The organism is Streptomyces sp. NPDC001373, assembly GCF_042895815.1.
GTDB lineage: Bacteria > Actinomycetota > Actinomycetes > Streptomycetales > Streptomycetaceae > Streptomyces.
In genome coordinates this window covers 265,829-320,930 of record NZ_JBIAWQ010000002.1, presented here as the reverse complement: position 1 = coordinate 320,930, position 55,102 = coordinate 265,829, and the positions used below count along the sequence as shown (strand labels likewise).

The following is a 55,102-nucleotide window of genomic DNA, read 5'->3' as shown; positions in this document are numbered from 1 at the left end:
CCGAAACGCTTCATATTTCCGGTTGTTTTCCGGCAGGGCATCATCGCGGCGACACGGCACCCGCACAGTGCGGACGCCGGCGTACTGCCCCAAAGGAGAAGAACATGGCTGCTGGTACCGTGAAGTGGTTCAACGCGGAAAAGGGCTTCGGCTTCATCGCGCAGGACGGTGGGGGCGCTGACGTGTTCGCCCACTACTCGAACATCGCCGCGCAGGGCTTCCGGGAGCTCCAGGAAGGCCAGAAGGTCACCTTCGACATCGCGCAGGGCCAGAAGGGCCCGACGGCGGAGAACATCGTTCCCGCCTGACGCCTACCCGCGCTTCGCAGCTGGGGCCCGCATCCCTCGGGGTGCGGGCCCCAGCTGCACGTATTCAACACGGCAATTCAGCCCGTACGGGCACACGGCGTCATGGCCGCCCACCCGGCGGCCATGACAGCCGGATCGCGTGGTGTCTGAACTCGCCCGGCCGCGGTCGCGGTCCCCGTTCCGCTGGAATACGGCAGGGCAGTCCGGCATCCGCATTTTCATTCGGCCGTTCTCGTGATTTCCTGCCCTGGTCTCGATCGCGGGAATTCCCTGATACGTGCCGCACCAGGGAAGGTTCCGATGAACCCCACACGTACGAACGACCGCTCCCACCGCACTCACCACCGCTCGGGCACGCCGGCAGCGGGTCGCTCCGACGCTCCCCGCCGCAACGGAAGCCACGGCCGCCGACCCGCCGCGGGACAAGGCGAGTTCGCGCTGCCGGAGCCCCGCACGCCCGCGCTGCCCGCCGCCGGCGCCTTCGCCGACCTCGACATGCCGGCGGCCCTGCTGGCCGCCCTCGGCGCGCAGGGCGTGACCGTGCCCTTCCCCATCCAGGCAGCCACGCTGCCCAACACCCTCGCGGGCCGTGACGTGCTCGGCCGCGGCCGCACCGGCTCCGGCAAGACCCTGGCCTTCGGTCTCGCCCTGCTGGCCCGTACCGCCGGTCAGCGCGCCGAACCGCGCCGCCCGCTCGCCCTCGTCCTCGTCCCCACCCGCGAGCTGGCCCAGCAGGTGACCGACTCCCTCGCCCCGTACGCCCGCGCCGCACAGCTGCGCATGACCGCGGTCTTCGGCGGCATGCCCCTGCGCAGACAGGCCGGCGTGCTGCGCGGAGGCGCGGAGGTCGTCGTGGCCACACCCGGGCGGCTGAAGGACCTCGTCGACCGGGGCGCCTGCCTGCTCGACCAGGTCGGCATCACCGTCCTCGACGAAGCCGACCAGATGGCCGACATGGGGTTCATGCCCCAGGTCACCACGCTTCTGGACCAGGTGCGGCCCGGGGGGCAGCGGATGCTGTTCTCCGCCACCCTCGACCGGAACGTCGACCGGTTGGTCCGCCGCTACCTGACCGACCCGGTCGTGCACTCGGTGGACCCCTCCGCCGGTGCGGTGACGACGATGGAGCACCACGTGCTGCACGTCCACGCCGCCGACAAGCACCGGACGACGACGGAGATCGCGGCGCGCGAGGGCCGGGTGATCATGTTCCTGGACACCAAGCACGCCGTCGACCGACTCACCGAGGACCTGCTGAACAGCGGGGTACGCGCCGCCGCCCTGCACGGCGGGAAGTCGCAGCCGCAGCGCACCAGGACGCTGGCACAGTTCAAGACCGGCCACGTGACGGTGCTGGTCGCGACGAACGTGGCGGCACGCGGCATCCACGTCGACGACCTCGACCTCGTCGTGAACGTCGATCCTCCGACGGACCCCAAGGACTACCTCCACCGTGGCGGCCGTACCGCCCGCGCAGGGGAGTCCGGCAGCGTCGTCACCCTCGTCACCCCCGGCCAGCGGCGCGACATGACCCGCCTCATGGCGGCCACGGGCATCACCCCGCTCACCACCCCGGTCCGATCCGGCGAGGAAGCCCTGAACCGCATCACCGGTGCCCAGGCACCCACGGGCGTACCCGTCGTCCTCACGCCGCCGGCCGGCGAGCGTACGAGGCGGGACGCGTCTGCCCGCACCCGGCGCGGACCGGCTCCGACCGACCGGCGCAGGGCGCGGCGCCCCGGGTTCGGCCCGGCGGCGTGAGAACCACATGATCAGAAAACTGGCACATCTCTGCAGGAGGCACCTTGTGACGCTGGTCCGGATGCAGCCCCGCGCGTGCGACGACGGTCCCAGCCCTTCGCACCGGACGGTGGACCAGGCGATGGAAGCGACCGGTCCGCAGGTCTGTGACGACATGACGGTCGAAGTGGCCCTGGCCGTCATGGCCGGCGCCGGCACCGACCGCCTGCTCGTCAGCGATGAGCACGGTCTGTGCACCGGGCTGGTCGGCCGCGCCCGGCTCGCCGCCGTCCGCGACAGCCCGGCCTGGACCGACGGGGCCCGGCTGCGCGACGTCCTGGGCGACCCCGGGCCGTTCCCCTCGCCCATGACCACGATGGCCGACGCGGAACGGGTCATGCTCCACCGCAGGCTCGACGCGCTTCCCGTCGTCGACGAGGAAGGCAGTGCCGTGGGCATCCTCGCCCTCGTGCCCTGAACCGCCGCACCCTCGCCCTCGCCCACGCCCTTCCCCTTCTTCCTCCCGTGAGGCCCTCATGCGCTGTGTCATCGCACGTTTCCCGTTCGACCTCACCAAAAGCGGTGTCCTTGCCTCGATGAAGGACATCAGGCCCGAGCCGGTCACCGGTGAGTCGGTGACCATCGGCCGCCGCACCTACCCCGCGAAGCAGGTGGGCCGGATCGTCACCGGCCAGGATCCGCGCGACTTCAGCGCCGGTGAGGTGCTGCGGGCCATGACCCGGCTCGGGTTCACCTGCCGTACGGCTCCTCCGGCCACCGGACCCGCGAGTCCGCTCGCTCAGGCTTCCGCGCTGCTCGGCGTCCAGGCGAACACCTGACGAGACCGCGTTCCCGACGAGAGGGCCCGACCGGCGTCTGCCGGTCGGGCCCTCTCGTGCTGGGCGGAAGCCCGTCCGAGCCGGCCGCCAAGGTCGGCCACCGCCTTCGGACGCGAAAACCTATCGCGCCCGAGGTAGATTTTCCGCAGCGCCGGAGTTATGGTTTCTCTCGTAGCCCAGACAGTCCGTAGGCCTGGCGGAGACGAACCGCCAGGAGGCAGAACCAACGCCGTGAGCCGCGGGTGCGGTTCACCGTACGCCAGTGAAGTCAGAGCACCGAGGAATGAACGGAGGAGCCGAGCGCCATCAGGATCGCCCGGGTCGCGCGACCGAGCCCGGGTACCGCAGGACATCGACAGTGAGGTGGTCTCCGGTCAAGCAACCGCGATCCCCGCACTCCCGGCAGCATCCGGGCCGGGTCGGCGGAAACACAGGGGTCGGCGCATTATCAGGGCCGACAGATGGTGTAGTAGTTCCTTCGGGGCCCTGGTGCCGTACGGCGCCAGGGCCCCTCAACGCGTTTCGTGAGAGAGGTGCAGATGACAGCACACGAATCGTTCGACGATCGTCTCGACGACGACGACTACCCGGCCTACACCATGGGCCGGGCCGCCGCCATGCTCGGCACCACCCAGGGCTTCCTCCGCGCGATCGGCGAGGCGCGCCTGATCACCCCGCTCCGCTCCGAGGGCGGCCACCGCCGCTACTCCCGCTATCAGTTGCGCATCGCCGCCCGAGCCCGGGAACTCGTCGACCAGGGCACCCCCATCGAGGCCGCCTGCCGCATCATCATCCTCGAGGACCAGCTCGAGGAGGCCCAGCGCATCAACGCCGAGTACCGCCGCGCGGCCGAAGGCTCCACGCACCCGCCCGTGAGCTGAAGGCCGCCGAGCGGTCGAAAAGGGGTGCGCCGTGCACGCGCAGAGGAGCCGGGCCGAAGGGTCGCCGCAGGTCATCAGCGGTCCGCCGGGCCGCCGAGCGGCCCTGGCCAGGAGCGCACCTGCGAAGCAGCGCCGGCGAGGCCGCGCCCTCGGGCGCTGCCCTGTCAGCGGTCCTGCTTGCGCCTGCCTCCGATCTGGTAGGGCCGCATCATCTCGTTGTCCTCGTGCTCGACGATGTGGCAGTGCCAGACGAAGCGTCCGGGACGGTCGAAACGGGCCTTCACCCGGGTGATTTCTCCCGGGTAGGCGATCACGGTGTCCTTGAAGCCGCGCTCCCAGCTCTCCGGCGGAACGGGTGACCCGTTGAAGGGCTGCCGGTCGACCACCTCGAACGCCACCTCGTGGATGTGGATCGGGTGGGCGTCCACGGTGAAGTTGTGCAGCTCCCACGTCTCGGTCGCGTTCAGCCTCGGGTTCTCCGTGACCGGGTCGGCCCAGCCGAGCAACACCGGATTGCCGGCGGAGTCGACCGTCCCGAGCATGGCCTGGACCGGCGTGTCCGGCGGAACCAGGGGACTGCCGGACTTCACCTCGCTGAGGGAGAGCCGCCGGGTGACGCTCGCCGAGCCGAGCGGCCTGACCCTGGGCAGCCGGAGCCGGTCCGGTGGGACGCTCGTGTCTTCGCCCAGCAGGGGGCCCACCACGAATTTCATCACCTGCCCGGTGGTGGCCGGATCCGCCACAGGGAAGTCCACGCCGGGTTCGCCCCGGCCGAAGGGCTGGTCCGCGCCCTCGTTGACGAGGTACAGCGCGGTACCTTCCGCGATCCCGGTGAAGTCGACGATCACGTCGGCGCGTTCCGCGTTGGCCAGCAGCAGCCGTTCCAGCCGAACCGGTTCGGGCAGGAATCCGCCTTCGTTGCCGATCTGCCAGAACGGCAGGGCCGACCGGGCCGGCCGGGCGGTCGGACTGTCCGTGATCTTCAGGATCAGGAACCGGGCATTGCATCCATTGAGGAAGCGCAGCCGGTAGCGGCGCGGTTCGACCTGGAACTTCGGCCATGTCCGGCCGTTGACCACCATCGTGTCGGCGAAGAACTCGGGGTTCCAGATGGGAGGTACGTCGGTGGTGGGAACGTACGGGCCCGCGAACCCGTCGAAGAATTCCCGGCTCGTGGGATAGAACAGCGAGCCGTCCGAGTTGAACGACCGGTCCTGGATGGCCAGGGGGATCTCGTGGTACCGGGTGCCCGGCGCATCGCCGGAGGCGGGCGCCGGTCCGGGCAGGACCCCCTCGGGCAGGTCGCACTCGCCGCCGCGCAGCAGGTAGAACCCGGCGGGGCCGGCGTAGACGTTGAGCCGGGTCATCCCCAGCGTGTGGTCGTGGAACCAGAGCGTCGACGCCCGCTGGTCGTTGGCGTACTGGAAGGTCGCTGTGCCCGGCTCCCACTTCAGGCCGTGCGCTTCGGCGAACTTCTCGCGGAACTCGTCGTAGAACGAGCCCACGGTGGCGAATCCGGCGGGAATGTTCTTCGCGCGCGGCAAGTACCACGCCTCGGTGTAGCCGTCGCTCTCCTCGGTGGAACGTCCACCGTGCAGGTGAGTGACGATCGGGACGGGGCCGGTGTACGGACCCGGCGTCGACGTGAACGTCGGCCGGGAATCGCGCCCGGTCCTGCCTCCCGGCGGATTCGCCCAGTGCAGGGTGGGATCGACCGCCAGCAAGTGCGGGAGGAATCTGCCCTCGCTGTCGACGAGATCGTTCACCCAGGTGACCCGGACAGGCCGGTCGGCCTTGGCCTCGATGGTGAACGAGGGGTAGTTGAACGTGCTTCTGTCCCCGAGCGAGCCGTATCCCCACACGGTGGTGGACGGCAGAGCGGGCGGCAGTACCTGCTGGCTGAACTGCCGGACGCCGATGACGTACGTGTCGATGCCGTGCTGCCGCTGCGGGTGGCGGGCCTGCGGCATCACCGGCGGGATCACCAGATCGGTGACGTACTTCGGAATGGTCGTGGGGTCCAGGGTGGGGACCGGGAAGGTACGGCCGGACCCGGCCCCCGGGGTGGCCGCCGTCCCGTCAGGGAGTGCCGCCGCCCCCTCGGGTGCCGGAAGGACCAGGGCCGCGCCGCCGACGGCCCCGGCCACGAGAAGTTCTCTTCGCGCGATCAATTCTCCCGCTTTCCGCAGCCCGAGGGCGCCGATCGGTTCGTCACTGAATGTTATGGGTGACATACAGTGAGCGACGGGATCATTGGGGCGTGTCCTTCGCGGCGGCCGCCGGTCAGCGGGTGGCGGGGAGCCAGCCGTCCTGGACGGCGTGGACGCCGGCCTCGAAGCGGCTGCGGCCGTCCAGGCGCTCCATGAGCTCGGCGGCGATGCGCCGGGCCGTCCGGGGGGAGACGCCCAGCCGCTTGGCGATGGACTCGTCGGTCAGCCCCTCCGCCAGCAGCTGGACGACTTCCTTCTCCTGCCGGGTGCGCCCGGCGGCGTCGCGCACCGGGACGGCCCCCAGGGGGACGGCGGAGGCCCACACCGACTCGAACAGCGCGCACAGCGCGGTGACGGTCCCGGTGCCGTGCAGGACGATCGCGCCGACATGGGCGTCGGTGGTGTTCACGGGGAGGACGGCGAGCCGCCGGTCCATGATGATCATGCGGACGGGGAGCGACGCGGCCGTTCTGACCAGGCCGCCGCGGCGGCTCAGCCAGTCGACGTGCTCCTGGGTCGCCGCGTCGTTGCGCACGCTGTCCAGGTAGATGGTGCGCATCCGCACGCCCCGGTCGAGCATCTCCTCGTTCGGGCCGCGGCTGGCCCGCAGATCGGCCTCCGGGTGGGCGCCGCCCGGGGCGAACGTCAGGACCTCGCTGGTGACCTCGTCGCTGAGCTGCGCCAGCCGGTTGCGGATCGCCTCGATCCCGGACAGGGACTCGCTCTCGCTGGGGGACTGCGGCTGGGAGGAGGCGCAGTCGGCGATCAGCTGGGCCGCCGCGGCCTGGGACAGGGCGAGACGCTCCTGCTGGCGGGCCAGCAGCAGGTTCATGGCCGCTTCCGCCCCCAGGGGGGCGAAGCCGCTCGGCGCGTGGTCGGCGGAGCGGATGAGCGCCATGGCGCTGAGCCGGTCCAGGGCCCCGCGGAGGTCCGACTCCTGCAGTCCGAGGCTGCGCGCCAGCTCTGCCACGCCGTCCTGGGGACGGGTCAGCATCCCCCGGTAGACCTGCTCGGCTATGGGATCCAGACCCAATGTCTGCAGCATCAGTTGCTCGTTCTCCCCGAGTGCGCGGGGGCCTACCTTGCCGCCCGCTGTGTTGTCACGCCCTGGTCGTGGCCGTTTCATGCAAATGCATAAAACGCCCCGGCTATCCCCTGGCGAGGAAATATAGCGCAGGCACACGATCTGATCCATGTACCTAATCCACCTCAAACTCGGCCTGCCCACATACCGGTTGGTTCCCCCGGAACTGGGGGACCTCATCCGCTCGGCCGCCCGTCCGGGCGAGGGTCTCGAGCACGTCACCGTGCACCCCGACGTCCCCGGCGGCCCCGTACTGGGGATGTTCCTGACCGCCGAACACCCGGACCAGGCAGAGGTGATGGCCGGCCTGCTGTGCCGCCGGGCCCTCGCGACCTCGGCGAAGCTGCGGGGCCTCACGCTCCTGCGCTGGAGGGCGGAGCCCGTGTCGCCGTACCACGGCGTCGCCGCGGACCGTGGACAACTTATGCCAGCGGGAAATCCGTCCACGGGAAACCTCTTCCATCCGTTCTGACCGGCGGACAGAGTTGGGGACATCAGCCGGGGGGCGACAAACCCACCGGCACCGAGTCGAAGAAGCGCGGACGAGAAATCGACCGCGTACGTTGCCCCAAGTTTTCAAAGTTTTCGAGAAGAAGAGGTACCACTCGTGACTCGCACCCGTTTCCTCATGGCCGTCGCGACGCTGTCCACGGTGGTGGCGGCGACGCTCACCGCCGGCCAGGCCAGCGCCGACACCCTGCCGGTCATCGTGGCGGGTACGACCTTCACGGACTCTTCGGGCGCTTCGACCCGGCTCGAGGACCCCATCGTCATCGACGACGTGACGTGGGGGCACTGAGCCACCGGGACCGGGACCGGCCCCGGTCCCGCCCCGCACCGCCCGCCGTCCGAACCGAATCTGTGGAAGGAATCCGGACGTGAACAGTAATGAGGCATGGTCGGCCCCGCGTTTTCACGATGATTCCGACCCGCTCGCCGAGGACCTTCCCCTGGGTTCCGGTCAATGGCCGGCGGGTCCCGACGAATCCGAATGGGTCCTGGTCTGACCCGGACCAGGCCCGCAACCGACAGGAGACGGACATGTCCGAGAACATCGAGAACACCGAGCCGAACCCCGTGGACCTGGCCCAGGACCTCGCCATCGAGGAGCTGAACGGCGAGCAGGGCACCACCGCCGTGAGCACCTTCGGCACCTTCGGCTGCTCCAGCTGCAACGCTTCCTGACCCCCCGTCAATCCCCGTTCCACACACCACAAGGAGAGAGAAATGACCACTCCCGAGACCGTCTCCAACGGCGCCGAGGACCGCGACTCCGACGTCGAGGTCGAGGACCTGAAGGCCACCAGCCAGGCGGCCACCGCCACCATCTTCACCATCGGCTGCTCCGGCAGCTTCTCCAACACCGAGGCCTGAGCAGCGCGCGTCCGCGCCCGCTCCCCACGAAGGAAGGCATCACCATGAGTGACAAGACCGCCGACAAGCTGACCGTCCGGGCCGACGAGGCCGAGGTCGAGGTCGAGGACCTGGAAGCGTCCGCCGCGCTCGGCTGCGCGAGCACCATCGGCACCATCAGCTCGCTGACCAGCTGATGGACGGCAGCAAGAACGCCGACGCCGTCGACCGCCCCGAGCCGGGGATCGAGGTCGAGGTCGAGGACCTGGCCGAGTCCTCCGGCGCCGCCTGTGCCGGGACCATCGGCACCCGATTCTGCTTCGAGAGCTGAGCCGTGAACCACTTCGCACCCGACCCCGTCACCCTCCACGCCGAGGGCTCCGAGATCGAGATCGAGATCGAGGAGCTCGACGGGGGCTCCACGGCCGCCGCCGGCTACACCGTCGGCTCCGGCCTGCCCTGCTGGGCCGCCTGAGCAGTCCCCACCCGCACACGAAGGAGCGCCATGAGCGACAAGACCGACCCCACGAACGTCCAGGCCGAGGAGAACACCGAGGTCGAGGTCGAGGACCTCAAGGGGGCCGACGCCGCCTACACCCTCGGCACCGCGGGCTGCTTCACCTGCCCCGTCAGCTGAACACCCCGCACCCGACGGAGGACCTTCCATGAGCGACACCACCCCCGACCCCACCGCCGTGGAGGCGGAGGAGGTCGACGTCGAAGAGCTCGAACAGGGCGCAGCATTCCCCACCTGGCTTTCGCTGGGCTGTTACTCGTCCTGAACCACCGCGCACCGACCATCCGCACCCACCGCGAAGGAGCATCATGAGCGACAAGACCGACCCCACGAACGTCCAGGCCGAGGAGAACACCGAGGTCGAGGTCGAGGACCTCAAGGGGGCCGACGCCGCCTACACCCTCGGCACCGCGGGCTGCTTCACCTGCCCCGTCAGCTGAACGCCCCGCACACCGCACCACGCAGTACCCCCGCACTCCTGCGGGGAAGTCCGCGGACCCGGCACCGCCGTCCGCGTGATCACCGGGCCCCATGCCATCGGGTAGGGCGCCCAACCGCCCGTCGGACGGCGCACGTCGTGCCCGCCGACCGATCGCCCGACACCCCGCAGGGCCGCTGAGCGGCCCCATGACCGGGGGCGGCGACCCGAGGCCCTGGAACGGCCGGGCCGCACTTCTCACCACGTACGGCCCGGCCGTCCCCCTCCCCTGCCCGGAACCCCCTCCCCGGGAGGTCCCGGAACCCACAGCGCCGCCCCGGCGCGCCTTCCCGTCCCCCGTCCCGAGGAGTCGACGCATGTCCCGCACCCTGCGGTTCAAGAGGTCAGCAACCGCCCAAGTCGTTGCCGGAGAAGGGGTTTTCCTGCTCTCCGAACAGCGCCAGTCCGTCCTGCGGGGCGCTCTCGCCGAGCAGCTCGCCCCGCTCCTGGACGGACAGCACACCCGGGAAGCCGTCGTCGAGGCCCTCGCGCCGTCCTTCGGCGAGGACCGGGTCACCCGCAACATCGACAAGCTCGTCGCGTCGGGCCTCGTCATCGAGGCCGAGGCCGGCGCCGACCCGCGGACCGGCGGTTTCTGGGAGCTGGCCGGCGTGGACGCCGACGAGGCCCGGCACCAGGTCGCCGGGGGTCCGGTGGAGATCGTCGCCCTGGGCGGCACGGACCCCGCCTGGTTCGCCACCGCCGCCGAGGCCATGGGCCTCGCGCCCGAGTCCGGCGAACCCGAGCTGACCGTCGTCCTCACCGACGACTACCTCCACCCCGACCTCGCCGACATCAACAAGAAGGCCCTCGCGGCCGGCCGCCCCTGGCTCCTGGTCCGCCCGGTCGGGACCGAGGTGTGGGTCGGCCCGCTGTTCCAGCCCGGCGACACCGGCTGCTGGGACTGCCTGGCCCACCGGTTGAGCGGCAACCAGCTGGTCACCTCCTTCGTCCAGCGGAGCACCGCCGCCGACCGCGCCCCCGTGACCGCCCTCGCCGGCCTTCCGGGCACCGTCGCCGCCGCCGCGCACCTGGCCGCCGTACAGGCCGCGAAGTGGTTCGCGGGCCTGCGCGGCGAGGCTCTGGCCGAGGTGTTCGGCCTGCACACCCTCACCCTGGAGGGCCGGCGGCACAAGCTGTCCCGCCGCCCCCAGTGCCCCTCCTGCGGCGACCCGGGCATCCAGGCCCGCCAGGCGCACGAGCCGGTCGTCCCGCAGAGCCGGCGCAAGGCCGCCGCGGTCTACGACGGCGGGCACCGCACCAAGGACCCGGCCGCGCTGCTGTCCGCGTACGACCACCTGATCAGCCCGGTCACCGGCGTCATCTCGCAGCTCGTCAAGCACGACACCGGCACCGACCTCCTGCACTGCTACCTCGCCGGGACCAACTTCGCGGTCGGCTCCGGCGGCCTGGGCGCCCTGCGGGCCGGGCTGCGCAGCCAGAGCGCCGGCAAGGGCATGAGCGACCTCCAGGCCAGGGCCAGCGCGGTCGCCGAGTCCATCGAGCGGTACTCGGGGGTGTTCCAGGGCGACGAGGCCCGGATCACCGCCTCCTACCGCGAACTGGGCGACCGGGCCGTGCACCCGGACAGCACCCAGCTCTACAGCGAGCGGCAGCACCGCGAGCGCGCCGAGTGGAACGCCCGCGACTCCCACTTCCACCGCGTCACCGACCCGTTCGACGAGGACGCGCGGATCGAGTGGACCCCCGTCTGGTCCCTGACCGAGAAGCGGCACAAGTACCTGCCGACCGGCCAGCTCTACTACCACTACAAGGGCGGTCCCGGTCCGGCGTACGTCGCCGCGGACTCCAACGGGAACGCCGCCGGTTCCAGCCTGGAGGACGCCGCCGTCCAGGGCTTCATGGAGCTCGTCGAACGCGACAGCGTCGCCCTGTGGTGGTACAACCGCGTCCAGCGGCCCGAGCTGGACCTCGACAGCTTCGGCGAGCCGTACTTCGGCCGCTGGAAGCAGGCCTACCGGGACCTCAACCGGGAGACCTGGGTCCTCGACCTCACTTCCGACCTGGGCATCCCGGTCGCCGCCGCGGTCTCCCGGCGCACCGACAAGCCCGTCGAGGACATCCTCATCGCGTTCGGCGCCCACTTCGACATGAAGATCGCGGTCTCCCGGGCGCTGACGGAGATGAACCAGTTCATCGGCGCCGTCCTGCCGATGCAGAGCGACGGATCCGGCGAGTACGCCTTCGACGACCCCGACCAGAAGCGCTGGTGGAGCACCGCCACCATCGAGAACCAGCCGTACCTGCTCCCGCTGCCCGGCCGCGTCCACACGTACGCGGACCACCCCTACGAGCAGGGCGACGACCTGCTGGACGACCTGGAGCGGGCCCGCCGCACCGTGGAGGCCCAGGGCCTGGAGATGCTCCTGCTGAACCAGACCCGCCCGGACGTGGGCCTGCCCGTCGTCAAGGTCATCGTGCCCGGTCTGCGGCACTTCTGGCCCCGCTACGCCCCGGGCCGGCTGTTCGACGCCCCCGTCCGCCTCGGCTGGCTCGACGCCCCCACCCCCGAAGAAGACCTCAACCCCATCGGCATGTTCCTGTAGCCCGCCCGGAGGCAGCAATGAAAACGGCCACCCGCCGCACCCTCACCCGCCTCGCGTTCGTGGCAGGGGTACGCGTCCGCGACCGCGAGGGCCACCTCGACGTCACCCGCGACGGCCGCACCCAGTTCCGCATCCGCGGCGCGTCCCGCGAGGTCGTCGCCGCCCTGGAGGGCATGACGGGCTCCCTCGCGGCGCCCGAGCCGGTGCCCTCTCCGCCGGAGGAGCAGCTGGAGGCGGTGCTGAACCGCGTCATCCGGCTGCTGGAGCACCACATCGTGCTCGGCGACACCGTGGCCCTGCGCCTGGAGCCCCTGGTCCCGGGCCTCGGCCACTCCCCGGCCGACGTCGGCGCCGACACCCCCGTCCGGCTCAACCGCTTCGCGTTCCTGCGCGTCCACGAGGGCGACCTCGTCCTGGAGTCGCCGCTCTCCCCGCGCCGCGCCCGCCTCCAGGCGGACCCGGTGCGGGAGCTGGCCGCGGCCCTCGGCGCGGGCACCACGGCGCGCGAGCAGGCCCTCGCCCTGGACCTGCCCGTCACGGTCGTCCAGGAGCTGCTCGGCCATCTGGCCGGGGCCTCGCTGGTGGACACCGCCGACGAGGACGGCTCCTTCGCCGCCGACCGGGACGACGTGCTGCGCCAGTGGGACTTCCACGACCTGCTGTTCCACAGCCGCAGCCGCATGGGCCGCCACGACTACCCCTTCGGCGGGGTCTTCCCGTACACGGGGACCATCGAGCCCCGCCCCGCGGTCCGGCCCCTGCCCGCTGGCCCGGTGGTCGCCCTGCCCCGCCCCCGGCTGGAGGACATCGCCGCGAAGGACCCCTCGCTGACCGCCGTCCTGGAGGGCCGCCGGTCGGTCCGCACGCACGCGCGGACCCCGCTGGACCTCGACCGGCTGGGCGAGTTCCTCTACCGCTGCGCCCGCGTCCGCGCGGTCACGGCGGCCCGCCCCGAGGAGGGGATGCCCTATCCCGCGTCCTCGCGGCCCTACCCGACCGGCGGGGCCTCGTACGACCTGGAGCTGTACCTGTCGGTGCACCGCGTCGCGGGCCTGGAGCCGGGCATGTACTTCTACGACGCCGGCGGGCACCGGCTGGTCCTGGTCAACGCCGACGAGGACGACCGCAACGCCATGATCGGCATCGCCCGGGTCTCGGCGGGCGGCATCGACGCCCCGGACGTGCTGATCACCGTCACCTCCCGGTTCCAGCGCCTGTCGTGGAAGTACCGCAGCCTCGCCTACGCCGCCACCCTCAAGAACGTCGGCGTGCTCTACCAGACCATGTACCTGGTGGCCACGGGCATGGGGCTGGCGCCGTGCGCCCTGGGCGGCGGCGACTCGGACCTCGCGGCCAGGACCCTGGGCCTGGACTACCTCCAGGAGTCGTCCGTCGGCGAGTTCCTCCTCGGCTCGCGTCCCGCTCCCGAGGAGCTCCCGCCGGCCGGGCACCTGTCCTGGACGCCGGTGAACGACGCCGACTGGCACCCGCGCTGCGAGCGCGAACTCCAGCCCGCCGCCGCCCCGGCCCGCCCCGGAACCCCGGCGTGACCACGGCCGCCGCCCCGGCCCCGCCCGTCGCGCCGGCCCCGGTACGGGCCTCGGCCCCGGCCACGGCCCCGGCCCGCGCCGCCGCGGCCGCGCGCCGTCCGGCGACCGTGTTCCCGCTGCTGTCCACCCGGGTGACGGCCCTCGGCCCCGCCGACCTGGAGCCCCTGGCCGGGCCCGCCCTGGCCTCCTCCCTGGACGCCCTGCGGGCGGGCAGGGAGGAGGCCGCCGAGGCCGGGCGGGCCCTGTCCGACGTGCTGTACGCCCTCGTGCCCACCCTCGACGACGCCCCGGCCGTCCGCCGCGCCGCCCTGCGGCTGCGCCGCGACACCCGCGGCGCCCGCGGCGGCCGGCACACCGCCGACGCCGTGGCCGTCGTCCGCCCCGCCCTGGACGAGGCCGGGCGGGCCGCCCTCACCGCCTGGACCGGGGCGGCCGAACGGCTCGCCGCGGCCGCCGAGCGCGCCGAGCGCCTCGCGCAGGAGGAGGCCCGTACCGCCGGCACGTGGATGCTCACCCTGCTGCGCCGCCCCGACCTCGCGGCCGGACTGGCCCTGGCCAGCCCCGCGTTCACCCGGGAGCTGCTGCGCACCGACCCGGCCCGGCCGCCCGCCCCGGGGAGCCGGCTGGCCCGCACGGCGCTGTCGTACCTGGCCCGTACCGCCGTCAAGACCAGCCCGTTCGGCAGCCTGGTCACCCTGGGCACGGCCTCCCTCGGGCCGGTGCCCGCGGGTCTCGCCGCGGCCGCCGCGCCCCCCGCGGCCGACACCGTCTCGCCCCGGCACCTGGCCGTCGAACTGCTGCGGGCCTTCGCCGCCGACCCCGACCTGTCGGAGACGGTGGACCTCCGGGTCAACCCGAGCCTGCACCGGCTCGCGGACACCTGGCAGGTCCTGCTGCCGCAGTACCTCAACCAGTCCCTCCCCCACCACGCGGACCTCCTCGCCACCGCAGACCTGTACGCGCCGTTCCTCGCCCCGGCGGCCGGCCGGTCCGGCCCGCCGGACGTCTGGAGCGGCTCCGGCACCCCCGCGGAACGCGCCCGCACCCGGCGCTGGGCCGCGATGGGCCTGCTGCTCCCCGACGTCCCCTGGCAGCCCCACGACCGCGCCTGCCTGGCGGCCCTCGCCGACCGCACCGGGACCCCGCCCGGCCCGCAGGGCCCCCGTGTCGCGGAGGCACTCGCCATCCTCGCCGACACCGAGCGCGCCCTGCCCGCCGCCGACGCCGCGACCCGGCTACGCCTGGACGGCCGGGCCCGCGCCGCGGCCGCCGACGTCTTCACCGCCCTCGGCGCCCCACAGCCCCACTGGCTCGCCTCGGCGCCGCTCTTCCACCAGAACGTCCCCGCGACCGGCACCCCCGTCCCGGTGCTGCCCGCCGAGGAGATCGGGCACGACCTGCGCGCCCTGGGCCGCCGCGTCCGGGCGCAGACCTTCCGCAGCGCCCTGTACGACGTGCTGACGGCCCATTTCAAGGCCCGCTACGGCGCCGGCGGCACCTGCCACGACCTCTACGACTTCCTGTACGGCTTCTGCCGGCGCGAGGACCACCACCGCCTCGTCCGCCGGGCCGCGGACGCCGACCGCGCGGGCACCGGCACCCCGTGCGTCCCCGCCCCGCACGGCACCGTCGGCGCCGCCGCCGTGACGGTCTTCCACCAGCTGGCCGCCGCGGACGCCGACGCACTGGCCCGGGGCGAGTACCTCATGGCCGTCAACCGGGTCAGTGCCGGGCCGGGCGGACTCCTCGCCCGCTGGGGGGCGGTGCCCGGCACCGGCGGGGCGGCGATCCGCGAGCCCCTGCGCCGCTGGATCGGCGACCTGTACCCCGGGTGCGCGGTCCGGCAGCTGTCCGCCGGAGGCGACTACTCCACCCTCCAGGCCCCCGCCGGCCCCCTCTTTCCGTACCTGCGCTGGCCCTCCGACCTGCGTGGGCCGGACGCGGCCCCGCCCGGCGCACCCCACCCCGGGCTCGACCTCGCCGACCTGGTCCTGTCCCACGACCCCGCCTCCGACACCCTCCAGCTGTACGACCGGGACGGCGCGAACGTCGCGCTGCCCTACCTCGGCGTGATGCCGCTCCAGGTGCTGCACGGCCCGGTACGGCTCCTGGCGACCCTGTCCCAGCCCTGGAGCACCCGCTACCTCACCGACGGCGAACGCCTGCCCCACGACCCGACGCGCCCGCCGCCGGACGGCGTCACCGCGACCCCCCGCACCCGTGAGGGCCGCCTGGTGACCGCCCGCGCTTCCTGGCGGCTGCCGGCCGCCGCCCTGCCGCGCCCCGCCGGCGGCGAGGGAACCGCCGCCTTCCTCGACCGGCTCGACGGCTGGCGGCGGGAGCACGGCATGCCCCAGCAGTGCTTCGTCCGCGCCGAGCCCGCCCCCGGGGTCCTTCCGGAGAAGCCGTTCTGGACGCACCTCGGCTCCCCGCACGCCGTCGCGTCCCTGCTCAAGAGCGTGGGCGCCGACGGCGGGGCCCTGGAGTTCACCGAACTGCTGCCCGGCCCCGGTGCGCACTGGCTCGCCGACGCCGACGGCCGCCCCCGGGCCGTCGAACTCGCCGCCCTGCTGCGCCTGGACCACCCCGACCCCCAGGAGACACAGAGGTGACCCCGCCGCCCCCCGCCGCCCCCGCCCGCCCGGGCCCCGAGGCCGTGGAGCACGACTGGCTGTACTACCGGCTCTTCGTCCGGGACCAGCGCGACCTCACCCCGCTCGTCGACCACACCGTGCGCCGCATCGTCGCGGCCGCGCACGTGATCGACCCGCGGGGAGGCTGGTTCTTCCTCCGGTTCGTCGACGAGTGCGGCATGCAGGTCCGGCTGCGCCTGCACGGCCGGCTGGACGCGGTCGCCGCCGTCGAGGCCGCGGCCGACCGGATCCTCGCCGACACCGCGGCGATGCCGCCGGAACTGGCCCGCGCCTACCGGGGGCACGCCAAGAGCCTGTACGAGCCCGAGTACGCCAAGTTCGGCGGCGCCGCCGGGGTCCGGCTCGCCGAACGGGCCTCCCAGGCCGCCAGTGAGGCGGTCCTGGAGCTCATCGGCCCCGACTTCCCCCGGCTGCGGCTGGGCCATGCGCTGGCCGCCACGCTCTCGGCCCTGGACCTGCTGCCCGCCGGCCAGCGCCTTTCCTTCGTCTACCACATGACCTGGTACTGGACCGGGCAGAACGGCGACCGCTCCGGGCCGCTGCGTGCCCGGGTGGACGCCGCCGCCCGGCGCCTCGCGCCGGACCTGCGCCGGCTCCTCGACCAGGTCCGCGGCGGCCCGTACCGGGGCGTCCACGACGCGTACGGGCTGGGCCTGCGGGACCTGCTCGCACGACACCGGGCCGCGGGGATCCCCCGGACCGGCCCCCACCTCCTGTTCCACCTCATCCACCTCACCAACAACCGGCTCGGCGTCACACCCGCGGAGGAGGCCGTCCTCGCCCGCTGGATCCGCGCCGAGTACGGAGCCGGCGCGTCGCACGACGCCCTCTGACCCGACGGAAGGACGCCGCACCCATGGAGACGTTCAGCGTGAAGGAGCACCGGCTCGACAACGGGCTGCGCATCGTCCTGGCCCCCGACCACCTGAACCCGGTGGCGGCCGTCTGCGTCTGGTACGGGGTCGGTTCCCGGCACGAGGGGCCAGGCCGCACCGGCATGGCCCACCTCTTCGAACACCTGATGTTCCAGGGGTCCCGCAACGTCCCCGGCAACGGCCACTTCGCCCTGCTCCACGAGGCGGGCAGCCGGCCCAACGGCACCACGAACTTCGAGCGGACCAACTTCACCGAGACCGTCCCCTCCCACCACCTCGAACTGGCCCTGTGGCTGGAGGCGGACCGGATGGGCGGGCTGCTCGACGCGCTCACCCAGGAGTCCCTGGACAACCAGCGCGACGTGGTGAAGAACGAACGCCGCCAGCGGTACGACAACCTGCCTTACGGCACCGCCTGGGAGCGCCTGGTCGCCATGGCCTATCCGCCCGGCCACCCCTACCACCACCTGCCGATCGGCTCCATGGCCGACCTCGACGCCGCCTCGCTCCAGGACGTCCGGGCCTTCTTCGTCCGGCACTACACGCCGGACAACGCCGTCCTGGCCGTGGTGGGCGACTTCGACCCCGGGCAGGTCCTGGGCTGGATCCGGCGGTACTTCGGCGGGATCGCCGGCCCCTCGTACACCGCGGCGCCGCCCGCGGCCGCGCTGCCCGAGCTGATGGGCGCCGGGAGCCGCACCGTGGTCCGCGCCGACGTGCCGTCCGGGGCGGTGCTGCACGCGTACCGGATGCCGCGGGACGGCACCCGCGAGGCGGAGGCGGCGGCCGTCGCCCTCGCCGTCCTCGGCTCGGGCCGCAACAGCCGCCTCAAGCTGCGGCTGGTCCGCCGGGACCGCAGCGCCTCCAGTCTCTCCAGCGGCCTGATCCGGCTCACCGGGGCGCCGTCCCTGGGCTGGCTCGACATCAAGGCCTCGGCCACCACCACCACGGCCGAACTGGAGGCGAGCCTCGACGAGGAACTCGGCCGCTTCGCCATCACCGGGCCCACCGAGGAGGAACTCGTGCGGGCACGGGTCCACTTGGAACGCCGGCTGCTGACGCGGCTGGAGAGCGTGGGCGGCCGGGCCGACGAACTCTGCCGCCAGGCCACCTTCTTCGGACGCGTCGAGCGCGGCCGGATCGCCTCGACGGCCCTGGCGCAGCTCGAGGCCGTCACCGCCGACGAGGTGCACGCCTTCGCGGCCACCCGGCTGCACCCGTCCAACCGGGCGGTCCTGGTCTTCGAGCCGGGCGTCGCCGCCACCGTCCCTGGAGAGGATGCCACCCGATGACCATCGCCCCGCTCGCGCCCGCCCCGGCCGCCGTGCCCGCCGCACCCCCGGCCGGCGTGCCCACCGCCGTGCCGGCCGCACCCCCGGCCGCCGTGCTCGTCGCGGACCGCCCCGCCGCGGCCCCCGCCCGCCCGTGGACCTTCCCCGCCCCCGCGGCCATCCGGCTGGCCAACGGCCTGCGCGTCGGGCACATCGCCCGGCCCGGCCACCGGCTCGCCGCCGTCGGACTGTTCCTCGACACCCCGCTGGACGCCGAGCCGGAGGGGCTGGACGGCATCGCCGAACTCACCTCACGCGCCTTGCAGGAGGGCTCGGCCGCCCTGCACGGGGCCCCGTTCGCCGAGGAGATCGAGCGCTGCGGGGCGACCTTCGACAGCATCGCCGGGCCGCACGGCATCGCCATCGCCCTCCAGGTCCCCCAGTCCCGGCTGGAAGCGGTGCTGGAGCTGCTCGCCGACACCCTGTGCGAGCCCGCCTTCCCGGCCCGCGAGATCGCCCGGCTGCGCGCCCAGCGGATGGACGAGATCGGCCACGAGTCCGCCGCCCCGCACGTGCGGGGGTTCCTGGGGATGCAGTCCGCGCTGTTCGGCCCCGGACAGCGGGCGGGCCGGGCCGGCGCGGGCACCCGTGAGAGCGTCGCCCGGATCGACCACACCGCCGTCCGCGCCTTCTTCGCCGCGCACGCCCGTCCCGCCACGGCCTCGGCGGCCGTCGCCGCCGACCTCCCGGAGGCCGAGCTGGCCCGCGTCCTGGAGCGCACCCTGGGCCGCTGGAGCGCCCCCGCCGCGCCCCTCACCCCCGTGCCCGCCGTCACCGCCGACGACCGCACGCGCGTGGTCCTCGTCGACCGGCCGGGGGCGGTGCAGACCACCCTGATGATCGGCCGGCACGGGCTCGACCGGCACGCCCCCGCCTGGGCCGCGCAGTCCATCGGCATCCAGTGCCTGGGCGGCGGCCTGACCTCACGGCTGGACCAGGTCCTGCGCGAACGCCGCGGCTACACGTACGGTGTCTCCGCCATCGCCCAGCCCCTGCGCTCCGGCGCCCTGCTGTCCATCGGCGGGGCCGTCGCCACGGCGGTCACCGGCCCGGCGGTGGCCGAGGTCTTCGGGGTGCTGCGCTCCCTGGAGGGCGGCCTCACCCGCGCGGAGCAGACCGCTGCCGCCCGCAACCTGGTGGGCGTGGCCCCCCTCCAGTACCAGAGCGCCGCCTCGACGGTGAAGGCCGTGGTCCGCGCCGCCGCCGAGCGCCTGCCCGCCGACTACCTGGGCACCATCCACGACCGCCTGGCGGCGGTCACCGCCGAGCAGGCAACGCAGGCCCTCCTCGACGCCTTCCCGGTGGACCGGCTCGTCGTGGTGGCGGTGGGGGACGCCGCCGCCGTCCGCCCGTCCCTGGAGTCCCTGGACCTGGGTCCGGTCGTCCTCGCCACCTGAACGGGGCGGCCGTCAGGCGGCGGAGCGCTCCAGGGCGTCGACCTCGTCCATGAAGCCCAGCATCCGGGCGTTGACCACGTCCGGGTGGTCGATCTGGGGGCCGTGGCCCGTGGCCGCGATGATCTCGGCGCGGGCCCCGGGGATGATCCGCGGGACCCGTTCCAGCTGGCGCTTCGGGTGGACCAGGAGGCTGCGCCGGCCCATGACCAGGTAGAACGGCGTGCGGATGGAGCCCAGTTCGGCGTCGGACAGCGGCAGCGGGGCGGGGCGGCGGATCCGGAAGGCCCGCACGCCCGCCTGGATCCACCGGCGCAGTTCCGGGACCACCAGGACCGGCTGCTCCAGCCACTTGGCGAGGGCCGGGCGCAGCGCCTTGGGGGCGAAGGTGGCGAAGAGGCTGGCGAAGATCCAGACGAAGAAGCGCAGGCCCACCTTCTCCAGGCCGCCGGGGTCGAGCGCGGTGACCGAGGCGAGCCGGCCGGGCCGCAGGTGGGCCTGGTTGATGACGAGCCAGCCGCCGTAGGAGGAGCCGACGAGGTGGATCCGGTCAAGGCCGAGGGCGTCGAGGGCCTCGTCCATCCACTGCGCGGCGCGCTCGGGCTGCCACATGGGCTCGCGCTGGACGCTGCGTCCGGGGTCGCCGGGGGTGTCGAGGGCGTAGACAGGGCGTTCGGCGCTGAGCGCGGGGGTGTTGGGGTACCACTGGGCGGAGCAGCCGCCGGAGCCGTGGATGAGGACGACCGGCGTACGGGACTCGGCCGCCGGGTCGGCCGGCCCGTACCGGTAGACGCGCGTGGTGCCGAAGCTGGTCTCGACGTCCCTCTCCCAGCGGGCGGGGGCGCCCATCGCGTAGAGGGCGTCGCAGGCGGCGAAGTAGCGGTCGCGGAGTTCGTCGCTGACGTAGCGGCCTGTGTCGCGGCGGACGCGGGGCGCCTTCGCGGCGTTCCTGGCGTTCTCGGGCACGGCGGTACCTCCCGGTGGGATCCGTTCTCGGTCCTTGATCCGTTCTTCGTGGTACGACCGTACCATGTTGTTGGTACGGCGGTACCATCAAGATGGCGGCGGACGAACGGAGACAGCGGGTATGCCCAGACGCGTGGACCACGAGGAACGGCGCGGCCAGATCGCGGAGGCGCTCGTGAGGGTCGCCGGGCGGCGCGGGCTGCACGCCGTCGGTATGCGGGAGGTGGCCGCCGAGGCCGGGGTGTCCCTGCGGCTGGTGCAGTACTACTTCGAGACCAAGGAGAAGCTGCTCCTCTACGGGCTCCAGCACCTCACCGACCGGTTCACCGCCCGCGTCGGCGCCCGCCTCGCCGCCGCCGGACCCGCCCCGGGCCCGCGGGCGACCGCCGAGGCACTGCTCCTGGCCTCGCTGCCCACCGACGAGGAGAGCCGCACCTTCCACCTGCTCTACAGCTCCTACGCGATCCTCTCGGTGACCGACGAGGCGCTGGCCGCCCAGCCGTTCATCGACAACCCGGACGCCGCCGAGGACGCCCTGGCCGGACTGATCACGGGGGCGCAGGAAGCGGGCCTGGCCGACCCCGGGGCCGACGCCCGCACGGAGGCCGTCGGCCTGCTCGCCATGGCCGGGACCCTGGGCACGAGCATCCTGGTGGGACAGCGCGGACCCGAGTCGGCCACCGCCGTACTCCGCCACCACCTGGACCGGATCTTCACGGTCCCGGCCGACCCGGCCTGATCCACCGGACACGGGACACCCGGCACCCGGCACCCGGCACCCGGCACCCGGCACCCGGCACCCGGCACCCGGCACCGCCTAGCGCGACACGCTGCTCCGGGACCGGCGGAGCGTCAGGATCACCGTCGAGATGCCGGCCGCCAGGGCCAGGATCCGGGGCATCGGCTGCACGTCGTGCGGCAGCGCGCCGATGGCGATGACGACGGCCAGGGTGAGGACCACGACCAGTCCGGCGGTGATGAGGGCGCGAGGGGTCATTGCGGGGCTCCTTCGAAGGGTGCGGGTGCGGGTACGGAAGGGGTGGCGGGGCCGTACGCCGGGGGAGGGCGCACGGCCCGCACGGAGGTGGGACCGGGTCAGGGGGCGGCGGGGGCGGTCACGCCGTCCCCACCCCGGCCGGGACCGGCGCGGCCCCCGGGACCGCGGCGCCGGTCTGACGGGCCAGCAGCAGATAGCTGCGCAGCTCGTCGAGCGTCCCCAGGCCCAGCCGGTTGTGGAGCATGTGGACGTGGGAGAAGACGATCCGGGCCGTGTACGTGCCCTCCGCGCCGAGCTCGCCGGCGACGGCCCGCGACAGCGCCCGCTGCCAGGAGCTCAGCGGGCCCGGGGCGGTGGCGGCCCGCCCGATCAGGTCGTGGCCGTCGGCGGTGAGCCGGTCGGCCGCGACGACGCAGTCCGCCTCCAGCCCGCTCAGCATCTGCCGCGGATAGCCCGCCCGCAGCGCCCAGTCGCTCCAGGAGCTCGCCCCGAAGGCCGCGAAGGGGCCCGATTCGAGGACGGAGGCCGCCACGGCGGTGGCTCGCAGGGCGAGTGCCGTACGCGCCCGCTCGGAGGGCCGGGTGCGCAGGAAGGCCAGGCAGAGCTCGCTGGAGGTGCCGAAGAGGTCCTCGGACGCGCCGATGAGGCGGGCGCCGCCGTAGCGCTCGTACTCCGGGGTGTACGGGCTCTCGTACACGCCCGGCGCCAGCAGGTCCCGCTCCTCGACCGGGACCCCGCCCTCCCCCGCCGTGGCCAGCCGCCTGGACTGCACGGCGAACCGGGCCGGGTCCAGGGGCGTTTCGCCGGGCAGCAGGACGTTCGCGGCGGCGAGCCGCTCCTCCAGCGCGCGGCCCAGCTCGGCGGCGGCCGGGCCCGGGAGGTCGCGCGCCCGCAGGCGGACGTGCGGGCCGCCCTGCCAGTAGCGCATGAAGAACCAGCTGCCGGAGGGCAGTCCGGCCATGGTCGGGCCGACGACGTCGGTGACGACCCGGTCGCCCAGCGACCGGTCGGAGGCCGCCAGGTGCAGGTGCCAGGAGGTCCAGGTCCTCGGCGCGGTCGTCGTCGTGGTCCTCGTCGTGTTCGCGTTCTCGGTCATGTCACAACCTCAGGTCCAGAGGGAGTCCGTTGAAGCGGGGCGTGCCGCTGATGACGGACAGCAGGACGGTCTCGTCGGGCGCGAGCCCCAGCGGCCGCTGGACGGCGAGCCCGTCGAAGGCGCGCGCCGGGCGGGCGTAGAGCCCGTGGGCGGCGGCGTTCAGGCACAGGCCCTGGGTGATCCAGCCCGCCACGTACTGCGCCAGGGTCCAGGCGCCCGGGCCGAGTTCGGCGACGAGATCGTGCTGGCGGACCGAGCAGAACCAGACCGCCGACGCATGGCGCACGTCGCAGCCGTTGCCGGGGGCCAGGTGGTAGCCGTAGTCCCGCTCCAGGGCCGCCAGGGCCCCGGGGCCGGGCCGGTGCGGCAGCAGCCGGCCGCCGGCGAGCCGGTGGACGCCGTCCTCGAAGCCGTCGGTGGCCTGGACGGCCACGGTGACGTTGACGTGCTCCGCGACCCGGCGCAGCAGTGCGCCCGCCGGGGGTACGGCGGCCCAGGCGGCGGCGCCGGCCAGGGAGCCCTCCGGGACCCGGCGCAGGCGGCCCGCCATGCCGGTGAGGCCGCGGGGCATCCGGCCGGAGCCGCGTTCCCACAGGGCCTCGGCCCAGGAGAGGTCCCGGCCGGCGGCGGCGCCGCGCGGGATCGCGGGGGTCAGCGGGGCCGGATCCTCGAGGGGCAGGGCGGCCTGGGCGCGGTTGACCGACAGGATCTCGTCGAGGGAGGGGTCGGCCGGGCCCGGCGCGCGGAGCCGCTCCCCGCCCCGGGGCCCGGACACCGGCGGGGCCGGAGCGCGGCCGGGACCGGACGCCTCTTCCAGGCCGACGGCCAGCGGCCAGCTCCACTCGCCGTCGGCCAGGCCCAGGGCCGTCAGGTCCGCGCCCGATGCCGGGAGGCTCAGGCGGCCCTCCAGGCCGAACAGTTCCAGGCCCACGGCCAGCGAGCGCAGCGAGATGCCCATTTCCAGCTCGGTGAGGGTGCCGCGCAGCGGGCCGTAGAAGGCCGGGAGCCGGGTGTACCGGCCGGCCAGCAAGATCCGCCGGGCCCCGTCACGGGCGGCGCCCGGGAGCTCCGCCAGCGCGTGCCGGTGGACGTCGAGGACCCGGGCCGGGCCCTCGCCGGTGAGGAAGGCGTGCACCGGGAAGAGGCTGCGCACCGAGGGCAGCGCGCGGTGCTCGAAGTACGGGTTGGTCAGCTCGGCCCGCTGGAGGCCGAACGCCGCGAGCAGCGCCCGCTCCGGCAGCCGGTCCGCCCCGGCCACCCGGCCCGCGGGGAACGCGGCGCGCTCCAGCAGCTCGGTGGTCCCGTGGGGCAGCGGGGCGCAGTCCGCCCCGGCCGCCCCGTCGGGGAGCGGCCCGGAGGCCTCGGCGACCTGGGCCGGGGTGGGGAACTGCGAGCGGCCGGTGCCCTGCGCGTGGGCGTAGCGCAGCACGCGGCGGGACAGGGTGTCCGTCGTCATCGGGTGCCGCCTCTCAGGGGAAGGGATGGGGATCGTAGGGGGCGCTGCGGTGCTCCTGCGGGGTGCCGCGCAGCGCGGCGGTGAGCCGGGGCAGTCCGGCGAGGCGCTGCTGGGCGTGGCCGAAGCACATCGGGAGGATCCCGGGGACGACCGCCTTGACCACGGCCAGGCCGAGGTCGGTGTGGTCGCGGGTGGACTGGTCGACCAGGACGACCCGGTCCAGGCCGGCGTCCGCGAACCTGGCCCGTACGAAGTCCAGCGCGCCCCGTACGGTGCCGCCGGCCGCCCGCACCAGGCGGTCCGGCCAGTCCGGGAAGGCCTCCCGGAGCGTGACCCGGGGGCCGCCGAGGACGGTCGTGAGCCGGGGCAGGCTCTCGGGCCGGTTGTACAGGTCGACGTGGTCCTCCAGCAGGTCCACCTGCCAGGGGTCGGCGACCATGGCCGCTCCCGCCTCTGCGTCGGCCGGGGGCCGGGTGCACATCTGGGTGAGTTCCCACAGCGCGGCGCGCACGGCGGACTCCGGGTCGGCGCCCGAGCCGGCGGCGGACCAGCTGGCCGGGTGGCCTCCGGTGCGGTTGACGGCCATGGCCCACACCACCGGGATGTCGATGTCCTGGGTGGCGACCAGCAGGTGGGCGTCGTAGCCGTGGATGTCGATGGTGTCGAGGAGCCGCCGCGAGAGCGGGTCGGTCAGGCTCGCCGGGTCGATGGCGGGCAGCGGCTGCGCCCGGTGGAAGGACAGCAGGAACGCGTCCCGCTCGGCGAGTTCGAGGAGGGAGTGCAGGGCCGCCTCGGTGGTCCCGGAGCCGAGGGCGCAGCCGCTGGAGGAGTCCGGGAAGTGGCTGCGGCGGCGGTCGGCGTGCTGGTCGCGGCGGGCGCCGTGGCGGTCGTGGCGGTGCAGGTACTCGTAGCGGTAGAAGCCGACTTCGGCGGGGACGAGGACCGGCTCGCCCGTGTCGAGGTCGTGGCCCCACACCCAGTCCATGGGAGTGTCGGGGGTGCTCGGGATGACCCGCGACAGCGGGTGGTCGAGCTGCTCCTGCGTATAGGTGCCGAGCGTGGCCGGGTCGACGGCGTGGTCGGCCACCTCCCGGTGGGCGAGGCCGGTGAGGACCTGCCCGTGGTGCGGGAAGCTGCCCATGCGCTCGTAGGCCTCCAGGACCGCGACGGACTCGGCGCGGTCGAAGGTCAGGGCCCGGCCGTAGCCGTACGCCGGCGATTCGGGCAGCACCGCGTTGCTCATCGCGTACGGGGCGTCGAGGTCGCGCATGACCTGGAGGACCGGGCCGAAGCGCGGGTCGACGAGGCGGCGGCGCAGGGCGCCCGGGGCCAGCAGCGCGTCCCCGCCGGTGCCGCGCACCGGGTCGTCGGGCGAGGCGGCGGGGTCGTCGAGCACCAGCCGGGGCGGCCGGGCCGCCGGGTCGGGCGTGGTGGCGGGCCCTGCGCAGACGGGGCAGTTGAAGGTGCGCACGATCCGGTGGCGGGAGACGCCGGAGACGCCCACCGCGAGGAGCTCGCCGGGGGCGAGGGGGTGCTCGGTGAGGGCGTCCAGGGCGGCGGCGAGCGCTTCCGCGAGGAAGGGCCGCGGCGGGCGGGCGCCGCGCACGGGCTGGTCGATCCGGTCGGCCAGCGGGTGGTCGACGGCGATCCGGGCCCGCGTCTCGGCGCAGCCGGGGCAGCCGGAGTCGGTGCCGGGCACCCGCAGGGGGCCGACCTGGGCCTCGTTGCCGACGATCCGGACGGACAGGTAGGGCCGTCCGTCCTCGTCGGCCCGCCGGAACAGGTCCCGCTCGCGGTCGAGGTCCCAGCCGGTGTGCAGGGTGACGGAGCCCTCGGCCAGTCCGGCCGTACGGGCGTACCGGCCGAGGAGGCCGGCCAGGTCGGGCAGCCCGGCCGGGGCGTGCGCGGCGTCCGGGGCGGTGGGGGCGGTGGCGGTCGTCATGCCAGGGCCTCCTTCGGCAGGGACTCGGCGACGGAGTCCGCGGCGGGGCGGCCCGTGACGGTGCCGAACCACAGCGGGGTCCCGCCGGCGACCGGGTCGGCGGCGCGTTCCCCGGCCGGGGTGATCCACAGCCGGGTCTGCTCGGCCAGTGCGGCCAGTGCGGCGGCGTCGGCGTGCAGCAGCGCGGTGGTGTCGGGGCCGGCGGTGACGAGCTCCCGGCCACGGATCCGGCGGGTCTGAACGCGGGTCAGCGCGGTGCTGAGGGCGGCGACGGCCGCACTGGCGCGGTCGGGGCCCCAGGCGGAGGCGACGTCCAGGCCGGTGGCGCGGTCCCGGACCACGGCCAGCGGCCACTCCACGCCCGGTACCCGGAGCAGGCCCAGTGCGACGGTGAGGAACTCGTGGTCCTCCAGGGTGCGCCAGAGCACCTGGGCGGCCTTGTCGAGGTCCTCGAACGCGGGGGCGTCCCCGGCGGGTTCGGCCCGCCCGGCGAGCAGCCGCAGGGCGCCGTCGAGCAGCCAGCGCTCCTCGGTGGTGCCGGCGGCGGCGACGGCCTCCGGGCCGGGGCGCTGCTGGGCGCGCAGGGCGGCCAGGGCGGCGGACACCGACGAGGAGCGCTGGTCGGCGCCCCAGGCGGCGACGGAGCCGGCGGTGCCGTCCCGGTGCTCGGCCTCGGCGACGCCCAGCGGCAGCTGCGGCAGGTTCTCGGGGGTGACCAGTGCGAAGGGGCCGGTCCACTGGGCGGCGACGGCCTGGACGTGGGCCACGGCCTCGTCCAGGTCGGCGGCCGGGGCGGCCGCGGGCAGCGGTGCCAGGTCGACGCGGGAGGCGTTCAGCTCGGCGCCGTGGACCACGTAGGCGCTCTCGCCGGCGGCTCCGGCGGTACCGGTCAGCACCCGGTAGGCCAGCTGGCCGGCGAGGGCGCCGGCCAGGGCGCCGGCCGCCGCGCCCAGCGGGGCGGCGCCGGAGGCGCCGGCCCAGTGGCCGACCCGGGCGGCCACGGCCCGCGCCCGCCCGGGGGCGCCGCAGGCCTGCGGGCCGACCAGGTGGAAGTGCTCGTCCTGCCGTACGGGGAGGATCACGCAGTCCGTCGGCAGCAGCGCGGCCTGCGCGGCCACCGCCGCGTCGAGCCGCCCGCCGGGGGCGAAGACGACGGCCGCGTCGGCCGCCGCCACCTCGACGCCGCCGGCCGTCAGCGGCAGCCGCTCGGCGCCGAGCCGCTCGGCCGTGCCGGCGACGGCGTCGGCGTCCGTGTCCGGTACGGCGAGCACGAGGCGGCCGACGCCGGTCCGCGCGAGCCCCCGGGCGGCGGGCAGCACGAAGGCGGCCGGGCCGGAGAGCAGCACGGTGGCGGCGCGCAGCCGTGCGAAGGCCGCGTAGGGGTCGTCGTGCAGCGTCTCCAGGTCCGCGAGGACGTCGCGGTGGCGCTCACGGGTCGCCGCGTCGGGTTCCGGGACGCTGAGGGCGTCCAGGTCGAGGAGCAGGCCCTGACGGCTGAAGGTGTTCAGCAGCGTGGCCACCACGGGCCGGGCGGCCTCGTTGCCGAGGGCGGCGACGAGGGAGTCCTCGGTGGCGCCGTCCTCCAGCAGCGGGACGCACACGTCGGCCACCTTGAACAGCGCCGCCGGCCCGCGCACGACGAACGACGTGCCCTCGGCTCCGAAGTAGACGCCGTCCCGCACCGGTGCGTAGTGCAGGGCCGGGCGCAGTCTCATCCGCATGATCGCTCTCCCTGGTCCTTGAAGTGCCGGTGCCGTTCGGGTGCCCGGTCGTCGGTGGGCCCGTCTGCGGGCCGGGTGTAGGTGAACCGTCCGCCGGACGGCCTGCTGATCTCGACCGCCCACTCGTAGGCGTGCGGTGACGCGCCCGCGGCGGGCAGGGCCTCTTCCACGAAGCCGCTGCCGTCGCGGTCGAGGAAGCGCGGCAGCACGCGGCCGAGCAGCGCGCTGCTCAGGTCGACGTACTGCGGTTTGCGCTGCTTGGGGGTGGACCGGCCGGAGCCCGGGCCGGAGCCGGGGCCCGTGCCGGCGGAGGGCTTGAGGACGATCTCGGCCGGCACTCCGTGGCGGGCGCGCCAGCGGGTGAGCGCCAGCATCCGGTCGGCCTCGCCGGGCCCCTGCCGGACGGCCTGCTCGAAGTCCTCGCCCGGGTACCAGCGGCGGCGCTGGAGGACGACGGAGCCGGCGAGCAGCCGGGGCGTGCCCGGCTCGGCGGGCACCCCGCCGAGGCCGGGGCCGCCGAGGCCGCCGGGCATGCCCAGGTCGGGCAGCAGCCGGCCGCCCATGACCAGCCAGTTGGCCAGCCGCAGCGGGGGCGGCAGCAGCTCGGGGTGGCCGGTGCCGAGGGTGAGGACGTGCAGCGGGCGGCCGTCGGCGTCCTCGACGTACAGCCGGTCGAGATCCGGGTCGTGGACGAGCCGCAGCCCGTACCAGTCGTCGGCGCGCAGCCGCCGGTCGAGGACGGGCGCGTGCGCGTTGACGCTGACCCCGTGCAGGCCGCGGTCCTCGGCGAGGACCGTGCCGTGGGAGCCGTGCCGCTCCTGGAGGCGGCGGCGCAGCCGCGGCAGGGCCTGCCCGCCGAGTTCGGCGTCGTGTCCGAGGAAACGGCCGTAGAGCATGCCGTGGCCGGGGTAGGAGTCGTTGAACACCAGCCGCTCGCCGGCCGGCTGGACCAGGACGCTGTAGGCGACGGCGTCCCGGCGGAACCGGTCGGGCAGGGGCGCGGCCAGACCCGCCAGCCAGGCGGGGTCCCACACCACTTCGGTGGCGTCCCCGCGGCCGGCGAGGTCGGCGCGGAGTTCGCCGAGCAGGCGGGTGCGCAGCCCGCGCAGCGCGGTGAGGCTGTCGCCGCCCGCCACCACCCGCTCGTTGACCTCGCCGACCAGCCCGCGGGCGTGGTCGGTGAGGCTGACGGAGGCGCCGCGGCCGTGGCGTTCCACGAATACGTCGGTGAGCACGGCGCGGATGTCGTGGAGCCGGTCGAAGACGGACAGGAACTCGATGCTCTGCGCGAGGTCGCGCAGCTGCCGGTCGAGGCCGCGGGTGTCGACCTCGGCGGGCGCGAGGAGGTAGTTCTCGGAGACGAGGAGCAGGGCCGGGCGGCGGGCCTCCTCGGTCAGCGCCGAGGTGAGGGCGCCGATGCCGCGCAGGGCCTCGGCGCGCTCGGCGTGCCCGGCGTCGGCGAGCCCGGCCAGAGCGGTCCGCAGGCCGTCGTGGCGCGCGGACTCCGCCAGGGGGTCGGCGGCGCAGTCCTCGGGGCCGTCGGTGGTGCACAGCAGTCCGGCGCGCAGGGAGCCCAGGACGACGCCGGCGGCCTGCTCGGGGGTGGTGCCGAGGGCACGGGCGACATCGCCGGCGATCGCGCCGACGGTTCGGGGGCCCATGTCCGTGGCGTTGAGGAGCAGGCGCACGGGTTCGCTGAGGGTGGTCGACATCAGCCGGCTGCTGTCGTCGCCGACCCGCACGAAGGAGATCTTGTCCGGGCCGGGGCCCGGGGAGAGGCTGGGCGACTGCCGGACCCAGGTGTCCGGGCCGGGGGCCGCCGCGGGGTCCCCGGTGCGGGCGACGTAGCCGACCAGCGCCTGGTCGAGGTGCGGGAAGGACCGCGCCCCGGTGAAGGACACCTCGTCGGGGCGGGCGCCGTCGGGCGAGGGGACCGCCAGCCCGACCGCCGTGAAGCGGGCGAGCGGGCTGGTGCGCATCATGGCCCGGGTCACGTACTGGAGCAGCCCGCGCTCGGACTTGGCGGCGCGGGACAGGGTGCCCTCGCGGTAGCCGACGGCCGCCCGGTGGACCTCGGGGGCCAGCAGCGCCAGCGAGCGCAGCAGGTCCTCGTCCCCGAGGAGACCGGAGAGGGTGCCGCGCTCGCGGGCCAGGGCCCGGGGGTGTTCCGCGGCCGCCTCGGCGAGGAGGCCGTCGCGCAGGACGCGCAGCTCCAGCCAGGCCAGGAACTCGGCCGGGGCCGGGTCCGGCAGGGTGGCCGGGACCCGGTCGTTGTGCACGGCCCGGCGTACGGCCACCAGTGCGGCCCGCTCGTCGGCGGGGGCCGCGCCGATGCGCTCGTACAGGGCGTCGGTGCAGGCGGTGGCCCGCAGGGCCAGTTCGGCCTCGACGCGGGCCAGTTCGTCGAGGACGCCGGCGAGGGCCGGGTCGGCGAGCCGGGAGCGGCGCAGGGGGTTGACGCGCAGCATCCAGACGGGCTCGGTCCGCTCCGCCGGGGGACGCCCCGGGGTGTCGGCGCGGGCGCTCACCGGGGTGTTCTCCCCGGCGGTGGCCCGCGCGGCGGCCGGCTCGTCGGCCCCGTCCCGCGGGGCGGCCACGACGGCGCTCACCGGAGTGTCCGCTCCGGCGGTGGCCTGCGCGACGGTGTCCCGCGCGGCGGTCGGGGAGGCGCTCACCGGGGTGTTCTCCCCGGCGGTGGCCTCCGCGGCGGTGTCCCGCAGGACGGTCGCCGGGCGTTCTTCTGTGACGGTCACCGGAAGTCCTTCCGGATCCGGTGCGTGCGCGCGGCGACGCACAGCAGCAGTCCGCCGACGACCCAGGCGCCCAGTACGAGGGCGACCCGGCCGAGTTCCCAGCTGTGCGCGGGCTCCAGCGCGGCCATGTCGTCGGGCAGCAGCGCCGCCCGCATGCCCTGGGCCATCCACTTCAGCGGGAAGATCGCGCCGATGCGCTGCACCGTGTCGGGCAGCCCGGAGAAGGAGTAGTAGACCCCGGAGACGAACTGGAGCAGGACGAAGGGGAACTGGACGGCGGCGGTGATGGTCCGCCGGTCGGTGATCAGCGAGCCCACCGCGATGCCCAGCAGGGCGGTGGCGGCGGAGCCGAGGAGGAACACCCACGCCAGGGTGGCCCAGCGGCCGGGCGTGGTGGGCAGCTGGAAGCCGAACACGGCCACGGCCAGGGCCAGTACGGCGACGGACTGGAGCAGCGCCAGGACGAGGACCAGCACGGTCTTGGCCAGGAAGTAGCCGCCCGTCGCGAACGGGGTGCCGCGCAGCCGCTTCAGCGAGCCGTCGCCGCTCTCCAGGGCGATGCCGGTGGCGAGGACGCCGAACGCGGCGGACATGACGCCGGAGGCGAGGACGCCCGCCACGACCACGTCGTGCATGGAGACGGTGTGGTCGCCGGCCTTCATGGTGAAGATCGAGCCGAAGAGCAGCATCAGGACCACGGGCAGAGCCATGTTCATGGCCACCGCGGTGCGGTTGCGGAAGAAGACCCGCAGTTCGGCGCGGGCGCGCAGGACGCCGGTACGCAGGACGCCCGGCAGCGGGCCGCGGGCGGCCACGGTGCCGATCGGCGCCTTCGCGGGGGCCTTCGCCGGGGCCTCGGCGGTGGCGGCGGCGCTCGCGGCCTCGAGGGTCGGGGTGGGCGTCATCGGGTCCTGCTCCTTTCGTGCGTGTCGTCGCCGGCGCGGTGGCGGCCGGCGTCCTCGATGAGCCGCAGGTAGCGGCTCTCCAGGGAGGGGCGGCGGATCTCCAGTCCGGGTACGTCGGTGCCCAGGCGGGCGCGCAGGTCCTCCAGGACGGGTCCGACCTCGGCGGTGGTGACGGTGCGGGTGCGGCCGTCCTCGCGCCAGGACACCTCGGTCCCGGCATCGCCGCCGCCCAGTTCGGCGGGGGGCGCGACCTCCCGTACGCGGCCGCCGGCGAGGACCGCCACGCGGTCCGCGAGCCGTTCGGCCTCGTCGAGGTAGTGGGTGGTGAGGAGCACGGTGGTGCCCTCGTCGCGCAGCCGCTCGATCATGGCCCAGCAGTCGCGGCGGGCCTGCGGGTCGAGGCCAGTGGTGGGCTCGTCGAGGAACAGCAGCTCGGGGCGGCCCACGACCGCGAGGGCCAGGTCCAGGCGGCGGCGCTGGCCGCCGGAGAGGGAGCCGAGGAGGGCCTTGGGGCGGTCGGCGAGGTCCACCAGCTCCAGCGCGTCCCGGACGGGGAGCGGGTCGGAGTAGCACAGGCCGATCTGCTCGACGAGTTCGCCGACCCGCCAGCCCTCGTGGTCGGTGCCGCTCTGCTGGACGATGCCGATGCGGTTGCGCCACGCGCGCCCGGCCTGGCCGGGGTCCTCACCGAGGACGCTGACGGAGCCGCCGGAGCGGCGGCGGAAGCCTTCCAGGATCTCGATGGTGGTCGTCTTGCCGGCGCCGTTGGGGCCGAGCACGCCGAACACCTCGCCGCGGCGCACCTCCAGGTCCACGGACCCGACGGCGACATGGGCGCCGTACGCCTTGTGCAGGCCGGAGGTCCGGATGGCGAACTCCGCGTCGTCCGCGGTCCTCGTCGCCGTGCCGGAGTCGGTCAGGGTGTTTGTGTCGACGTCGGTCGGGGTGCCGGGCCGGCTGAGCGGGCTCACGCCGCGTTCCTCTCCGCTGCGCGCCGCAGCCGCTCGCGCCAGCTCTCCCCGTACACCTCGTCGACCGTCTCGGCGATGGCGAAGCAGAGGTAGTAGCGCTGGATGGGTGTCACGCCGAGCAGGGGCAGCCGGCTGTAGAACAGGTTGATGAGAAGCCGGTACGAGGCGAACCAGGACGGGGCCCGGTCGGTCACCCGGCTCTCGGCGACGGTGTCGTGGAACTCGCTGCGGCCGTCGGAGACGGGGCCCTGGTGTCCGGGCGGGGTCGTGGCCTCGCGGTTCTCGGCCGGGGCCAGTCCGTCGAGGACTTCGGCGCTGAGGTCGCCGCGGGCCGCCGCGGTGTCGAAGACGCCCATGCCGTAGGCGAACGCCGCCCGGAACTCGCAGGCTTCGGCGCTCTCGGCGCCGTCCCGGGCCCGCTCGACGATCGCGCGCAGCACGGGTGCGTCGGTCTCCAGCCTGCGGGCGAAGGAGGGCCGCGGATCCTTGACGGAGCCCGCCCAGTGCAGGAACGCCTCGGCGTGCGAGCGCAGCGAGAACACCCCGTAGGCGGGGCCGCCGGGGTGGGCCGTGCACAGGGCGGTGAAGGCCTCGGCGAGGGCCGGTACGGGAACGCCTGCGTTCCGGCCGGCCGCGAGGTCCATCAGCCGCGCCAGAGGGGTGAACATGCGGGTCAGGGCCAGGTCGCGGGGGTCCTCCAGGGCGGCGGGCCAGGTCATGCCGCGCTGCCGGTCGAAGAACTCCAGGGTGCCGCGGGGGTGCAGGGGGAGGTAGGGGGGCTCCACGCGCTCCAGCCGGCCCAGTTCACGGGCCTGGGCGAGGTACTGCTCCCCGGTCATCGGCTCGGGGAGTTCCTCCAGCCGCCAGTCGATGGAGCCGGCGATGTCCTGCCACGGAATTCCGTCCGGGCCACGGGCGATGAGTTCGACGTGGGGACCGTGCTTCCAGCCACGGGCCAGATAGGCCACGGTGGCGTTGTGCTCCTTGCGCAGGGACCGCACCACGGGCACCATCACCTGCGAAAGCCATGCGGGTTCGATCGGTGATCGCGCATGAAAGCGCAGGCCGATCGTGCGCTCGTTCGGGGCGCCTTCCATGTGTGTCACCTCTCGTACGCGAAGCGCCTCGCTCGGGCGCTGCGGGGTCCTGGATCCGCCGTCAGCAGCAGGACGAACCGGACGACGACGAGCAGCACAGCCAGCTGCCCAGATTCGAGGCGCCCATTTCCGGGAGGGCGACACCGTCGACGACGTCGAGGACTTCGAGGTTCTCCAATTCGAAGGAGGCGAAGTCCTGCGCGGTCAAGTTCATGTCCATACGAATTCCCCTTTCGCTTTCACTGCTTACACGGGCCATACGGGGCAGGCGCCCGCCCGCCGTCCTGCGACGGGCGGGCGGGGCGCCTTGCTCAGACTTGCCTGCGGCGTACCGCTGTCGTCAGCTCAGCAGCAGGACGAGGAGGACGACGAGGAGCAGCACAGCCAGCCACCGCTGGAGGCACCGACCTCGGGGAGGGCGACACCGTCGGCGACGTCGAGAACCTCGACCTCCTCCAGCTCGAAGGAAGCGAAGTCCTCGGTGCCCAGGTTCTGGTCCATGTGAATTCCCTTTCAGGTTTTCTTCTTTCCGACCGGTCGGCCGGACAAGAAGAATCATGGCCGGTTCGGATTGGCCTGCGGAAGGCTTTCCGGGCTTCCCCTGACACAGGTAATGGGGCCCCGTGACATTCGTCATGGGGCCCCTGTACGCGTACGCGCGCGCGACAAGAGAGTGTGTTTCCGCGGTGTCTCCCGATGGTGTCCTCCGGGCTCCGCCCGGCCCTGCCGGCACCCCGGAATGACAAACGTCACGACCTCACGTGATCCGTGTCAGCGCTTCCGCGGAAAACCTTGTCCGGGGCCTTCCCGCCGAACGAGCATGCGAGGGACTCGGCTTCAGAGGGAACGGAATGGCGGCGTGACCGGACGATCCACTGCGCAAGGGCACTACGTCTCCCGGATCCTCGGCGTACTCGCCCGGGACCCCCGGCGGGCGCGCATCCAGGGCAGGGCCGGCACCCTCGACGGGGCCGCGCTCGTCCGCTCCGTGCACCGGGCCCACCGGGCGCTCGGCGCCTCGGGCGCCGGGCCGGGCACCATGGTCGGGATCCTCACCGGGCCCAACCACCCGCTGACGTTCACCGCACGGTACGCGGCCCATCTCCGGGGCGCCGGCGTGATGTACGTGCGCTCGGTGAACCCCGGCTCGGACCTGCCGCTGCCGGCCGCCGAACAGGCCGGGCTCCTCGCGGAATGCGGGGTGACGGTCCTCGTGACGGACCGGGCCCACGCCGGACGCGGCGTCGAACTGGCCTCCCTGCTCCCGGGGTCGGCCGCGGTCACCGTGCTCGACGACCCCGGTACCGGGGAAGACGGCGAGACCCCGGAGGTGCCCGCTCCGCAGGCACCCGACTGCGCGGTGGTCACCTACACCAGCGGCAGCAGCGGCCGTCCCAAGGGCGTGCGGCAGTCCTTCGCCGCCTGGAACCGGCTCGTGCTCGACGACGCCGACTCCCTCGCGGGAGGGCCGCCGGAGCGGATGCTGATCGTCACCCCGACCAGCCACACCGTCGCCGTCATGGCCGACGTGGTCCTGGCCTCCGGCGGCTCCCTCGTCGTCCACGACGGCTTCGACGCCGCCGAGGTGCTGGGCGCCCTGGCCGCCGAGCGGATCACCCGCGTCTACCTGACCGTCCCGCAGCTGTACCGGCTGCTGGACCACCCGGACACCGCCGGCACCGACCTGTCCGCGCTGCGCCAGCTCATCTACAGCGGCTGCGTGGCCTCCCCGGCCCGGCTGGCCTCCGCCGTACGGGTCTTCGGGCCCCGCCTCGTGCAGTGCTACGGCTCCACCGAGGCGGGCCGGATCACCGTGCTGGACCAGCTCGACCACTTCGAGCCGGAGCTGCTGCCCAGCGTGGGCCGGCCCTTCCCGGGTGTCGAGGTCCGCGTCTGCGACCCCGACACCGGCCGCGAGGTCCCGCAGGGCGACTGCGGCGAGCTCCAGGTGCGCTCCCCGTACGCGATGGCCGGCTACCAGGGCCTGCCCGCCGAGAGCGCCGCGGCCCTGCTGCCGGACGGCTGGCTGCGGACCGGGGACCTCGGGCGCCGGGACTCCTACGGCTGCTTCCACCTGGTCGACCGCATCGGGCGGGTGATCAAGGCCGGCGGGGTCAAGGTCCGGCCCGCCGAGGTGGAACGCGCCCTGCTCACCCACTCCGCCGTCGCCGACTGCGCGGTGTTCGGCACCCCCGACGCCGTGACCGGCGAGGCCGTGCACGCCGCCGTGGTGCTGCGCGTCCCCTGCGAGCCGGACGAACTGCGCCGGCACGTCGCCCGTTCCCTCTCCCCCGCCCACGCCCCCGCGCGGATCGTGCGGTGGCCCGAACTCCCCCTGACCGAATCCGGAAAGCCCGACCACAGGCGCCTCGCGGGCGCGGCGGTCTCCGGCGCGGCCTCGAACTGACGAAGAAAGCGAGCTGACATCGTGACGACTTCCACGACCCCGACCCTCCTGGCGTCCCCCCAGGCCCACCTGGCGTTCTTCACGGACCGCGCCGCCGCCGCGATCGCGGACGGCAAGCGGGAGTTCCTGGAGCTCGGCCGCCGGGCAGGACGCTTCCCCAGCGCCTCCACCTCCACCGACCCGGCCGACGGCACGGCCGAGATCAGCGTCTGGTGCAGCAACGACTACCTCGGCATGGGCCAGCAGCCGCAGGTCATGGCGGCCATGCGGGACGCACTGGAGCGCTTCGGCGCCGGCTCCGGCGGCTCCCGCAACATCGGCGGCACCAACCACGTCCACGTGCAGCTGGAGGCCGAACTCGCCGCGCTGCACGGCAAGGAGGCGGCGCTGATCTTCACCTCCGGCTACACCGCGAACGACGGCGCCCTGACGGTGATCGCCGGAGCGGTCCCGGACTGCGTGGTCTTCTCCGACGAGCTGAACCACGCCTCCATCATCGACGGGCTGCGCCACAGCGGCGCCGCGAAGCGCATCTTCCGCCACAACGACGCGGCGCACCTGGAGGAGCTGATCGCGGCCGAGGCGCCGGAGCGGCCGAAGCTGATCGTGCTGGAGTCGGTGTACTCGATGTCCGGCGACGTCGCGCCGATCCGCGAGGTCACCGAAATCGCCCGCCGGTACGGGGCGACGATCTTCCTCGACGAGGTCCACGCGGTGGGCATGTACGGCCCGCGCGGCGCCGGCATAGCGGCCCGCGAGGGACTGGCCGACGAGATCGACGTGGTCATGGGCACCCTCGGCAAGGGCTTCGGCACCGCCGGCGGCTACATCGCGGGCCCGGCCGCGCTGGTCGACGCCGTACGGACCCTGTCGCGGCCGTTCGTGTTCACCACCTCCCTCCCGCCGGCGGTGGCGGCCGGCGCGCTGGCCGCCGTGCGCCACCTGGCGGGCTCGGACACCGAGCGGACCGCGCTGCACCGCAACGCGAAGCTGCTGCACGGGCTGCTGCGGGAGCGGGGCATCCCGTTCCTGTCGGACGAGTCGCACATCGTGTCGGTGCTGATCGGTGAGGACGCCGCCTGCAAGAAGGCCTCGGCGCTGCTGCTGGAGCGCCACCGGATCTACGTGCAGTCCATCAACGCGCCGAGCGTGAAGACCGGTGAGGAGATCCTGCGCATCGCGCCGGGGGCGCTGCCCGAGCCGGCCGAGGTGGAGAAGTTCGTCGAGGCGCTCGACTCGGTCTGGCTCGAACTCGGCCTGCCCCGGACCGGCGCATGAGCTCCCCGTCCTCGTCGGTGGCGTCCGTCCTGGCGGAGTCGGCCGCCCGCAGGCCCGCGCACCCCGCGCTGGTCTTCGGCGACCGCTCGTACTCCTACGCGGAGCTCTGGGACGGCGCCCTGCGGTACGCGGCCGCGCTGCGCGCCCGGGGCCTGGGCGCCGGGGACCGGGTGGCGCTGCTGCTGCCCAACACCCCGGCGTTCCCGATGGCCTACTACGGGACCCTCGTCCTGGGCTGCACGGCCGTACCGGTCCACGAGCACTCCCGGGCGCCCGAGATCGCCCACGTGCTGCGGGACTCGGGCGCCGTGGCGCTGGTCTGCGCGTCCTCCCTGCTGCCCGAGGCGGCCCCCGTCGCCCGGGCGGCGGGGGTGGCGCTGCTCGGCGTGGGCGACGGGGACGGAACGGACCGCGGACCGGCGGACGGCGGAACGGAGCACGGCACGGCGGACGGCAGCACGGCGGACGGAGGAACGGAGGACGGCACGGCGGACGGGGCGCGGGACCTCCCCCGGCTCGACCGGGAGGCCGGCCGGGCGGCGCCGCTGGAGGGACCGGTGCCGCGCGCCCCCGAGGACATCGCGGTGGTCCTCTACACGTCCGGGACGACCGGCGCCCCCAAGGGGGTGATGCTGACGCACCACAGCGTGCTCATGAACATCACGACCACCGCGCGCACCCCCTTCGCCTTCACCGCGGACGACGTGCTCCTCGGCACGCTGCCGCTCTCGCACACCTTCGGCCAGATCTGCGGGATGGGCGTGTGCTTCCACGCCGGCGCCACCCTGGTGCTGATGTCCCGGTTCTGCGGCGCGCATGCGCTGGACCTGATGGCCGCCCACGGGTGCACGGTCGTCATGGGCGTGCCGACGATGTACCTGGCCCTGCTGGACGCGGCCGGGCGCGACCCACGTCGGCCCCCGCTCAGGCGCGCCTATTCGGGCGGCTCCTCGCTCCCCCCGGCGGTGCTGCGGCGCGTCGAGGAGGTGCTGGGCGCACCGGTCTACGAGGGGTACGGGCTCACCGAGACCTCCCCCAGCGTGAGTTACAACCAGCCCGGGTTCGAGCGCAGGCCCGGGACGGTCGGCCTGCCGATCCCGGGCGTCGAGGTGGGCATCGCCGCGGCGGACGGGGGGCCGCGCGTCCGGCTGCTGCCGCAGGGCGAGCGCGGGGAGATCGTCGTACGCGGCCACGGCCTGATGGCCGGCTACCTGGGCCGCCCGGAGGCCACCGCCGAGGTGCTGGTCGACGGCTGGCTGCGGACCGGGGACATCGGGGTCCGGGAGGAGGACGGCTACCTGCGCGTCCTGGACCGCAAGAAGGACGTGGTCATCCGCGGCGGCTACAACGTCTACCCGCGCGAGGTGGAAGAGGTCCTCCTCGGCCACCCGGCGGTGGCGCAGGCCGCGGTGGTCGGCGTCGCCCACGAACGGCTCGGCGAGGAGGTCTGCGCGGTGCTGCGGACCGTGCCGGGCGTCCGGCCCGATCCGCGGCTGGCCCAGGAGATCACCGCGTGGTGCGGGGAGCGGCTGGCCCGGTACAAGTATCCGCGCCGGATCGCGTTCAGCGGGGCCTTCCCCGTGGGGCCCACCGGGAAGGTGCTCAAGGGCGAACTGGCCGCGCTCTTCCGGTAGATCGACCGACAGACCGCCCGGCGGTGTGGCAGGATCCCCGCGCCGGCTGCGAGAAGATGTATGAACCACGCACACCAGGAGGCAACACCCGTGGAAAAGACCGCCGCCCGTCCCGTCTTCACGACCCGACGGGACCAGCTCCGCAACGGTGGCCGGGCAGCGCTCGTCGGCACCGGCTTCGGCGTGATGTGGTTCTCCCTCGGACAGGCCGTCGTCCACGGGACCGCCCGGCCGTTCGTCCTCGCGGGCGGCGGACTCCTGTTCGCGGCGAGCGCCGCCGCGATCGTCCGCCTCCTCCTGCTGGCCCGGCGCACCCCCGCCCACGTGAAGGGCGCTCCCCCGGCCCCGGGCGGCGGCGGACCGAAGTTCCTCACCGTCCTGCTGATCGAGGTCGCCGTCCTCGGCGCGGGCAACAACTACATACGCACCTCCCTGGACCGCCCCGAGCTGATGCTGACCTGGTCGGCGCTGGTGGTCGGCGCGCACTTCTTCCCGATGGCCAAGAGCCTGCGCGCCCCGATGCTGCGGTGGGTCGGCGCCGCGATGCTGGCCACCGTCGGCCTCGCCGCGATCGCCACCCTGCTGCTGGGAGCCGACAAGGAGGCCTGGCGGTACGTCCCGGGCCTCGGCTGCGCGGCCGTTCTGTGGGGCAGCACGGCGTTCAGCGGCTGGCGCGCCGGCCGCAGGGCCTAGCGAGGCCGAGGGCCGCGCGCGGGCCCGCCCGGGCGCGGCTGCGCGCCGGGTGGGCCCGCGCGCCGGGTGGGCCCGCGCGCCGGGTGGGCCCGGCGGACGCCTCAGATCCAGCCCTGCTCCACGGCGATGCGGGCCGCGTCGAAGCGGTTGCGGCCGCCGAGCTTCTTGATGGATGCCGAGGTGACGTTGCGTACGGTTCCGGCCGCCAGGTAGAGCTCGGCCGCGATCTCCTTGACGGTGGCCCCGCCCGCCGTCAGCCGCAGCACCTGGGACTCCCGGGTGCTCAGCTTCGCCCCGGGCCCCACGCCCGGGTTGCCCAGTCCCATGGCGCTGCTGGCCAGGGACGGGGCCATCGTCACGCAGCCCGCGGCCACACCCTTGAGGGTGGCGATGAGCCGGGGCAGGCCCGTGTCGGTCGGAACGATGCCGTGCACCCCGGCCGCCATCGCGCGGCCCACCGCCGCGGGCCGGTTGCCGGCCATCATGAGGACGATCCCGCACGCGGGCACCCTGGCCCGAACCGCCGACGCGAGACGCAGTACGTCGTCGCCGACCGGGGTGTCCTCCAGGAGAACGACATCGGGCGAATGGCGGTGGACGAGTGAAAGAACCTGCTGCGGATCGGTTTCCGCGGCGATGACTTCTATGCCGCCGGCCGATCGGAGAGCCTCGACGAGCGCCTCGAGAAAGAGAACCCGGCTGCCGCCGACAATGACGCTGATAGCCATGGTGAATCCCCTGAATGAACCGTGGGGCCGTGTTCTACCGTTCGGTTTCCACGGTCCAGCCACTGAGCTGTTGGGTTATCTCCAGTGCCCGGCGGCAAATACTGTCGCCTGACGCCGGTGGTTCCAGGACGTCGGAAACGGTCTGGAAGAGGACGAGCTCGACGCGCCCGTCGCAGGGGCGGACCGCCACGTGTTCCAGGCCGTCCGCGGGAGTGGCCACGGACCTCAGCAACGAGGCGAGGAGGAGCGGATCCGGTGGGCCGGCCGCCCCGGCGGCAGGCGCGCGCAGGGAAACCGCGGTCATAAGCATGCGAGTCGACTAGTCCCAGTTCTGGTTGTACGAGGTGATGGCGAGGGTCGGGGCCTCCAGCGGCGCGTCCGCACCCGGGGCGACGATGTCCCAGTTCTGGTTCCCGGCCTCGACGGCGACCCGGTTTTCCCCGCCCTGCCCGGTGGCGTGGGCCGAACCGAACAGGAACAGGCCGGCGGCAAGGGCGGTGATGGAAGCGACACCGGCGACACGACGGAACTGCAGCATGGATTTCCCCCTGGAAAAGCGTTCGTAAAGCGGGAGCCAACCGGGCCTTCGGCGCCGGGTGGCTCCTTCCTTCTGCATCCAGCTTGCTTTACGGCGGACCTCGAGTGGAAGCGGATCCGCTGGCAGGAAGAACCCCGTGGCAGCTCGGTGCCAACCTCGCAACGGACTCGGCAGGGAAGTAGCCATCCACCTGCGACGTCTCATATCTTGACCACATCGGCGCGGCTCAAGTCAGAGTGAGCGGCGGGGGACCGAAGAGGAACTGACAATGCTGGAACTACTGGGACTGGACGCACAAACAGCGGATGTGTACGGACTCATGCTGGCGAACCACGCATGGGGCGTCACGGAGCTCGCACGCCGGCTCCGCCTCACACCTGCCGACGTGCGCGAGTCGCTGGAGAAACTGACCGATCTGCGCCTTCTGCAACGCTCGGCCGTCGGAGACGAACTCCAGCCGACCGACCCCGCGTTGGGGCTGCGGGAGCTGCTCAACCAGCGCAAGAGGGAGCTGGAGAGCAGGCAGGAGGCGGTGGCGCGCTGTGAGGCCGACATGGCCAAGCTGGTCAGCACCTACAGCGAGCTGTACACCGGCCAGACCCCGCGCGTCGCCCAGCAGTTCCTCGGCGTCGAGTCGGTGCAGAACCGGATCCGCGAGCTCGCCACCGAGGCTACCTCCGAATCGCTGACCTTCAACCCCGGCGGCGCGCAGTCTCGAGCGAGCCTCGAGGCCAGCAAGCCCCTCGACCGGGACACCCTCGCCCGCGGTGTCCGGATGCGCACGGTCTACCTGGACAGCGTCCGCAACGACGCGGTCACCACCGAGTACGCGGAGTGGCTGACCGACCTGGGCGGCGAGGTGCGCACGGTGCCCTCGCTGCCGCTGCGCATGCTCATCTTCGACCGGAAGACGGTCATCGTCCCGGCCGACCCGGAGAACACCCGCAAGGGCGCCGTCCAGTTGACCGAGCCGGGCGTGGTCGTCGGCCTGGCCGGGCTGTTCGACCAGATCTGGGAGACGGCGGTACCGCTGGGCACCCGCCAGGACCGCGACGACCGGGGCCTGACCCGCCAGGAGAAGGAGCTGCTGCGTCTGCTGGGCAGCGGGCTCACCGACGAGGCCGCCGGCCGCCAGCTGGGCCTGTCCCTGCGGACGGTCCGCCGGATGATGGCGGAGCTGATGAAACGTCTCGGCGCGGGCAGCCGCTTCGAGGCGGGCCTGCGCGCGGCCCAGCGCGAGTGGATCTGACCAGCAGACCGCCGCGCCTCCCCTGCGGACCGGCCCGGGCTACGGCTCCGGGACCGGGGCGGGGAGTTCCAGCCAGACCGTCTTGCCCGGGTGGGCGCCGGACAGCGGGGACGACCCCCAGGACTGCGCCAGGTGGTTCAGGAGGACCAGGCCGTGCCCCCCGGGGCGCGCCCGGTCCTGCTGCGGGCGGGGCCGCGGCGGTTCGGGGCTGTCGTCCGTCAGCTCGACCCGCAGCCGCCCGCCCGGCCCGTAGCGCAGGACCAGCTCCCGCGGGCCCCCCGCGTGCAGGCAGGCGTTGGTGACCAGTTCCGAGACCAGCAGGAGGGCGTCCTCCTCGGCCTCGGTCCCGGGCGCCCAGCGCCAGTCGGCGAGGGCCTGCCGGGTGAAGTCGCGGCACCGCGTGACGACACCGGCCGTGGCGCCGCCCAGGACGAGCCTCCGCGTCTGTTCCGCCACCGGCGCACTCCCGTCTCGGCCCACCGCTCCCTCGGCGCCGCACCTACCCCCGACCAGGATGGACAAATCCCACGGTTTCGGCCACCAGGCCGCCACAGCCGCCCCGACATGGCCCCACGGCCCCTCCGAAAGCTCCACCGGAGTCCCGCCGGAGCGGCCCGTGCGCCGGAGCGGAGGGGCCCGGCGGGGGGCCTGCCGGTGCCCTCCGGGCGGGGTCCACAAGGCCCCCGCCAGGGGTTTCGGCCGCTCTCCCCCGTGGAGCGGCCGGTGCGGGCGAGGCTAGTCCGGCCGTTCCCGCAGGTCGAGGACCGCTGCCCCGATCCGTCAAGTCCTCGGGCACCCGTCCCCTCCCCTCTCTGCCCCGCTCCGCGCCGCGCCCGAGGCGACCCCTGTCCACATCCTGGACAACTACGCTCGGTATATGAACGCAGATGCCGACGCCGAAGCCCTCCGCACCGTGAAGGACGCCGACCGGAAGCATGTCTTCCATTCCTGGTCGGCCCAGGAGCTCATCGACCCGCTGGCCGTCGCGGGGGCCGAGGGCTCGTACTTCTGGGACTACGAGGGCAACCGCTACCTCGATTTCTCCAGCGCGCTCGTCTACACCAACATCGGCTACCAGCACCCCAAGGTGGCCGCCGCCGTCGCGGAGCAGGCGGGCAGGCTCTGTACCGTCGCGCCCGGCTTCGCCGTGGACGTCCGCTCCGAGGCGGCCCGCCTGATCGCCGAGCGCACCCCCGGGGACCTCGACAGGATCTTCTTCACCAACGGCGGCGCCGAGGCCGTGGAGAACGCCGTCCGCATGGCCCGGCTGCACACCGGCCGGCCCAAGGTGATGTCCGCCTACCGCTCGTACCACGGCGCCACCACCACCGCGATCAACCTCACCGGCGACGCCCGCCGCTTCGGCAACGACAGCGCGACCGCCGGCGTCGTGCACTTCTGGGGGCCCTTCTCCTACCGCTCCCCCTTCTACGCCGGCACCGAGGCCGAGGAGTGCGAGCGGGCCCTGCGCCACCTGGAGGACACGGTCGTCTTCGAGGGCCCGCAGTCCATCGCCGCGATCATCCTGGAGACCGTCGGCGGCGCCCCCGGCGTGCTCGTCCCCCCGGCCGGCTACCTGGCCGGCGTCCGCGAGATCTGCGACCGCCACGGCATCGTCTTCATCCTCGACGAGGTCATGGTCGGCTTCGGCCGCACCGGCCGGTGGTTCGCCGCCGAGAACTGGGGGGTCACCCCCGACCTCCTCTGCTTCGCCAAGGGCGTGACCAGCGGATACGTACCGCTCGGCGGCGTCGCCATCTCGGGTGCCATCGCCGGCACCTTCGCCCGCCGCCCCTACCCGGGCGGGCTGACCTACTCCGGGCACGTCCTGGCCTGCGCCGCCGCCGTCGCCACGATCAACGTGATGGAGGAGGAGGGGATCGTCGAGCGGTCCGCCCGCACCGGCGCCGAGCTGCTGGGCCCCGGCCTGCGCGCCCTCGCCGAGCGGCACCCCTCCGTCGGCGAGGTCCGCGGCCTGGGCACCTTCTGGGCCCTGGAACTCGTACGGGACGCCCGCACGCGCGAGCCGCTCGTCCCGTACAACGCCTCCGGCGCCGAGAACGCCCCCATGGCCGCCTTCGGCGCGGCCCTGAAGAAGGGCGGTCTGTGGCCGCTGCTCGCCGGGAACCGGATTCATGTCGCCCCGCCCTGCAACATCTCGGCCGAGGACGTGGCCAAGGGCCTGGCGGTCCTGGACGGGGCCCTCGCCGTCACGGACGCGCACACGGCCTGAGCCGCCCGCCCCGCGGCGCCCGCTTGTGGGGTCGGCCAATCCGCCGGTACCGGTGTTCGGAGGTTCCGTCCCGTGGTCAACCCGCCGTGCACATGGTGCAATCCCGTCAGTACTCCAGTACTTCAGTACGACTCAGCACCTACGGACCGGGATGCACGTCAGTCCCGGGGCGGTCCTCCGGGGCCGAACGGCGGGGAGCGGGACGTTCCCTGGGGGGAACGGGCGCTGGACGCCGGGCGTACGGGATCCAGACCAACGGACTCCGTGTTCCCGAGTACCCGAAGGAAGACAGCATGAGCAAGCACGTCCTGGGCCAGAACCAGTACGGCAAGGCCGAGAACCGCATCGTCGTGGTGACCCGCAAGGGCAGCGACGGCTCCTGGGCCGAGATCCGCGACCTGAACGTCTCGGTCGCCCTGCGAGGCGAGTTCCGCGACGTCCATCTGACCGGCGACAACGCCAACTGCCTGCCGACCGACACCACCAAGAACACGGTGTACGCCTTCGGCAAGGAGCACGGCATCAGCTCGCCCGAGGCCTTCGGGATCCTGCTCGCCAAGCACTTCGTCTCCTCCCAGGCCCCGATCCGCGAGGCGCAGATCCGGATCGAGGAGTTCGCCTGGGAGCGGATCCCCGTCCCGACCCGCAAGGAGCAGCACTCCTTCGTCCGCAAGGGCCAGGAGGTGCGCACCGCGCAGGTGACCTACAGCGAGGCCACGGGCCTCCAGGTCATCTCGGGCCTGAAGGACCTGACCGTGATGAACTCGACCAGTTCCGAGTTCCACGGCTTCGTCAAGGACAGGTACACGACCCTCCAGGAGGCGTACGACCGCATCCTGGCCACCAAGGTCACCGCCCGCTGGGCGCACTCGGCGCCGGCCGCCGACGACGCGGCGTACGACTGGGACCGGTCGTACAAGAAGGTCCGCAAGCACATGCTGGAGGCCTTCGCGGAGACGTACTCCTACTCGCTCCAGCAGACCCTGAACCAGATGGCCGAGCGGGTGCTCGACAACTGTCCCAAGGTCAACGAGGTGCGCCTCAACCTGCCCAACAAGCACCACTTCCTCGTCGACCTGGAGCCCTTCGGCCTCAAGAACGACAACGAGGTCTACTTCGCGGCGGACCGGATGTACGGCCTGATCGAGGGCACCGTCCACCGTGACGGCGTCCAGTCGGTGATCGCCACCTCCGACTGGATCGTGGCGTAACGGCCCTCCGCCCCGTTCGGCCCGGACCGCGTCGCGGGGTCCGGGCCGTCCGTCATTCCCCGGCCCGGGGTGCTCCGACCAACAGGTTCCAGCGGCCCGCACGCCCGCTGAGGGCGGTCACGGTGTCCGGGCGCACGTCGAGCCGCCAGAAGGCCGCCGCCGGCAGCTCCAGGGCCGACACCACCGCCGCCCGCACGACGGCCTGCGCGACCACCACGTGGTGCCGGCCGGGCTCCAGCCCGGCCAGGTGCTCCCCCGTACGGGCGATCAGCGCGGCCACCGACTCGCCGCCGCCGGGCGGGGCGAACTCCGGGTCCGTGAGCCAGCGGTGGACCGCCTCCGGGTCCTCGGCGGCCACCTCGTCCAGGGTCCGGCCCGCCCACGCGCCCATGTCCGGCCCGGCCAGGCCCTCGTGGCCCGGGCAGGGCCGCGCGGTCCCGAACCTGCCCCGGCGGGCGGAGTCGTCGAGCGGGGGCGTGGTCAGGTGCAGGCGCACCGGCGGAGTCAGGGACACAAAAAGAGCGTAAAGCGCACGCCCGGGGCGTGAGACGGGGGCCACACGCCGTGGTGTTCGAGCCAGGAGCGCGCTACCGTCACGGACGACATGAAGAAGGCAGGACGGAAGTACCGGTGAGATTCCGGCACGGTCGCGCCACTGTGAATCCTCCCGCGGCGACGGGGGAGGGGAGTCAGACCCGTCCGCCTTCGACGAGAGCACCACTGACCGGGACGCGTGTTCCCCTGGAGGTTCTGCCATGGCCCACTCCGCCGTGCCCGCTTCGGCCCCCGTCGCCGTAGCCCCCATCTCTCTCTCCGCGCTGGCCCCCTGGGCCGCCTTCGCTGCCGTCGTGACGCTCTTCCTGCTCTACCTCGTCGGCGTCGAGCAGGGTGCCGCCGCCCTCTTCCAGGGCGACACCGTCCACGAGTGGATGCACGACGGCCGCCACCTGCTCGGCTTCCCCTGCCACTGACCTCCTGCTGATCCCCGCTGATCACGCAAGGAGCTCCCACGTGAACACCGTCTCCCCCCGGGCCCTCCTGGTCCGGGGCATGCTGGCCGGCCTGCTCGCGGGCGTCGCCGCCTTCCTCGTCGCGTACCTGCTCGGCGAGTCCAAGGTCGACGCGGCGATCGCCGTCGAGGAGGCCGGCGAGGCCGCGCACGACCACGTCGAAGCCGCCCCGGTCAGCCGGGCCCTCCAGGCGACGGCCGGCCTCGGCACCGGCACCCTGCTCTACGGGATCGCGCTCGGCGGCATCGCCGCGCTCGTCTTCTGCTTCGCCCTCGGCCGCATCGGCCGCTTCGGCCCCCGGGCCACGGCGGCCCTGGTCAGCGGTGGGCTGTTCCTCACCGTGGGGCTGGTCCCGTTCCTCAAGTACCCCGCCAACCCCCCCGCCGTCGGCGACCCCGGCACGGTCGTCCGGCGGACCACCCTCTACCTGCTGATGATCGCCCTGAGCGTGCTGCTGGCCTCGGCCGCCCTGATCCTGGGCCGGCGGCTCGCGCCGCGCCTGGGGAACTGGAACGCCTCGGTCGTCGCCTCCCTCGCCTTCGTGGCGGCCATAGCCGTCGGCTACGCACTGCTACCGGCGGTCAACGAGGTGCCGGAGGACTTCCCGGCGGCACTGATCTGGCAGTTCCGGCTCGCTTCGCTGGCCATCCAGGCGGCGGTGTGGACTACTTTCGGCCTGGTCTTCGGATTTCTAGCCGAACGTGCTATTGCCCCGGCCGCCGCGCCCAAGGAGGCTGTACAGCCGACGAGTTGAAGACGGCACTCCGGTTGCGGACGTGCCGGGTGACGAGGGTGGGAGCCGGGACATGCAGTCCGCGATCCGGGAATGGCGGGGCTGGACCGGCGCCGCACCGTTCTGGCTGAACTCGGTGCTGCTGAGCCTGGCCCCCTTCACCGCGGTCCCCCTCTTCGCACAGATGGGCGTCATCACCGCCCTGGCCGCCCTCGGCGGACTGGCCCGCCAGCTCTGGTACGGGGACTACGGCCACCCCGCGATGCACCTCGCCGCCGCCCTCATGGGGGCGGCGGCGGTGGTTTTCGTGGTGCTCTGACCCCGCCCGCCGCCCCGCTCCTGTGCCGCGCCCACCCCTGCCCGCACCACCGCCCCCACGGCCGAACGGCCCGTGCGGCGAGGAAGAATGGGGCTTTTCCAACGGAACGGGAGCTGGTGTGACGGCGGCAGGGCGGGACATACCCGAGGAGTACCTGACCGGGTACGTGCACATGCTCGCGGAGGTCTCGGCCACCGGCCGGCCCCCGGTCCGCGAGGAACTCGACGCCCGCCGCGACCTCGGGGAAAGGGCCGCCGAAGCCGGCTACGGGCTGCGCGGCCTGGTCGGCGCCCACCTCGCCGCCACCCGCGCCGCGCTCGGCGCCCGCGTCGCCCCCGACCCCCTGATGGCGGCCGCGGAACAGGCCGTGGACGCCTTCGCCGAGGGGTACGAGCGGGCCCAGCGGCTGGCGGTGCGCCAGGAGGAGGCAGTCCGCCGCGAGTTCATCGACGACCTCCTCCTCGGCCGCGGCGACCCGGAAGGCCTCGGCGAGCGGGCCGAGCGCTTCGGGCTCCACCCGGCCGGGGCGCACGCGGTGGCCGTGGCCCACACGGCATCGCCCCACACGGACGGCAGTGCGCAGGTCCGGCGGCTGGAGCGGATGCTCGCCGGGCGGTTCGGGGACGGGACGGTACTGCTGGCCACCAAGGAGGGCAGACTGGTCTGCGTGGCCCCCGGCGACGGCGACGAGGTCCTGGCCCACTTCGCGCAGCTGGCGCACACGGGCGCCGGCGGGCTGGTCGCCGTCGGGCGCCCGCACCCCGGCGTGGGCGGGGTGGCCGCCTCCTACGAGGAGGCCCTGCACGCCCTCGACCTCGCGGACCGGCTCGGCTTCGAGGGGCCGCTGCTGCGCGCCGCCGATCTGCTGGTCTTCCCCGTGCTGACCCGGGACCGGGCGGCCATGGCCGACCTGGTGCTGAGCGCCCTGGGGCCGCTGCGCGCCGGACGCGGCGGGGCCGTCCCGCTGCTGGACACGCTGACCGCCTTCTTCGACTCGGGTTGCGTGGCGGCGGAGGCGGCCCGGCGGCTGGGCCTGAGCGTGCGGGCGCTGACCTACCGCCTGGAACGCATCCACAGCCTGACGGGCCACGACCCCGGCGACCCGGCCCACCGCTACACCCTCCAGACGGCGGCCCTCGGAGCCCGCCTGCTGAACTGGCCGGCCGAACCGCTCGGCTGACGGCCCGGGTTCCGCAGACCCTCACCCGTTCGGCGGCACCGCCCCCCGGTTTCCGAAGCGCACCCGGCGCACCCGGCGCCAGCTGCGAAGACTCCCACCGCGCACCCCTGCGGAGCCATGACACACCGTCACCTCACCGGCTTCGCCGATGTGCCCGGCCCCCGGGAGTGGTCCACGCTCCCAGGGACCGGCCGCCCGAGCCGGCCCAGGAGGAATGCCATGTCCCGCGCCCCATGGGCGGCAGCCGCGCTGACGGTCGCTCTGCTCTGCACCGGCATCGGACTGCTGCGCGGCGGAGAGGGTGCGGAGCCGGGGACCTCGGGCGTCGCGGACGCACTGCCCTCGCGGGCCCTGGGCCTGTCCGGCCACCGCCGCCTCGTGCGCGAGCTGGAGCACTCCGGCACGCACTCCCGCACCCCGGCCCGCAGGAGCCGGACCGGAGCCGCCGGACCACTGCGCGCCTCGCGGCCGCTACGGCTGCGGATCCCCAGCCTGGGGGTGGACCTCCCGCTGGCCGAAGGCGCGCAGGACGGCCGGGACACCGTCGGCTGGGACACCGCCGGGCCGGCCCCCGGGTCGGCCGGGACCGCCGTGGTCACCGGCAACGGGCTCCCGCTCGGCGAGCTGCGGCGGGGCCGCACCATCGAGATCCCGCGCGCGGACCACCGTACGGCCGTGTTCACCGTCGAGCGGGTCTCCCCCTACGGGGTCATCGCGCCCGGCCGGGGCGGCCGGGCCCGCCTGCGGCTGGTCAGTGGCGAGACGTCCGTCCTCGCGCGGCTGACCGGGCCGCTGCGCACGGGCTGAGCGCGGTGTGCCGGTCCGCCCCGTCAACCGAGGGGGGTGTCTTCGTCCCCCGGTCGGGGGCTTCTCGGCGGCGTCCGGCGAGTCGCCCGGAGCGGATGGGCATGCAAGCCCCCATGAGCGGTGCGCGGTACGCGCGGACGGTGCTGGCGCGGGCCCTGACGGTGGCCTGCGTGGCCCTGCTGTGCCTGTTCGGCGCCGGTCAGGCGGCGGCCGCCACCGCGGGCGCCGATCCCCGCACCACCTCCTCCGCCCCGGCCGACCCCGCCGAGGGACAGGCGGATCCGGCCGAGCCCGACGCCCGGGCGGACGTGCGGTCGGTCCTGCGCGTGGCGCCGGCCCCGCGCGATCGGCCGTTGGGGACGTTTCACGTGAAACACGCGGACGAGTCCACCCGTGTGGCCCCGGGCAGGCCGGCCGGGGCGTCCGTGTCACCGCGGGCGGTCCGGAGCGTGGTTCTGCGCTGCTGAGGGGGCCGAGCGGCAGAACACCCCCCGCACACCCCTGGACCACCGTGAGGTTCCGTCATGCCCATCGACCCGTACGCCGCCCTGAACGCCATGATCCGCGCGGAAGCCGTCCGCCTCCGCTTCTCCCCGACGTCCCGCAAGGACCGGCCGGCCCCGCAGGCCGCGGCCGCGGAGACCGCCCCCGAGGCCCTCGAAACCGGGCCCGGCGGCGAGCCGCAGCCGCGCACCGCCGAGCCGGCCGCGTAGCCGGCCCGGCCCTGCCGAGGCGGCGCCGGTTCCCGCGCCCTCCGCAACGGGGCACGGGAACCGGCGCCGCGGCCGGTGCGCGGGGCGTCAGTCCTCCCGCGTGTAGTACCGGTAGAAGGCCGCGATCCCGACGCCGATGCCGGTGAACAGGCCGACGACGGTGGAGCGGAGGATGGACTGGTTGGTCAGGCTGTGCATGTAGCCGACGGCGATCCCGGCGAACACCCCGTACGCCGCGGCGTGCAGCTCCCGCATGAGCAGCGGGCCGAACCGCGCGAGGCTGTACATGACGGCGGCGAAGAGCACGCCGCACAGGATCCCGTAGAAGACGTTGCCGACGGTGACCGGACCGGTGTCGCGCTTCATCATGGCGGTCCAGAGCCCGTAGGCGAGGCCGAGCAGCAGGGCGCGGATCAGGGCGCCCCTGTGGAGGTCGTGCTCCGCCGACGTCATCGGACGGTGCCACTGGATGGTGCGGGGGGCCGCGTGTGCCATGGCGGGCTCCTCTCTTCCGGACTCCAGGGCACACCCGCCGCCCCGGGGCGGCAAGTGGATCACCCGTCCGGGCGGGCCCCGGACGCGGCCGCTTCCCCGTACGCAGCAACCGGGGTGGCGCCCCGGACCGGGCCCGCCTTCCCTGGTGACGTGCGCACCTACCTGTCGGCGGCCCTCATCGTGCTCGTGGCCCTCCTCGTGCCCGCGAGCGCGGTCGCGTACTGGGCGGACCGCCGACTGGGTGACGCCGACAGCTACACCGCCGCCATGTCCCCGCTCGCCTCGAACTCCGCCGTCCAGGGCGTGGTCGTCACCCAGGTCACCCGCGCCCTCTCCGGACAGATCGACGCGGGCCCCTTCCAGGGCGGGGTCGACGCCCTGATCGGCGAGGCCCTGCGTTCCTTCGCCGGGACCCCCGCCTACCGGACGGCCTGGGACGCGGCCAACCGGGCCGCCCACACCGCGTTCCTCGACGCCCTCACCACCGGCCACGGGGACGCGGTCACCATCGACCTCGCGCCGGTGATCGCCCAGGTCAGGGGGGAACTGGTGGCCGACGGGGTGCCGTTCGCCGACCGCATCCCCGAGACGCACCTGTCCGTCGAGGTCATGGAGTACGACAACCTCGGCGCGCTCCGGGAGGGGTTCCGCATGCTCCAGGTCGCCGGTGTCTGGCTCCCCGCGCTGACCCTGCTGCTCGCCGCGGCGGCCGTGGCCGTCGCCGTGCGGCGCCGCCGCGCCCTGCTGGCCACCGGCCTCGGGATCGCGACCGGGGCCGTCCTGCTGGGGATCGCGGTCGCCGTGTGCCGCCGGCTGACCCTCGACGACCTCCCGGCCGACATCGACCGGGCCGCCGCCGGGGCGGTCTACGACGCGCTGACCGCGTTCCTGCGCACCACCGCCTGGGTGGTCCTCTTCCTCGGTCTGGCCACCGCGCTCACCGCATGGCTGATGGGCCGGCTGCGCCGCACCCCATAAGCTCGGAACATACCCATCCTCCGCAGAACGACCCAGAAGAACCGATTCGCGAGCGGTGACACGGAAGCGGAATGACCAGCGAACGACGCACCGAGCACATACCGCCCCGGCCGCCCCGGCCGCCCCGAGCCCACCCGCTGGCTCCCCCCGCCTGGCTCGTCGCGGGGCTGCGGCCGAGCCGTACGCCCGTCCCCTGGGCCGCGGTCGCCCGCGCCGGGGTCGCGATGTCCGTCCCGCTCGCCGTCGGCTTCGCCCTGGACGAACCCGAGTACGGTGCGCTCGCCTCCATGGGCGCGCTGTCGGGGGTGATCGGCGACACCGCCGACGCCTACCGCATGCGGATCCTGAACATCGCGGTCCCGCAGCTCCTGGGCGCGGTCGGGGTGTCCCTGGGCACCCTTGTCTACGGCCACGGCTGGGTCGCGGTCGCCGTCCTCACCCTGATCGCCCTGGTGTCCGGGATGATCTCCTCGATCGGCTCGGTCGCCTCGGCGGCGGGGCTGGTGTTCCTGCTCAACGCGGTCGTCGGGGCCGGCCTGCCGCTGCCCGAGCCCTGGTGGACGGCCCCGCTGCTGCTCAGCGCCGGCGGCCTGTTCGTCCTGCTGCTCACCCTGCTGGGCTGGCCCCTGCGCGGCCGGCAGCCCGAGCGGGCCGCCGTCGCAACCGCCTACCGGGCCGTCGCCGACGCCCTGGAGGCGGCGGGCGGACCGGCGGCCGTGTACGACGAACGCCGCCAGCAGGTCACCCACGCCCTCAACCAGGCCTACGACCTCGTCCTGGCCCGCCGCGCCCGGGTGCACGGGCGCAGCCCTTCGCTGGTGCGGGTGATCGCCCAGCTGAACGTGCTGATCCCGCTGGTCGAGTCCGCCCCCGCCGCCCACCTGAGCGGCCGCCCGCTGCCGCCCGAGGTCCCGGCGGCGGTCCGGGACCTGGCCGCCGCCGTCGAGGAGGGCCGCACCGGTGCCCCGGTCCTCGACCTCCCGGCCCCGCACGGCCGGTCCGAGCGGGCCGTGGACGCCGCCCTGCGGTACGCGGCGGAGATCGTGCACCTGGAGGAGCCGGACCTCAGCCACGCCGACGACCGGCTCGGCCGGCCCGCCGCCCTGCGCGTCCGGGCCGGGCGCGCGGTGCGCGACCTGATGCTGTCCGAGGCCTCCTGGCGCTACGGGCTCCGCCTGGCCCTGTGCATCGGCCTGGCCCAGTCGCTGGTCTCCTTGATCGAGGTGGAGCGCTCGTACTGGGTGGCGCTGACGGTCACCTTCGTCCTCAAGCCGGACTTCGGCTCCGTGTTCTCCCGGGCGGTGCTGCGCGCCCTGGGGACGGCCGTCGGACTGGTCCTCGCGGCCGCCGTGCTGGCGGAGGTGCCGCGCGGCTGGTGGGACGTCCCGGTGATGGCGCTGCTGGCCGCGCTGATCCCGGCGTTCTCCGCGAAGGGGTACGTCTTCCAGACGGCGGCCATCACCCCGGTGATCCTGCTCCTGTCGGACCTCCTCAACCACCAGGGCTTCGACCTCATCCGGCCCCGGCTGCTGGACAGCCTGATCGGCTGCGCCATCACCCTGGTCTTCGGCTACCTGCTGTGGCCCGAGAGCTGGCACACCCGGGTCGGGGACCGGCTCGCCGCCGCCGTCGACGACGCCGCCCGCTACGTGGAGTGCGCTTTCGCCCCGGTCGCGGACGACGCCGAGCTGCGGGCGGCCCGACAGTCCCGCCTCCAGGCCCGGCGCCGGATCTACCGCGACCTCTCGGGCGTCCGCAGCGAGTTCCAGCGGGCCCTGACCGAACCCCCGCCGACCGGCAGCCGCGCCGCCGCGTGGTGGCCGCTGGTCGTGGCCGTGGAGCGGGTCGTGGACGCCACCACGGCGGCCCGCGTCCGTGTCAACCACGGGGCCGCCGCCCCGCCCCCGTCCGAGGTCTCCCGCATCGCCGGCCAGATCCGGGAGCTGGCCGGGGGCATCCGCAGCAGCCCCACCCTGCGCCGGGTCGACATGCCCCCGGACCCGGAGGAGCCGAGCGTGCTCACCCCGCTGCACCAGGAGGTGGTGGCGGCCCGGGCCATCGCCCAACCGGAGCACTGAACGGGGCCGGCGCTTCCGCACGGGAGACCCCGGCCGCGGGCGCGGCCACGGCCTGTGCCCGACGAACGATCACGGCGGGCCAGGCGGCCGTTCTGGACATCGCCCTCACCCTCGCGAACGCCCCCCGACGGCGGGGCCCTGACCACGCTCCGGCTCCCGGTGGGGCGGCTGCCGGTGGGGAGTTGCGGGGACGGGCCGGATGTTTCACGTGGAGCGTCCGGCCCGGCAACTGGACGTCCCCCTCGGCGAGATCGGCCACCATCCACCCGAACCGGCTGGAACCGGACGCCGGTGTGCCGCCGACGGGCGGGGGACCTGTGCGGGCAGTCCGCCGTGGATGCGGAGGGGCTGATCCTGCCGCGCCGGCGGCTGCGGGCTACGCCGGTGCGGCGGCGCGGGGATGAACGGTGGATGAACCCGGCACGCCGGAGGGCCAGTTCGTGCGGGCGACCGGGTTGGGTGGTAGGACGGGCACCACGAAGGGCGCCCCTGCCGTCGTTCCAGCCAAGGGGCCGATAACCTTACGTGTCCACTCTGGGCAGGGATCAACCGCGCAGCACGGACAAATGACGCACGCACTCATGCGAAAGGCCTGGCCCATGGGTATTCGGAGCTTGTTGCGCAAGGTGTTCGGAAGGACTGCGGAGCCGGTCCCCGAGACGTCGGACGCCCCAGCGGCGGCCCTCCCCAGCCAGGCCGAGCGCACTCCACTGGACGCGGCGGCCGATCTGGTGGCGGCGTCCTTCGACAACCCGACGGTCCCGCCGCAGTCCGCGCCGCGCGACCGCGAGGCGGGCACCCTGCTCACCGCCCCCGCCACCACCACGGACCCCACGGTCCCGGAAGCCCGCCGGCCGTCCCCCGGCCCCACCCCGCCGCCGCCCCCCACCCCCGCGGAGCCGGCGCCCCCCACCGAAGCGGAGCCCGCCCAGGCGGAGGCCACGACCGAGCCGGCCGCCACCGAGCCCGAAGCGGCCGCGCCCGTGCCGGAGGACCAGCCGAAGGCGGACACCCCCGCCCCGGCCGCCACCGAAGCGGAGCCCGCCGAGCCCGAGGCCCCGGAGGACCCCGAGCCTGCCTCCGCCACCGCCCCCGCTCTGCCGGAGGCCGAGGCCACCGCGCCCGAAGCCGTC

The 55,102-nt window shown here is 74.2% G+C and carries 56 protein-coding genes and 1 pseudogene; 38 read left to right on the top strand and 19 right to left on the bottom strand.

Features of this window, described 5'->3' with window-relative positions; all coding sequences use genetic code 11:
• Positions 1 to 104: 104 nt before the first annotated feature.
• From ACFY15_RS06835 to ACFY15_RS06815, 5 genes are all read left to right on the top strand, one after another.
• Entirely contained in the window at positions 105 to 308 is a 204-nt protein-coding gene (locus tag ACFY15_RS06835; protein WP_390686319.1) for a cold-shock protein, read from the top strand.
• 300 nt (positions 309 to 608) lie between these two features.
• On the top strand, positions 609 to 2,069 hold the full coding sequence (locus tag ACFY15_RS06830; protein ID WP_390686318.1) for a DEAD/DEAH box helicase: 1,461 nt from the start codon (positions 609 to 611) through the stop codon (positions 2,067 to 2,069).
• 46 nt (positions 2,070 to 2,115) lie between these two features.
• Entirely contained in the window at positions 2,116 to 2,526 is a 411-nt protein-coding gene (locus tag ACFY15_RS06825; protein WP_390686317.1) for a CBS domain-containing protein, read from the top strand.
• 58 nt (positions 2,527 to 2,584) lie between these two features.
• Positions 2,585 to 2,887, top strand: a complete 303-nt coding sequence (locus ACFY15_RS06820; protein ID WP_390686316.1) for an SCO5918 family protein — start codon at positions 2,585 to 2,587, stop codon at positions 2,885 to 2,887.
• A 539-nt stretch (positions 2,888 to 3,426) separates the two neighbouring features.
• Positions 3,427 to 3,768: a MerR family transcriptional regulator gene (locus ACFY15_RS06815; RefSeq protein WP_390686315.1), complete on the top strand. Its 342-nt coding sequence runs from the start codon at positions 3,427 to 3,429 to the stop codon at positions 3,766 to 3,768.
• A gap of 164 nt (positions 3,769 to 3,932) precedes the next feature.
• On the opposite strand, the gene ACFY15_RS06810 is transcribed toward ACFY15_RS06815, so the two are convergent.
• Together ACFY15_RS06810 and ACFY15_RS06805 are read right to left on the bottom strand one after the other, a co-directional pair.
• On the bottom strand, positions 3,933 to 5,915 hold the full coding sequence (locus tag ACFY15_RS06810) for a multicopper oxidase family protein (RefSeq protein WP_390686314.1): 1,983 nt from the start codon (positions 5,913 to 5,915) through the stop codon (positions 3,933 to 3,935).
• Positions 5,916 to 6,051: 136 nt separating this feature from the next.
• Entirely contained in the window at positions 6,052 to 7,023 is a 972-nt protein-coding gene (locus tag ACFY15_RS06805) for a LuxR C-terminal-related transcriptional regulator (protein WP_390686313.1), read from the bottom strand.
• A 148-nt stretch (positions 7,024 to 7,171) separates the two neighbouring features.
• Between ACFY15_RS06805 and ACFY15_RS06800 the strand changes: the two genes are divergently transcribed.
• The 15 genes from ACFY15_RS06800 (at position 7,172) to ACFY15_RS06730 (ending at position 19,784) form a co-directional block, all read left to right on the top strand.
• Complete coding sequence (locus ACFY15_RS06800) at positions 7,172 to 7,534, top strand: hypothetical protein (RefSeq protein WP_390686312.1); 363 nt, start codon at positions 7,172 to 7,174, stop codon at positions 7,532 to 7,534.
• Between the two features lie 135 nt (positions 7,535 to 7,669).
• The gene (locus tag ACFY15_RS06795) at positions 7,670 to 7,861 is read left to right on the top strand and encodes a hypothetical protein (protein WP_390686311.1); all 192 of its coding nucleotides are present in this window, start codon (positions 7,670 to 7,672) and stop codon (positions 7,859 to 7,861) included.
• A gap of 242 nt (positions 7,862 to 8,103) precedes the next feature.
• Positions 8,104 to 8,247 carry a hypothetical protein gene (locus tag ACFY15_RS06790; protein ID WP_390686310.1) on the top strand — a complete coding sequence of 48 codons (144 nt, stop codon included), beginning with the start codon at positions 8,104 to 8,106 and terminating at the stop codon, positions 8,245 to 8,247.
• Between the two features lie 42 nt (positions 8,248 to 8,289).
• On the top strand, positions 8,290 to 8,436 hold the full coding sequence (locus ACFY15_RS06785) for a hypothetical protein (RefSeq protein WP_390686309.1): 147 nt from the start codon (positions 8,290 to 8,292) through the stop codon (positions 8,434 to 8,436).
• Between the two features lie 44 nt (positions 8,437 to 8,480).
• Positions 8,481 to 8,612: a thiocillin family RiPP gene (locus tag ACFY15_RS06780; protein WP_390686308.1), complete on the top strand. Its 132-nt coding sequence runs from the start codon at positions 8,481 to 8,483 to the stop codon at positions 8,610 to 8,612.
• Positions 8,612 to 8,746, top strand: coding sequence for a hypothetical protein (locus ACFY15_RS06775; RefSeq protein WP_390686307.1), 135 nt, complete (start codon positions 8,612 to 8,614; stop codon positions 8,744 to 8,746). Before ACFY15_RS06780 ends, ACFY15_RS06775 begins: the two co-directional genes overlap by 1 nt.
• 3 nt (positions 8,747 to 8,749) lie before the next feature.
• A complete protein-coding gene (locus tag ACFY15_RS06770; RefSeq protein ID WP_366449886.1) occupies positions 8,750 to 8,890 on the top strand; it encodes a hypothetical protein in 141 nt (46 codons plus the stop codon).
• Between the two features lie 30 nt (positions 8,891 to 8,920).
• Positions 8,921 to 9,052, top strand: a complete 132-nt coding sequence (locus ACFY15_RS06765; protein WP_390686306.1) for a hypothetical protein — start codon at positions 8,921 to 8,923, stop codon at positions 9,050 to 9,052.
• 188 nt (positions 9,053 to 9,240) lie between these two features.
• Positions 9,241 to 9,372 (top strand): hypothetical protein, encoded by a 132-nt coding sequence (locus tag ACFY15_RS06760; protein WP_390686306.1) that lies wholly within the window; start codon positions 9,241 to 9,243, stop codon positions 9,370 to 9,372.
• Between the two features lie 355 nt (positions 9,373 to 9,727).
• Positions 9,728 to 11,977 (top strand): TOMM precursor leader peptide-binding protein, encoded by a 2,250-nt coding sequence (locus tag ACFY15_RS06755; protein WP_390825112.1) that lies wholly within the window; start codon positions 9,728 to 9,730, stop codon positions 11,975 to 11,977.
• 17 nt (positions 11,978 to 11,994) lie between these two features.
• Entirely contained in the window at positions 11,995 to 13,527 is a 1,533-nt protein-coding gene (locus ACFY15_RS06750) for a SagB family peptide dehydrogenase (RefSeq protein ID WP_390825111.1), read from the top strand.
• The gene (locus ACFY15_RS06745; protein WP_390686303.1) at positions 13,524 to 16,139 is read left to right on the top strand and encodes a hypothetical protein; all 2,616 of its coding nucleotides are present in this window, start codon (positions 13,524 to 13,526) and stop codon (positions 16,137 to 16,139) included. Before ACFY15_RS06750 ends, ACFY15_RS06745 begins: the two co-directional genes overlap by 4 nt.
• Positions 16,136 to 17,014 carry a thiopeptide-type bacteriocin biosynthesis protein gene (locus tag ACFY15_RS06740; protein WP_390686302.1) on the top strand — a complete coding sequence of 293 codons (879 nt, stop codon included), beginning with the start codon at positions 16,136 to 16,138 and terminating at the stop codon, positions 17,012 to 17,014. Before ACFY15_RS06745 ends, ACFY15_RS06740 begins: the two co-directional genes overlap by 4 nt.
• A gap of 23 nt (positions 17,015 to 17,037) precedes the next feature.
• On the top strand, positions 17,038 to 18,348 hold the full coding sequence (locus ACFY15_RS06735) for a M16 family metallopeptidase (RefSeq protein ID WP_390686301.1): 1,311 nt from the start codon (positions 17,038 to 17,040) through the stop codon (positions 18,346 to 18,348).
• Entirely contained in the window at positions 18,345 to 19,784 is a 1,440-nt protein-coding gene (locus tag ACFY15_RS06730; protein WP_390686300.1) for a M16 family metallopeptidase, read from the top strand. The genes ACFY15_RS06735 and ACFY15_RS06730 overlap by 4 nt, the downstream gene beginning before the upstream one ends.
• Positions 19,785 to 19,796: 12 nt before the next feature.
• Here the strand turns inward: ACFY15_RS06730 and ACFY15_RS06725 are convergent, their stop codons facing one another.
• Entirely contained in the window at positions 19,797 to 20,747 is a 951-nt protein-coding gene (locus ACFY15_RS06725; RefSeq protein WP_390686299.1) for an alpha/beta fold hydrolase, read from the bottom strand.
• Positions 20,748 to 20,868: 121 nt separating this feature from the next.
• On the opposite strand from ACFY15_RS06725, the gene ACFY15_RS06720 reads away from it, so the two are divergent.
• Complete coding sequence (locus ACFY15_RS06720; RefSeq protein WP_390686298.1) at positions 20,869 to 21,486, top strand: TetR/AcrR family transcriptional regulator; 618 nt, start codon at positions 20,869 to 20,871, stop codon at positions 21,484 to 21,486.
• A 78-nt stretch (positions 21,487 to 21,564) separates the two neighbouring features.
• Here ACFY15_RS06720 and ACFY15_RS06715 read toward each other — a convergent pair whose 3' ends face one another.
• From ACFY15_RS06715 to ACFY15_RS06665, 11 genes are all read right to left on the bottom strand, one after another.
• A complete protein-coding gene (locus ACFY15_RS06715) occupies positions 21,565 to 21,744 on the bottom strand; it encodes a hypothetical protein (protein WP_390686297.1) in 180 nt (59 codons plus the stop codon).
• A gap of 118 nt (positions 21,745 to 21,862) precedes the next feature.
• A complete protein-coding gene (locus ACFY15_RS06710; protein ID WP_390686296.1) occupies positions 21,863 to 22,840 on the bottom strand; it encodes a thiopeptide-type bacteriocin biosynthesis protein in 978 nt (325 codons plus the stop codon).
• Between the two features lies 1 nt (position 22,841).
• Positions 22,842 to 24,296: a hypothetical protein gene (locus tag ACFY15_RS06705; protein ID WP_390686295.1), complete on the bottom strand. Its 1,455-nt coding sequence runs from the start codon at positions 24,294 to 24,296 to the stop codon at positions 22,842 to 22,844.
• 13 nt (positions 24,297 to 24,309) lie between these two features.
• On the bottom strand, positions 24,310 to 26,238 hold the full coding sequence (locus ACFY15_RS06700) for a TOMM precursor leader peptide-binding protein (RefSeq protein WP_390686294.1): 1,929 nt from the start codon (positions 26,236 to 26,238) through the stop codon (positions 24,310 to 24,312).
• Positions 26,235 to 27,959 (bottom strand): hypothetical protein, encoded by a 1,725-nt coding sequence (locus ACFY15_RS06695; protein ID WP_390686293.1) that lies wholly within the window; start codon positions 27,957 to 27,959, stop codon positions 26,235 to 26,237. The genes ACFY15_RS06700 and ACFY15_RS06695 overlap by 4 nt, the downstream gene beginning before the upstream one ends.
• Complete coding sequence (locus ACFY15_RS06690) at positions 27,950 to 30,712, bottom strand: hypothetical protein (RefSeq protein WP_390686292.1); 2,763 nt, start codon at positions 30,710 to 30,712, stop codon at positions 27,950 to 27,952. Before ACFY15_RS06690 ends, ACFY15_RS06695 begins: the two co-directional genes overlap by 10 nt.
• Positions 30,709 to 31,617 carry an ABC transporter permease gene (locus ACFY15_RS06685; RefSeq protein ID WP_390686291.1) on the bottom strand — a complete coding sequence of 303 codons (909 nt, stop codon included), beginning with the start codon at positions 31,615 to 31,617 and terminating at the stop codon, positions 30,709 to 30,711. Before ACFY15_RS06685 ends, ACFY15_RS06690 begins: the two co-directional genes overlap by 4 nt.
• Entirely contained in the window at positions 31,614 to 32,588 is a 975-nt protein-coding gene (locus ACFY15_RS06680; RefSeq protein WP_390686290.1) for an ABC transporter ATP-binding protein, read from the bottom strand. The genes ACFY15_RS06685 and ACFY15_RS06680 overlap by 4 nt, the downstream gene beginning before the upstream one ends.
• On the bottom strand, positions 32,585 to 33,685 hold the full coding sequence (locus tag ACFY15_RS06675; RefSeq protein WP_390686289.1) for a hypothetical protein: 1,101 nt from the start codon (positions 33,683 to 33,685) through the stop codon (positions 32,585 to 32,587). Before ACFY15_RS06675 ends, ACFY15_RS06680 begins: the two co-directional genes overlap by 4 nt.
• Before the next feature lie 61 nt (positions 33,686 to 33,746).
• Positions 33,747 to 33,905, bottom strand: coding sequence for a thiazolylpeptide-type bacteriocin (locus ACFY15_RS06670; RefSeq protein ID WP_390686288.1), 159 nt, complete (start codon positions 33,903 to 33,905; stop codon positions 33,747 to 33,749).
• Positions 33,906 to 34,030: 125 nt separating this feature from the next.
• Positions 34,031 to 34,186 (bottom strand): thiazolylpeptide-type bacteriocin, encoded by a 156-nt coding sequence (locus ACFY15_RS06665; protein ID WP_390686287.1) that lies wholly within the window; start codon positions 34,184 to 34,186, stop codon positions 34,031 to 34,033.
• 358 nt (positions 34,187 to 34,544) lie between these two features.
• On the opposite strand from ACFY15_RS06665, the gene ACFY15_RS06660 reads away from it, so the two are divergent.
• The 4 genes from ACFY15_RS06660 (at position 34,545) to ACFY15_RS06645 (ending at position 39,697) form a co-directional block, all read left to right on the top strand.
• Positions 34,545 to 36,092, top strand: coding sequence for an AMP-binding protein (locus tag ACFY15_RS06660; protein WP_390686286.1), 1,548 nt, complete (start codon positions 34,545 to 34,547; stop codon positions 36,090 to 36,092).
• Positions 36,093 to 36,161: 69 nt separating this feature from the next.
• Positions 36,162 to 37,370 carry a 5-aminolevulinate synthase gene (gene hemA / locus ACFY15_RS06655; RefSeq protein ID WP_390825188.1) on the top strand — a complete coding sequence of 403 codons (1,209 nt, stop codon included), beginning with the start codon at positions 36,162 to 36,164 and terminating at the stop codon, positions 37,368 to 37,370.
• Positions 37,367 to 39,004: an AMP-binding protein gene (locus tag ACFY15_RS06650; protein WP_390686285.1), complete on the top strand. Its 1,638-nt coding sequence runs from the start codon at positions 37,367 to 37,369 to the stop codon at positions 39,002 to 39,004. Before hemA ends, ACFY15_RS06650 begins: the two co-directional genes overlap by 4 nt.
• A 90-nt stretch (positions 39,005 to 39,094) precedes the next feature.
• Positions 39,095 to 39,697 carry a hypothetical protein gene (locus ACFY15_RS06645; protein WP_390686284.1) on the top strand — a complete coding sequence of 201 codons (603 nt, stop codon included), beginning with the start codon at positions 39,095 to 39,097 and terminating at the stop codon, positions 39,695 to 39,697.
• A 101-nt stretch (positions 39,698 to 39,798) separates the two neighbouring features.
• Here ACFY15_RS06645 and ACFY15_RS06640 read toward each other — a convergent pair whose 3' ends face one another.
• Positions 39,799 to 40,425 carry a response regulator transcription factor gene (locus ACFY15_RS06640; RefSeq protein ID WP_390686283.1) on the bottom strand — a complete coding sequence of 209 codons (627 nt, stop codon included), beginning with the start codon at positions 40,423 to 40,425 and terminating at the stop codon, positions 39,799 to 39,801.
• 319 nt (positions 40,426 to 40,744) lie between these two features.
• On the bottom strand, positions 40,745 to 40,963 hold the full coding sequence (locus ACFY15_RS06635; protein WP_390686282.1) for a hypothetical protein: 219 nt from the start codon (positions 40,961 to 40,963) through the stop codon (positions 40,745 to 40,747).
• 319 nt (positions 40,964 to 41,282) lie between these two features.
• Between ACFY15_RS06635 and ACFY15_RS06630 the strand changes: the two genes are divergently transcribed.
• A complete protein-coding gene (locus ACFY15_RS06630) occupies positions 41,283 to 42,212 on the top strand; it encodes a LuxR C-terminal-related transcriptional regulator (protein WP_390825110.1) in 930 nt (309 codons plus the stop codon).
• A 39-nt stretch (positions 42,213 to 42,251) separates the two neighbouring features.
• Here ACFY15_RS06630 and ACFY15_RS06625 read toward each other — a convergent pair whose 3' ends face one another.
• Complete coding sequence (locus tag ACFY15_RS06625) at positions 42,252 to 42,668, bottom strand: ATP-binding protein (RefSeq protein WP_390686280.1); 417 nt, start codon at positions 42,666 to 42,668, stop codon at positions 42,252 to 42,254.
• 421 nt (positions 42,669 to 43,089) lie between these two features.
• Here ACFY15_RS06625 and ACFY15_RS06620 point away from each other — a divergent pair, with 421 nt between their 5' ends.
• Together ACFY15_RS06620 and pucL are read left to right on the top strand one after the other, a co-directional pair.
• Positions 43,090 to 44,445, top strand: coding sequence for an aspartate aminotransferase family protein (locus ACFY15_RS06620; RefSeq protein WP_390686279.1), 1,356 nt, complete (start codon positions 43,090 to 43,092; stop codon positions 44,443 to 44,445).
• A gap of 293 nt (positions 44,446 to 44,738) precedes the next feature.
• Positions 44,739 to 45,656 (top strand): factor-independent urate hydroxylase, encoded by a 918-nt coding sequence (pucL, locus tag ACFY15_RS06615; RefSeq protein WP_390686278.1) that lies wholly within the window; start codon positions 44,739 to 44,741, stop codon positions 45,654 to 45,656.
• 52 nt (positions 45,657 to 45,708) lie between these two features.
• Here pucL and ACFY15_RS06610 read toward each other — a convergent pair whose 3' ends face one another.
• Complete coding sequence (locus ACFY15_RS06610; protein ID WP_390686277.1) at positions 45,709 to 46,170, bottom strand: histidine phosphatase family protein; 462 nt, start codon at positions 46,168 to 46,170, stop codon at positions 45,709 to 45,711.
• A 241-nt stretch (positions 46,171 to 46,411) separates the two neighbouring features.
• Here ACFY15_RS06610 and ACFY15_RS06605 point away from each other — a divergent pair, with 241 nt between their 5' ends.
• The 7 genes from ACFY15_RS06605 to ACFY15_RS06575 all read left to right on the top strand — a co-directional run bounded on the left by ACFY15_RS06605 (position 46,412) and on the right by ACFY15_RS06575 (position 50,418).
• Entirely contained in the window at positions 46,412 to 46,627 is a 216-nt protein-coding gene (locus ACFY15_RS06605) for a CbtB-domain containing protein (protein WP_045945631.1), read from the top strand.
• A 40-nt stretch (positions 46,628 to 46,667) separates the two neighbouring features.
• On the top strand, positions 46,668 to 47,420 hold the full coding sequence (locus tag ACFY15_RS06600; protein WP_390686276.1) for a CbtA family protein: 753 nt from the start codon (positions 46,668 to 46,670) through the stop codon (positions 47,418 to 47,420).
• Positions 47,421 to 47,472: 52 nt separating this feature from the next.
• The gene (locus ACFY15_RS06595; protein WP_390686275.1) at positions 47,473 to 47,718 is read left to right on the top strand and encodes a hypothetical protein; all 246 of its coding nucleotides are present in this window, start codon (positions 47,473 to 47,475) and stop codon (positions 47,716 to 47,718) included.
• A 172-nt stretch (positions 47,719 to 47,890) separates the two neighbouring features.
• Positions 47,891 to 48,898: a PucR family transcriptional regulator gene (locus ACFY15_RS06590; RefSeq protein ID WP_390686387.1), complete on the top strand. Its 1,008-nt coding sequence runs from the start codon at positions 47,891 to 47,893 to the stop codon at positions 48,896 to 48,898.
• 219 nt (positions 48,899 to 49,117) lie between these two features.
• Positions 49,118 to 49,705 carry a hypothetical protein gene (locus ACFY15_RS06585; protein ID WP_390686274.1) on the top strand — a complete coding sequence of 196 codons (588 nt, stop codon included), beginning with the start codon at positions 49,118 to 49,120 and terminating at the stop codon, positions 49,703 to 49,705.
• A 113-nt stretch (positions 49,706 to 49,818) separates the two neighbouring features.
• Positions 49,819 to 50,172, top strand: a complete 354-nt coding sequence (locus ACFY15_RS06580; RefSeq protein WP_390686273.1) for a hypothetical protein — start codon at positions 49,819 to 49,821, stop codon at positions 50,170 to 50,172.
• Between the two features lie 57 nt (positions 50,173 to 50,229).
• The gene (locus tag ACFY15_RS06575; RefSeq protein ID WP_390686272.1) at positions 50,230 to 50,418 is read left to right on the top strand and encodes a hypothetical protein; all 189 of its coding nucleotides are present in this window, start codon (positions 50,230 to 50,232) and stop codon (positions 50,416 to 50,418) included.
• Between the two features lie 87 nt (positions 50,419 to 50,505).
• On the opposite strand, the gene ACFY15_RS06570 is transcribed toward ACFY15_RS06575, so the two are convergent.
• Positions 50,506 to 50,913, bottom strand: a complete 408-nt coding sequence (locus ACFY15_RS06570; protein WP_390686271.1) for a hypothetical protein — start codon at positions 50,911 to 50,913, stop codon at positions 50,506 to 50,508.
• 150 nt (positions 50,914 to 51,063) lie between these two features.
• On the opposite strand from ACFY15_RS06570, the gene ACFY15_RS06565 reads away from it, so the two are divergent.
• The 3 genes and pseudogenes from ACFY15_RS06565 to ACFY15_RS06555 form a co-directional block, all read left to right on the top strand.
• On the top strand, positions 51,064 to 51,891 hold the full coding sequence (locus ACFY15_RS06565) for a hypothetical protein (RefSeq protein WP_390686270.1): 828 nt from the start codon (positions 51,064 to 51,066) through the stop codon (positions 51,889 to 51,891).
• A gap of 71 nt (positions 51,892 to 51,962) precedes the next feature.
• A complete protein-coding gene (locus tag ACFY15_RS06560) occupies positions 51,963 to 53,969 on the top strand; it encodes an FUSC family protein (RefSeq protein WP_390686269.1) in 2,007 nt (668 codons plus the stop codon).
• Positions 53,970 to 54,568: 599 nt separating this feature from the next.
• A pseudogene (locus ACFY15_RS06555) lies at positions 54,569 to 55,102 on the top strand (hypothetical protein); the annotation flags it as partial.

Bases quoted from the DNA above. Each gene is read 5' to 3' on its own strand.
- ACFY15_RS06835 (WP_390686319.1), top strand. From the start codon at position 105: ATGGCTGCTGGTACCGTGAAGTGGTTCAACGCGGAAAAGGGCTTCGGC.
- ACFY15_RS06830 (WP_390686318.1), top strand. From the start codon at position 609: ATGAACCCCACACGTACGAACGACCGCTCCCACCGCACTCACCACCGC.
- ACFY15_RS06820 (WP_390686316.1), top strand. From the start codon at position 2,585: ATGCGCTGTGTCATCGCACGTTTCCCGTTCGACCTCACCAAAAGCGGT.
- ACFY15_RS06815 (WP_390686315.1), top strand. From the start codon at position 3,427: ATGACAGCACACGAATCGTTCGACGATCGTCTCGACGACGACGACTAC.
- ACFY15_RS06805 (WP_390686313.1), bottom strand. From the start codon at position 7,023: ATGCTGCAGACATTGGGTCTGGATCCCATAGCCGAGCAGGTCTACCGG.
- ACFY15_RS06800 (WP_390686312.1), top strand. From the start codon at position 7,172: ATGTACCTAATCCACCTCAAACTCGGCCTGCCCACATACCGGTTGGTT.
- ACFY15_RS06790 (WP_390686310.1), top strand. From the start codon at position 8,104: ATGTCCGAGAACATCGAGAACACCGAGCCGAACCCCGTGGACCTGGCC.
- ACFY15_RS06785 (WP_390686309.1), top strand. From the start codon at position 8,290: ATGACCACTCCCGAGACCGTCTCCAACGGCGCCGAGGACCGCGACTCC.
- ACFY15_RS06780 (WP_390686308.1), top strand. From the start codon at position 8,481: ATGAGTGACAAGACCGCCGACAAGCTGACCGTCCGGGCCGACGAGGCC.
- ACFY15_RS06775 (WP_390686307.1), top strand. From the start codon at position 8,612: ATGGACGGCAGCAAGAACGCCGACGCCGTCGACCGCCCCGAGCCGGGG.
- ACFY15_RS06765 (WP_390686306.1), top strand. From the start codon at position 8,921: ATGAGCGACAAGACCGACCCCACGAACGTCCAGGCCGAGGAGAACACC.
- ACFY15_RS06760 (WP_390686306.1), top strand. From the start codon at position 9,241: ATGAGCGACAAGACCGACCCCACGAACGTCCAGGCCGAGGAGAACACC.
- ACFY15_RS06755 (WP_390825112.1), top strand. From the start codon at position 9,728: ATGTCCCGCACCCTGCGGTTCAAGAGGTCAGCAACCGCCCAAGTCGTT.
- ACFY15_RS06750 (WP_390825111.1), top strand. From the start codon at position 11,995: ATGAAAACGGCCACCCGCCGCACCCTCACCCGCCTCGCGTTCGTGGCA.
- ACFY15_RS06735 (WP_390686301.1), top strand. From the start codon at position 17,038: ATGGAGACGTTCAGCGTGAAGGAGCACCGGCTCGACAACGGGCTGCGC.
- ACFY15_RS06730 (WP_390686300.1), top strand. From the start codon at position 18,345: ATGACCATCGCCCCGCTCGCGCCCGCCCCGGCCGCCGTGCCCGCCGCA.
- ACFY15_RS06720 (WP_390686298.1), top strand. From the start codon at position 20,869: ATGCCCAGACGCGTGGACCACGAGGAACGGCGCGGCCAGATCGCGGAG.
- ACFY15_RS06715 (WP_390686297.1), bottom strand. From the start codon at position 21,744: ATGACCCCTCGCGCCCTCATCACCGCCGGACTGGTCGTGGTCCTCACC.
- ACFY15_RS06710 (WP_390686296.1), bottom strand. From the start codon at position 22,840: ATGACCGAGAACGCGAACACGACGAGGACCACGACGACGACCGCGCCG.
- ACFY15_RS06705 (WP_390686295.1), bottom strand. From the start codon at position 24,296: ATGACGACGGACACCCTGTCCCGCCGCGTGCTGCGCTACGCCCACGCG.
- ACFY15_RS06700 (WP_390686294.1), bottom strand. From the start codon at position 26,238: ATGACGACCGCCACCGCCCCCACCGCCCCGGACGCCGCGCACGCCCCG.
- ACFY15_RS06695 (WP_390686293.1), bottom strand. From the start codon at position 27,959: ATGCGGATGAGACTGCGCCCGGCCCTGCACTACGCACCGGTGCGGGAC.
- ACFY15_RS06685 (WP_390686291.1), bottom strand. From the start codon at position 31,617: ATGACGCCCACCCCGACCCTCGAGGCCGCGAGCGCCGCCGCCACCGCC.
- ACFY15_RS06675 (WP_390686289.1), bottom strand. From the start codon at position 33,685: ATGGAAGGCGCCCCGAACGAGCGCACGATCGGCCTGCGCTTTCATGCG.
- ACFY15_RS06670 (WP_390686288.1), bottom strand. From the start codon at position 33,905: ATGGACATGAACTTGACCGCGCAGGACTTCGCCTCCTTCGAATTGGAG.
- ACFY15_RS06665 (WP_390686287.1), bottom strand. From the start codon at position 34,186: ATGGACCAGAACCTGGGCACCGAGGACTTCGCTTCCTTCGAGCTGGAG.
- ACFY15_RS06650 (WP_390686285.1), top strand. From the start codon at position 37,367: ATGAGCTCCCCGTCCTCGTCGGTGGCGTCCGTCCTGGCGGAGTCGGCC.
- ACFY15_RS06640 (WP_390686283.1), bottom strand. From the start codon at position 40,425: ATGGCTATCAGCGTCATTGTCGGCGGCAGCCGGGTTCTCTTTCTCGAG.
- ACFY15_RS06635 (WP_390686282.1), bottom strand. From the start codon at position 40,963: ATGCTGCAGTTCCGTCGTGTCGCCGGTGTCGCTTCCATCACCGCCCTT.
- ACFY15_RS06630 (WP_390825110.1), top strand. From the start codon at position 41,283: ATGCTGGCGAACCACGCATGGGGCGTCACGGAGCTCGCACGCCGGCTC.
- ACFY15_RS06620 (WP_390686279.1), top strand. From the start codon at position 43,090: ATGAACGCAGATGCCGACGCCGAAGCCCTCCGCACCGTGAAGGACGCC.
- pucL (WP_390686278.1), top strand. From the start codon at position 44,739: ATGAGCAAGCACGTCCTGGGCCAGAACCAGTACGGCAAGGCCGAGAAC.
- ACFY15_RS06605 (WP_045945631.1), top strand. From the start codon at position 46,412: ATGGCCCACTCCGCCGTGCCCGCTTCGGCCCCCGTCGCCGTAGCCCCC.
- ACFY15_RS06595 (WP_390686275.1), top strand. From the start codon at position 47,473: ATGCAGTCCGCGATCCGGGAATGGCGGGGCTGGACCGGCGCCGCACCG.
- ACFY15_RS06590 (WP_390686387.1), top strand. From the start codon at position 47,891: ATGCTCGCGGAGGTCTCGGCCACCGGCCGGCCCCCGGTCCGCGAGGAA.
- ACFY15_RS06585 (WP_390686274.1), top strand. From the start codon at position 49,118: ATGTCCCGCGCCCCATGGGCGGCAGCCGCGCTGACGGTCGCTCTGCTC.
- ACFY15_RS06580 (WP_390686273.1), top strand. From the start codon at position 49,819: ATGAGCGGTGCGCGGTACGCGCGGACGGTGCTGGCGCGGGCCCTGACG.
- ACFY15_RS06575 (WP_390686272.1), top strand. From the start codon at position 50,230: ATGCCCATCGACCCGTACGCCGCCCTGAACGCCATGATCCGCGCGGAA.
- ACFY15_RS06570 (WP_390686271.1), bottom strand. From the start codon at position 50,913: ATGGCACACGCGGCCCCCCGCACCATCCAGTGGCACCGTCCGATGACG.
- ACFY15_RS06560 (WP_390686269.1), top strand. From the start codon at position 51,963: ATGACCAGCGAACGACGCACCGAGCACATACCGCCCCGGCCGCCCCGG.